Genomic DNA, 54381 nt, shown 5'->3' with positions numbered 1-54381 from the left:
ACCGCGTCGGGCGTCCCGCGGCGTCGCGCGCCCGCGCATCCTTCGCGACGCGACCGTAGAAGCGCGGCCAGACCACGACGTTGTAGACCGCGTTGACGAGCAGGAGCACGGCGAGCAGGACCATCATGTCCCGAGCGTAATCGCCCTCAGAAGGCGTGGGTCACACGTGCATCCAGGATCGTACCCACGACCTCCATCCCACGCAGAGCTGCCGGCTCCGCGGTCCGCGGGTCCGCCGCGAGAAGCGCGAGATCCGCGCGTTGCCCGACGGCGATCGTATCGGGATCCGCGGAGCCGCGATGAGTGGATGCGGCCAGGGCGACGTCCACCGAGACGGTCTCGTCGGGCGCCCAGGGTTCGCGCCCGTCGCGCGTGCGGGACGCAGCGGCCGCGATGGCACGCCACGGGTCGAGCGGGGAGACAGGAGCGTCCGATCCGAAGCGGAGGTCGACTCCCGCGGCCCACAGTGAGCGCAGCGGGTACGGACGCGCCGTCTGCGTCGCCCAGATGCTGTCGGTCAGATCGCGGTCGTCGAGCGCATGCTCCGGCTGCACGCTCGCCGCCAGCCCCAGTCGGGCCATGCGCGGGATGTCGGACGCAGCCACGAGTTGCGCGTGTTCGATGGTGCCGTGTGCACCGGTCGCCGCGTACGCGTCGAGGGCATGACGCAGCGCATCGTCTCCGATGGCGTGGATCGCGCAGTCGAAGCCCGCTCCCGTCGCCCGCGTCATGATCTCGCGCAGATCACCCGGTGTGATCGTGAGCAGCCCGTGCGGATGCGTCCCGTCCGCGTAAGCGACCGAGCACGCTGCCGTGCGGGTGCCGAGGGACCCGTCCGTGATCGCCTTGAGGGGACCGACCGTGACGAGGCCGTCATCGTCGCCACGCAGGACGTCCCCGCTGCGCAGGCCCGCCGCGATGGCACGGTCGAGGAGATCGGGGTAGACGCCGAACTCCACACGCAACTGATCGAAGCCGGCCGACCGTCGTCGCTGCCACGAGGACTCGTTCCACACCATGTCGAGGTCCACCACGCCGACGACACCGCGGGCGGACGCGGCCGCAGCCATCGTCGCCACCGCCGCATCCGCGATCTGATCCGGAAGCTCGTTGAGGCGCCGGGACATCTCGAAAGCCGGTCCCTCGCGCAGGACCCCGTCGTCACTCGAGACGCCTTCGCGCGCGAGCGCTGCAGAGTTGAGCCACACGCTGTGCACATCGGCGTTGATCAGGTAGCTCGGGATGTCGCCCGTCGCCGCGTCGAGCACCTCGAGTGAAGGCACGTCGGGCCAGAGGGCGTCACGGAAACCCGTTCCCACGCGCCGACCGTCCACACCCGGGGCCGCCCGCCCCATCCGGGCCGCCGCATCCGTCGCCGAGACCGCGTCCCCGAGCGGCTCGCGCAACGCCGCCAAGGCCCATTGCGTCACGTGCACGTGATGATCCCAGAGACCCGGGATGACGAAGGCGCCGTCGGCGCGATGCACCGCGCCACTCAACCGGAGCGCCCCGGCAGGCGCGATGTCGGCGATGCGCCCGTCCTCAAAGACGATGTCGTACACCTCCGCGCCCGGCAGGAGCTCGGCACCCGGTCCCGCGATCCGCACGTCGGCGACCGCGTCGATGCGGGGCCGGGTCATACCTCGCGCCGCGCGCGCCGGGCGCGGGCCATCTCGTCGGCCAGTGCCGGATTCGCGTGGGGTCCGTCGGCGCGCAGCATGTCGACGATGTGGTCGACCACCTCCGCCGGCCGATTCTGGCTCAGCTTCCGCTTGGCGACGACCGAGCTCGGAGTGAGCCGGAACCCGACCGTGCCTCGCTCGAGGCGATGGACGAACTCGGCGTCGTTCGGTCGCTCCCACATCCGGCGCGGGGACGGCATCGGCGACTCGAACCGGTCGACGAGACGGTCGAGCACCCGCAGGTTCTCGTCGGTGTCGAGCAGTTCGGGGATGCCGCTCAGATGCGCGGCCACGAAGTTCCAGGTGGGCACCGCGGGCACGTCGCCGTACCAGCCCGGCGACACGTAGCCGTGCGGCCCCTGGACGACGATGAGCAGCTCGCGCTCCCCCAAGCCGTGGATCGTGTCGTCGGGCTTGCCGACGTGTGCCACGATGCTCAGATCGTCCCTGTCGTCATCGAGCAGCACCGCGTAGTGCGATGCGACAAGACCGTCGGGCCCCGCGCTGACGAGCGTCGCCCACGGGTTCTGCTCGATGAGCCGCCGGATCTCCGCGACGTCGGTCATCGCGAAGCTCGGATTCTGTCTCACGGCATCCTCACTTCTGGCACACCGGACACCAGTAGAGCTTCCGCGCGCCCATCTCCTCCAACACGATCGACGTGCCGCTGATGCGGCAGGGCAGACCCGCACGGTGGTAGACCCAGTGACGATCGTCGCGATGCGCCATGGCCCGGCGCCACTCATCAGGGGTGAGGTCGTCCATCGTCATCATCTGGCCGGTCTCGACCCCGATGCGCAGCAGCCTCACCCAGTCGCGCCACAGCCCGCGGACGAGCTCCTCGGGCACGTCGCGCCCGGGAGTGTGCGGGTCGAGGCGGGCACGGAACAGAAGCTCGGCGCGGTAGACGTTGCCTATGCCGCTCACGACGCTCTGGTCCATGAGCAGGAGTCCGATCGGCGTGGGCTTGCGCCGGACCACACGCGTGAAGCGCTCCTCGCTCTCGGCGACGTCGTCGACGAGGGGATCCGGGCCGAGCTTCGCGATGACCGCCTGCACCTGATCGGGGGCCAGCACCTCGCACGCCGTGGGTCCGCGCAGGTCGGCGCAGGTGGTCTCGGTCAACAGCCGCAGCCGCACCTGGCCCACGACCGGGGGCGGCCAGGTCGCGTCGGTGTCGTCGAGTCCCGACGTCTGCTCCGACATGCGCACGTGCCCGCGAGCCTTTCGAGGCGCACCGATGGAGCTCAGCGAATTCTCACCGGCGGCGTCCTCGATGCGCTCCGTGTCGGTCCCCCGCTGGTTCGTCTGCCCCATGCGTCCGTTGGCGGAGGCGATCGTCGGGTCGACGAGGATCTCACCCGAGAAATCCCACGCGCCGTACATCCCGAGATGCACCCGCAGCCACAGATCCCCCTCGAACTCGAGGAACATCTGCTTGCCGACGGCGCGCACGGACAGCGCCTCACGACCGTCCAGCAGCGCGGCCCCCTCGGCGAATCGCCCCTGCGGGCTCGACGCCTGGACCCGGTGTCCGACGACGTTGCGATCGAACTGCCGGGCGATCCGATGAACGGAATGGCCTTCGGGCATCAGCCCGCTTCCGGGTCGAAGCTGCTGGACGCGTCGGCGAGCACGTCGGGGCGCGCGCGACCCGCACGCGGGTCGGGAAGAAGCGAGCCGTCGCGCTCGAAGTCCGCGATCTGCGCGATGCGGCGCACGTGCCGCTCCTCGTTCGAGAACGGCGTGGCGATGAAGCGGTCGATGAAGGTCGTCGCCTCCTCGAACGTGTGCTGACGCGCGCCGATCGCGATGACGTTCGCGTCGTTGTGCTCGCGCGCGAGCTCGGCCGTCGCGATGTTCCAGACCAGCGCCGCCCGGATTCCCGCGACCTTGTTCGCCGCGATCTGCTCGCCGTTGCCCGAGCCGCCGAACACGATGCCGAGCGTCTCGATGCCGGCCGACTGATCGCGAACGACCGCCTGAGCGGCGCGGATGCAGAACGCCGGGTAGTCGTCGACCGGGTCGTATTCCAGAGGCCCGTGGTCGACGACGTCGTGACCGGCTTCGGCGAGGTGGTGCTGCAGGCGCGTCGAGAACTCGAGGCCGGCGTGATCCGTGGCGATGTGGATGCGCATGATGCTCATCCTAGGGATGCGCCCGCCCGCCCCGCACTCACGGCGCGACGCCGGCGGCTGCGGGCTTGAAGCCCGCCCTGATGTTCTCGCAGCAACCGGGTCGGCACACGTCGAACCACGGACCGAGCGAGGTCCGGTGCGGACGCTGATCGGCCGGCCTACCGGCGAGTCGTTCCGCGATCAGATCCACGAGTCCCGACACGTATGCGGGATCGATGCCGGGCGTCGGTGTGCGGACGGCACGGATGCCGACCTCCTCCGCCGTTTCCATGGCCTCCGTGTCGAGGTCCCACAGGACTTCCATGTGGTCGCTCACGAAGCCGAGGGGCACGATCGCCACAGCCGTGACCCCGGCCGCGGCGAGCTCCGTGATCTCGTCGTTGATGTCGGGCTCGAGCCAAGGCTGGGATGCGGGACCCGAACGCGACTGGTAGACGAGCTTCCACCCGATCTCCGGTGCCGACTGCGCCATGACGACCTCCGCGACCGCCAGGTGCTGGGCCTCGTAGGCGCCGCCGGGGCCGAAGTCGCGGTCCCGCGGGCCGGAGCGCTGTGCGTCGGCGGTCGGAATCGAGTGCGTCGAGAACAGCACGCGGATCTGCTCGGCGGGCACACCGTCGGCGAGAAAGCCCGAAACAGCCTCCCGGACACCCTCGACGAAGGTCGACACGAAGCCCGGGTGGTCGAAGAACTGACGCACCTTGTCGATCGTCACCTTCTCGCCCAGGTTCGTCGCTTCCAGGACGCGCGCGAAGTCCTCGCGGTACTGGCGGCAGCTGGAGAACGAGCTGTAGGCGCTCGTCGCGACCGCCAGCAGGGTCGTGTGACCGGCATCGGCCGCCTCCTGCACGGCCTCCTCCAGGTACGGGCCCCAGTTGCGGTTTCCCCAGTAGACCGGCAACGCGAGACCGCGACGGGCGATCTCCGCCTCGAGCGCGGCCTTCAGCGCGCGGTTCTGTGCGTTGATGGGACTCACGCCGCCGAAGTGGCGATAGTGGTGCGCCACTTCCTCCAGGCGCTCGTCCGGGATGCCGCGCCCGCGCGTCACGTTGCGCAGGAACGGGATGACGTCATCCTGCCCCTCGGGCCCCCCGAACCCGGCGAGCAGGACGGCGTCGTAGGCGGTGGGCTGCTCGACCCAGGGCGGACCGCTCGCGGCGTGCGCCGATGCGAAGGGCACAGGGGTGCCGGGCGTCTCGGTCTGGAGAGGGGTCTGTTCAGGGGAAGTCACGCCAACATCCTCCCACCGCCGACGGATCGGGCCGGAGCGATACCGCCGATGCGCAGCAAAACCGTAGGCTGGAGGTCTCGCCCGTGTCGCCAGCAGCGATGCCGTGCCTTTCACACCCTCACCCCATGGGAGCAAACGCAGTGCCTGGAGAGAACCTGACCCGGATCGAGGCGCAGGAGCGCCGCGCGGTCGTCGACACCGAGTCGTACGAGATCGCGCTGGATCTGACCACCGGAGCGGAGGTGTTCCGCTCGACCAGCACCATCCGTTTCGCCGCCACCGAAGGCGCTTCGACCTTCGTCGACCTCATCGCCGAGCGCGTGCACCGGATCACACTCAACGGCGTCGACATCGACCCCTCTGCCTTCGCGGACTCCCGCATCCAGCTCGAGAATCTGGCCGCCCACAACGTACTGACCGTCGATGCCGACGCGCGATACACCAACAGCGGTGAGGGCCTGCACCGGTTCGTCGACCCGGTCGACGGCGAGGTGTACCTCTATTCGCAGTTCGAGGTGCCCGACTCGCGGCGCGTGTTCGCCGTGTTCGAGCAGCCCGACCTGAAGGCGACGTTCCAGTTCACGATCACCGCTCCCGCTTCATGGCAGGTCGTCTCCAACTCCCCGACGCCCACGCCAGCGCCCGCGGGTGACGGCATCGCGACGTGGACGTTCGAGCCCACGCCCCGTATCTCGTCATACATCACCGCGCTCATCGCCGGCCCCTACGAGGTCACGCGCTCCGAGCTCACCAGTTCGTCGGGCCGCGTCATCCCGCTGGGCGTGTTCGCGCGCAAGAGCCTCTGGCAGTACCTCGACGCCGACTACGTGTTCGAGAAGACCCGCCAGGGCTTCGCGTACTTCGAGGAGAAGTTCGGCGTCGCCTACCCGTTCGCGAAGTACGACCAGCTCTTCGTGCCCGAGTTCAACGCCGGTGCGATGGAGAACGCGGGCGCCGTGACCTTCACCGAGACCTACGTCTTCCGCAGCAAGGTCACGGATGCAGTGAAGGAGCGTCGCGTCGTCACGATCCTCCACGAGCTGGCCCACATGTGGTTCGGCGACCTCGTCACCATGAAGTGGTGGAACGACCTCTGGCTGAATGAGTCGTTCGCCGAGTGGGCATCGACGATCGCCACCGCCGAGGCCACGGAGTGGACCGAGGCATGGACGACGTTCAACGCGATGGAGAAGTCCTGGGCCTACCGCCAGGACCAGCTGCCGTCGACGCACCCTGTCGTCGCCGAGATCAACGACCTCGAGGACGTGCAGGTCAACTTCGACGGCATCACCTACGCCAAGGGCGGTTCCGTCCTGAAGCAGCTCGCCGCGTGGGTCGGCGTCGAGGCCTTCTTCGCCGGCGTGTCCGCGTACTTCCAGAAGCACGCCTGGGGCAACACCGAGCTGCCTGATCTGTTGACGGAGCTCGAGTCCACCAGTGGTCGCGATCTGTCCGGCTGGTCCAAGAAGTGGCTGGAGACGGCCGGCGTGAACACGCTCACCCCCGCGGTGGACGAGTCCGTGGACGGCACCATCAGCAAGTTCTCCATCATCCAGACGGCTCCGGCGGACTACCCCACGATCCGTCCGCACCGTCTCGGCATCGGCTTCTACGACCTGCAGGGCGACGCGCTCGTGCGCGTGCATCACATCGAGCTCGATGTGGACGGCGACCGCACCGACGTCGCAGAGCTGGTCGGCCACCGCCGCCCCGACCTCATCCTGCTCAACGACGACGACCTGGCGTACGCAAAGATCCGACTCGACGACCGGTCGTTGGCCACCGCCGTCGCTCACCTGTCGAAGATCAGCGACCCGCTCGCCCGCTCCCTCGTGTGGGGTGCCGCCTGGGATCAGACGCGGGATGCGGAGGCGTCCGCCTCGGAGTACGTGCAGCTCGTCCTCGGCAACATCGCCACCGAGACCGAGTCCACAACCGTGCGCACGACGCTCGCGCAGCTGCAACTGACCGCGAACGCCTACGTCGACCCCGCCAAGCGCGATGCGACGCGTGTCGCCGTCGCCGACGGTCTCTGGGAGCTCGCGCAGGGCGCCGCCGCGGGAAGCGACAGCCAGCTGCAGTTCGTGACCGCCTTCGCCTCGGCCGCAGCGACCCCGGAGCACTTCGCACGCGTGCAGAGCCTGCGCGAGGGCGGACTCGTCCTCGACGGTCTCGAGATCGACGCCGACCTGTCCTGGGCACTGCTCGTCTCGCTCGCAGCGGGCGGGCTCGTCACCAGAGCCGACATCGACGCCGCCCTCGCGGCGGACAACACGGCCAAGGGCGGCGAGTTCGCCGCTCAAGCGAAGGCGGCGCTGCCCACCGCAGCGGCCAAGCAGGCCGCATGGGACGCGCTGGTCGGTTCGGACGACCTTCCCAACACCGTCGTCCGCTCGGCCGCTGCGGGTTTCACCCACCCGGCCGGTCGCGAACTGTTGGCCCCGTTCGTGTCGACCTACTTCGACATGCTCCTGCCGGTCTGGGAATCGCGCAGCTATCAGATCGCGAACTACCTCATCGTGGGCCTGTACCCGGCGCCTCTCGCCGATGTCGCGCTACGCGACGCGACGCGCGCCTGGCTCGTCGAGAATCGCGACGCACCGGCGGCGCTGCGCCGCCTGGTCGCCGAGAACCTCGCCGGCGTGGAGCGCGCCCTGTCCGTCCAGGAGGCGGACGCCTGATCGACTGATCCAGAACGCCCCGTCGACCCTGTCGACGGGGCGTTCTGTCGTCTCCGCCCAAGGGACGAGGCTCATCGGTCGAGATCGGTACCACAGGGGGACGCGACGGCGACGTGCCGCCTCGTAGCGTGGAGCCATGATCGTCGCAGAGAACCTCACCAAGCAGTTCGGGGACAAGCACGCCGTCTCCGATGTCAGCTTCACCGTCCAACCCGGCAAGGTCACCGGTTTCCTCGGCCCCAACGGCGCCGGCAAGTCCACCACCATGCGCATGATCGTGGGCCTCGACCGTCCGACGCACGGCACCGTCACCGTCGACGGCGAGGACTACCGAAGGATGCGCTCGCCCCTCACCCGCGTCGGCGTGCTCCTCGACGCCAAGGCCGTGCACACCGGCCGCTCGGCACGCAACCATCTGCGCGCGCTCGCGGCCACGCACGGAATCCCCACCTCGCGCGTCGACGAGGTCATCGCGCTGACAGGTCTCGAGTCCGTCGCGAAGAAGCGCGCGGGCGGGTTCTCGCTCGGCATGGGCCAGCGCCTCGGTATCGCCGCGGCGCTGCTGGGCGACCCGCAGACGCTGATCCTGGACGAGCCGGTCAACGGTCTCGACCCCGAGGGCGTGCGCTGGGTACGCCAGTTTGTGCGCCACTACGCGAGCGAGGGGCGCACCGTCCTGCTCTCCAGCCACCTCATGAGCGAGATGGCGATCACCGCCGACCACATCATCGTTCTGGGCAAGGGCCGCGTCCTCGCGGACGCACCGGTGTCGAAACTGGTCTCCGAATGGACGAGCACCCGCATCCGCCTGCGCAGCCCCCGGCTCGCGGAGCTGATCCCCCTCATCTCGGGAGCAGGCGTCGAGATCACCCAGACCGAGCCCGGAACGGCCGACGTCGTCGGCGCGCTGCCGGAAGCCGTCGGCGATGCCGCGGCAGCTGCCGGCATTCCCCTTCACGAGCTGAGCCCGCAGAGCGGTTCGCTCGAAGACGCCTACCTCGCCCTCACCGGCGAATCCGTCGAGTACAAGAGCAAGGAAATCGCATGAGCGCCACCATCACCCCCGCGCGTCGCGTCACCACGACGGACGCGTCGTACCGTCTCTCCTTCCCGCGACTCGTCCGCAGCGAGACGCTCAAGCTCCTCACGCTGCGTTCCCCCTGGTGGTCGATCGCGATCGTCGCGGTCCTCTCGATCGGCTTCTCGCTGCTGATGGCGTGGGCGATCACGAGCTTCGACGGCGGACCTCAGGGCGACAACGGTTCGCTGGCCACGATGGTGATCCTCGCGCCGACGACCTTCACGATGCTGCTCGCCGTGATCCTGGGCGCCATCCAGGTCACCGGTGAGTACTCGACCGGGATGATGCGCTCCACCCTGACGGCTGCGCCCGGACGACTCGGGTCGCTCTTCGCGAAGACGGTCGTCGTCGCCGGATTCGTCTTCGTCTCCAGCGTCATCATCTTCGCCATCGCCGCCGTGGCGACCGCACCGATCATGGCGCGCAAGGACCTCGGGCTCGACCTCTCGAATCCGGAGGTATCCGTACTCCCGCTGCTCGCCGGCGCCCTCACCATGGCTGTCATCGCGATCATCGGCGTCTCGACGGGCTACATCCTCCGCAACGGTCCGGGTGCGATCGCCCTCGGCGTGGGCCTCGTGTTCGTCCTGCCCATCGTCCCCGCCTTCTTCGCCGCACTGCCCGGATGGGGCTGGGTGCAGGATGCCGCGCGTTTCCTGCCCTCGAACGCCGGCCAGCTTCTGATGGGCACGGGCGGCGGAAGCAACCCGCTCGAGCCGTGGGCGGCGAGCCTCACCCTCGTCGCCTGGGTCGTCGTCGGCCTCGTCGGCGCGAGCGCAGTGCTGAAGAGCCGCGACGCGTAGAGTCGAGCGGATGAGCAAGCGCGGTCGGGCCGTCGCCGGGGCGGAGAGCACTCCTCCCGACGACGGCCTGCTGCTGCCGCGACCTCCCGGCGCCATACGCCGGTACTGGTCGCGGCATCCGCGTTTCGCCGACGCGCTCATCGCCTTCTTCGCCTTCGTCCTCTCCGGCCCGGGCCTGGTCGCTGCCGCTCCCCTGGATCCCGCCTGGGCTCCCTTTGGGATGATCGTCTCGATCGCCGTCCCGGCGAGCACCGCGATCGCGCTGTTCTGGCGGCGGCGCTTCCCGATCGCGGTGTTCATCGTCGCCGCACTCCCCTACCCTTTCGCCCCATACCCGATGCTGCCGAGCGGCGTCGCCCTCGCGATCGCCGTGTACTCGCTGTCCGTATACCGCTCCAGTCGCGCCGCCTGGGCCAGCGCCGGCATCCTCGCTGGCGCCCTCGTGGTCTCCGGTCTGGTGCGCGTCGTGCTCGGCGAGAGCTGGTCGATCGCGATCGGCACGACCGTCGCCACCATGGTGATGCTTTTGATCGGAGCGCTTCTCGGCGCGAACGTCGGCGGCCGCAAGCGCTACGTGGAAGCCCTCATCGATCGCTCCCGTCAGCTGACGATCGAGCGCGACCAGCAGGCACAGCTCGCCACTGCGGCCGAGCGCACCCGTATCGCTCGCGAAATGCACGACATCGTGTCGCACTCGCTGACGGTGATCGTGGCGTTGTCGGAGGGCGCCGCGGCGACAACAGACACCGAACGTGCCCGCTCCGCTGCCCGCACCGCCGCCGACACCGCGCGCGGCGCCCTGATCGAGATGCGGGCGATGCTGGGGGTGCTGCGCACCGATGACGCCGGCACCGCCCCCCTCGCGCCCCTCACCGCTCCCTCACCGCGGGAGGTCGTCGCCACAGCGCAGGGCGCGGGCTACCCGGTGGTGCTGCGCACCTCCGGACGCCCGAGCACGCATGCGCCGACCACGGAGCTGGCGATCGGCCGCGTCGTGCAGGAGGGGATGACGAATGCCATGCGGCACGCGCCTCGCGCGACGGAGGCCGTCGTCGAGATCCGCGAGGATCCGGATGCGGTGCGCATCAGGATCATGAACGACGGTGTCGCCGCAGAACGCGACGAAGAGACGGCCGGCTTCGGGCTTCGCGGACTGACCGAGCGCGTCGCCCACGCCGGGGGCACCCTGCGCACCCGACGCGGCGACGGCACCTGGACCCTCGACGTCTGGCTGCCGACAGAGGAGAACTCCCGATGAAGGATCCCATCCGCATCCTGCTCGTCGACGACCAGGAACTCATCCGGCTCGGCTTCCGCATGGTGCTGGACGCCGAGGACGATCTGGAGGTCGTCGGCGAAGCCGCCGACGGGGAGACCGCTGTCACGGCCGTGGCGACCCTCGAGCCCGACGTCGTGCTCATGGACGTGCGGATGCCGGGCGTCGACGGCATCGCCGCGACGGAACGCATCGTCGCGGCCAACTCCGACGCCCGTGTCCTCGTTCTGACCACCTTCGATCTGGACGAGTACGCGTTCGCCGCACTACGCGCGGGGGCGAGCGGGTTCCTGCTGAAGGACGCGCAACGTCACGAACTCATCTCGGCGATCCACGCGGTGCACCGGGGCGACGCCACCCTGTCGCCGCGTGTGACGCGCCGCATGATCGAGCTGCTCGGCACACCACCCGTGCGCTCCGCGGCGCCCGACCCGACCGAGACCCTGACCGAGCGCGAGCGCGAGGTGTTCCTCGCGATGGCTCACGGCGCCACGAACGCCGAGATCGCGGGGGCACTGTTCCTGGGCGAGTCAACCGTCAAGACGCACGTCGGCCGCATCCTCGCCAAACTCGGCGCGAGAGACCGCGTGCAGGCGGTCGTGATCGCCCACCGCGCGGGACTCGTCGACGGCGACGGCGTCCAGCTCGGTGAGAGCCGCACTCAGTAGCATCGAGAACGTGACGCACACCTTCGTCTTCGATCCGAACGACCCGGCGTTCTGGCCCGGTATCGGGTCGTTCTTCACCACCGCCGGATTCAAGGCGCTCGGCGTCCTCGCCATCATCGTCGGCGCCATCGTCGTCTCCTGGATCCTCCGCGGGGTCATCCACCGTGTCGTGGAGCGCATCGTGTCCGGCGCAAAGAGCAAGGCGCAGGTCACCGACACCCAGGCGCTCGATCGCTCGCCGCTCGCCGCGGTGCGGCTGGTCCAGCGCACCCGCACCCTGGGCTCGATCCTGCAGAACATCGTCAACGTGACGATCGTCATCATCGGCATCATCCTGATCGTCAACATGATCGACTCCGACATCCTGGGCTCCTTCGCGCTGCTGACCGCGGCGATCGGTGCGGGGCTCGGCTTCGGTGCGCAGAACATCGTGAAAGACGTGCTCAACGGCATCTTCATCGTCGCGGAAGACCAGGTGGGGATCGGTGACGTCGTCGACCTCGGTCTCGCCACCGGCGTCGTGGAGTACGTCAGCGTGCGCGTCACGCACGTGCGCGACGTCAACGGCACGCTCTGGTACGTGCGCAACGGCGAGATCACCCGCATCGGCAACATGTCGCAGGGGTGGTCACGCGTCATCATCGACCTCTCCGTCCGGGCCGACGCCGACCTGGATGCGGTGGAGAAGGCGATGCTCGACGCCGCGAAGCAGCTCGCCAAAGATCCTAAGTGGCGCACGAGGATCATCGAACAGCCCGAGATCTGGGGGTTGGAGTCGATCTCCGGGGACGCGCTCGTGATCCGGCTCGTGATGAAGACCCGCTCGAACGCCAAGGACGACGTGGCGAGAGAGCTCCGGGTGCGCCTGAAGCGCGCGATGGACGCGATGGGCATCCAGCTGCCGCTGCTGAACTCGATCATGCTGAGTGGCCTCGAGGCGGCGGGGCGCGTGCGCGGGGCGAACCCTCCCCGCACCAAACCGATCCCCGTCGCGGCTGACGAACGCCCGGTGTGGCGACCCAAACGGATGGGGCGGGGCGCGCGCGCCGTCGCTGACGCGACGCCCCCGGCTGAGGGGGGCGAACCCGCCGAAGAGCGAGCACCCGCCACCGAGAACGCTCCGTCCGCCGCGCCGCGAAAGCCCCGAAAGCCCCGTACCCCGCCCGAGGAGTCCGCATGAGCGAGCAGCCCGTCACCTTCTACGATCAAGTCGGGGGCCACGCGTTCTTCACGAAGCTCGTGGACGCGTTCTACGAGGGCATCGCCGACGATGAGGTTCTGCGGCCCATGTACCCGGAGGCCGACCTTGGCCCCGCCAAGATCCGTATGCAGACCTTCCTCGAGCAGTACTGGGGCGGACCCACCACCTACAGCGAGCAGCGGGGGCATCCGCGACTGCGCATGCGCCACGCGGCCTTCCACGTCGATCCGGATGCTCGCGACCGGTGGCTCGCGCACATGCGGCGCGCGGTCGATGCGTGCGAACTGCCGCCGATCCTCGAGGCGACGCTGTGGGACTACCTGCAGCGCGCGGCCTATGCCATGGTGAACACGTTCGAGCCCGCAGGTATCGGACCTGCGGCGGGGACACGCTCCTCGCTCCCGGTCGATCCCGCGGCGACCACGAAGGAGTGACCGTGACCGCATCCCACCGCACCGATGTTCTCGTCGTGGGATGGGGTCTGGCAGGACTCGTGGCGGCCTGCGAAGCCCTGCGCGCCGGACGGTCGGTGACGATCGTCGACCAGCAGCCGCGGGTCGACTTCGGCGGTCAGGCATGGTGGTCGTTCGGCGGCCTGTTCTTGGTCGACTCCCCCGAACAGCGGCGCATGGGCATCAGGGACTCCCCGGAGCTCGCCGAGCAGGACTGGTTCGCCACGGCCGGCTTCGACCGCGCCGAGGACGAGTGGCCCGCGCGCTGGGCCCGGGCGTACCTCGACTTCGCGCACGGGGAGAAGCGCTCCTGGCTCCGCCAGCGCGCCGTGTCGTTCTTCCCCGTGGTGGGATGGGCGGAACGCGGCGGTTACACGGCGACCGGTCCCGGCAACTCCGTGCCCCGCTTCCACATCACGTGGGGCACTGGCCCCGGCCTGGTCGCTCCGTTCGCGGCGGAGGTCGAGGAGGCCGAGGCAGCGGGCCGACTGCGCATCCTCGCCCGTCATCGCGTCACCGCGCTCGAGACGGCCGGCGGAGCGGTCACCGGCGCCCGCGGCGAAGTCCTCGTCCCCGCCGATACCGAACGCGGAAGAGCGACGCCGCACGAGGTCGTCGGCGACTTCTCGATCGAGGCGGGCGCGACCGTCGTCACCAGCGGTGGCATCGGAGGCAATCATGCACTGGTCCGCGAGCGCTGGCCGGAGCGGTTGGGTACGCCACCCGCGACGATGGTCGCCGGCGTTCCGGCCTACGTCGACGGCGCGATGCTCTCGGTCGCGGAGCAGGCGGGCGCCACGCTCATCGGGAGCGACCGGATGTGGCACTACGTCGAGGGGCTGCAGAACTGGGATCCGATCTGGCCGCAGCACGGGATCCGCATCCTTCCCGGACCCTCCTCCATCTGGCTGGATGCGACCGGCAAGCGATTGCCCGTCCCCCTGTTCCCCGGCTTCGACACCCTCGGCACCCTGGCCCATCTGCGCGCCACCGGGCACGACCATTCGTGGTTCGTCCTGTCCGAACGCATCATCGAGAAGGAGTTCACGCTCTCCGGCAGCGAGCAGAACCCGGATCTCACCGGCAAGGACGTCTCTCTGCTCGTACGCTCGCGGCTCGGAAAGGGCGCATCGGCTCCGGTGCAGGACTTCCTGGAGCACGGCGCCGATTTCGTCCGTGCCGACCGGCTCGACGACCTGCTCGCGAGGATGCGCGAGCTTCCCGGCGGCGATGCGCTCGATCTCGAGCGGGCCCGACGGGAGATCGAGGCCCGCGACCGTGAGATGGACAATCCGTTCACGAAGGACGCCCAGGTGGCGATGCTGCGCTCCGCGCGCTCGTTCCGCGGCGATCGACTGGTGCGCACAGCCCGACCGCAGCGGATCCTCGGCCCCGCGGGCGGCGGTCTGATCGCGGTCAAGCTGCACGTGCTGACGCGCAAGTCTCTCGGCGGCATCCTGACCGACCTCGACTCGAGGGCGCTCGATGCGCGGGGTGAGGCGATCCCGGGACTCTACGCCGCCGGCGAGGCCGCCGGCTTCGGGGGCGGCGGCGTGCACGGCTACCGAGCGCTGGAAGGAACGTTCCTCGGCGGATGCCTCTTCTCCGGTCGCGCTGCGGGACGGGCGGCCGCGCGCGCCGTCTGAGTCTTCAAGAACCCGTCGCCCGCACCGCGGTCATCCCCGACCGCATCGGTACACGCACGAGGATGTGACCCCGCGAAAGGGACACACGCGTCCACCCGGGGGCGGAGAACACGCGGCCGTACTCCTCGCCGAGCACGAAGCCCATCGCGACCGCACCGAAGGCGACAGCACGCAGCTGGAACCCGAGGGCTTCATCCGGCTCTCCCCACACCCGGAGTCGGGCGGAGCGCACGATCTCCTCTCCGGGGTCGCTGGGCAGCGCATCGGCGACGGCCGCCATCCCCCACTGCGCCCGCGCGGCCAGGACCTCCGACGCGATTCGGCCCGACGACTCCCATCCGGCGCGCGGCGGGGACACGCCCGCCCACGCAGGCCGGACGGCCGTCTCGCCCAACTCGATCGCGGTGTTCGACGCGGCGGACAGCTGTGACGCCGGCACGCTGAGGTCGCACTCGAGGTCCGGATCGACGGGGAGGACGCGCATGGCCAGCACCGTGGGCGTCGCGTCGAGCAGGCCGCGCGAGGCCAGCACCGCTGTCGTCATGCTCAGCACGCCGCCGGCGGCGCGGAAGTGGACGGCCGCTTCACGATCGAGCGCTCCGGCCCGTCCGGCGAACGTCAGCGCGTCCGCGGCGGCCTCGGGGTCGGGGAACAGGAGACGAGCGGACACCCCACCTAAACTAGCAACGCGTGCATGCGGCGAGCCGAGGAGAACCAATGACGACCAGCGATGAACCCACCGGCGGACGCACCGAGCACGCGAGCGACCCGGTCGGCTCCCTCATCGAGGTCCTCTCGATCGCGTCGAGCGAGGCGCGTACGACCGAGGACATCTTCACGGGCGACTCGCACGCGATGCCGCTCGGACGCATCTACGGCGGGCAGGTGCTCGGGCAGTCGGTGGTCGCCGCCTCCCGTACGGTGGCCGAAGACCGCCCGATCCACTCCATGCACGGGTACTTCCTGCGCCCCGGCGACTCCTCCCGGGGGCTGACGTTCTCGGTGGACCGCCTGCGCGACGGCCGCTCCTTCTCTGCGCGCCGCACGCAGGCGTACCAGGAGGGCGTGCCGATCTTCTCGATGATCGCGTCGTTCCAGAGCGAGGATGCCGGCCTCGACCACGCCGAGCCGATGCCGGACGTGCCAGAGCCGGAGGCGCTCGTGCCGCAGGAATCGGACCAGCTGCATCCTCTGTCGATGCGCAGCATCAGCGAGCTGCCCGTTGAGGTCCGCCACGTCCCGGGAACACTGTTCGAGAGCGAAGCGGTCACCCCGGAGCCGCATCAGAGCGTATGGATGCGGCTGCGCCGCCCCCTGCCGGCCGATCCTCTGCTGCATCGCGCGATGCTGGCGTATCTGTCGGACATGACGATTCAGGAGTCGATCCTGCGCGCCCACGGACTCACGTGGCGAACGCCACGACTCAATGTGGCGAGCCTCGATCACGCGATGTGGTGGCACCGCCCCGCCGCTGTCGACGACTGGCTGCTGTACACACAGGACTCCCCCAGTGCGCGCGGCGGACGCGGGCTCGCGACCGGCCGCATCTACACGCGCGCCGGCGAGCTCGTCGCCAGTGTCGCGCAGGAGATCATGGTGCGTGTTCCCCCGCCGACCGCCCCTGCCGCCTGACACCGCCCATTGCCCACCGCCCACCGCCCACCGCGAGACTGCATTTTGAGCACGAGATCAGGGGTAATACCCGTGATCTCGTGCAGGAGATGCAGTCTCGCGGGAAGAGCAGCGGTGAGGTGTTTTAGCGGCGTCGGGCGTAGGCGATCGGCGCACCCAGGTACGGCTCCCAGGCCTCGCGCATCCGCTCGGTCAGGCGCATCGGCCGACCCGTCGCGGCGTCGACCGTGACCACGACGGCGGAGGAGCGGGCGTAGAGCGTCTGAGGCTGCTCACCCGTCAGCGGACTGAACACCTCGTAGCAGACCTCCATGCTGGATCCGCCGAGGCTGCCGAACCACAACTGGACGTCGAGCGGTGCGCGCTGGTACGGCACGGGATGCAGGTACTCGATCTCCTGGCGCGCGATGAGGGTGAGCACGCCAGCCGTGGCCCCGGCCGGGACGACAGCGGTCGGGTACTGCGGTTCGCCGTCATCCGCCGCCCAGAACGCGCGCACCCGCGCCTCCTCGAGAAGCTTGAGCATCGAGGTGTTGTTGACGTGATTGAACGCGTCGAGGTCTCCCCATCGCAGGTGGATGGGAACGTGTAGCCGTCGCTCGCCCTCGGTCATGGCCTCTCCCACTGCTCGAATGCACGATGCGGATCGCCCGTGAGGGGCGATCCGCATCTGGCATCAGTCGCGCGTCAGCTTGCGGTGCGTCGAACGGTGCGGGTTGGCCGCATCCGGACCGAGGCGCTCGATCTTGTTCTGCTCGTACGCCTCGAAGTTGCCCTCGAACCAGTACCACTGGGCGGGGTTCTCATCGGTGCCCTCGTAGGCCAGGATGTGGGTCGCGATGCGGTCGAGGAACCACCGGTCGTGTGTGATGACCACGGCACAGCCGGGGAACTCGAGCAGCGCATTCTCGAGCGAGCTCAGCGTCTCGACGTCGAGGTCGTTGGTCGGCTCGTCGAGCAGCAGCAGGTTGCCGCCCTCCTTGAGCGTCAGGGCGAGGTTCAGACGGTTGCGCTCGCCGCCGGAGAGCACGCCGGCCTTCTTCTGCTGGTCCGGCCCTTTGAATCCGAACTTGGAGACGTAGGCGCGAGACGGGATCTCGGTCTTGCCCACCGTGATGATGTCGAGTCCGTCGGAGACGACCTCCCACAGCGTCTTGTTGGGATCGATGTTCGCGCGCGACTGGTCGACGTAGCTGATCTTGACCGTCTCGCCGACCTTCAGGTCACCGCCGTCGAGCGACTCCAGACCGACGATCGTCTTGAACAGCGTGGTCTTGCCGACGCCGTTCGGGCCGATGACACCGACGATGCCGTTGGGCGGCAGACTGAAGCTGAGCCCGTCGATGAGGACGCGGTCGCCGAAGCCCTTGTGGAGCTTCTTCGCCTCGATGACGACGTTTCCTAGGCGGGGACCGGCGGGGATCTGGATCTCCTCGAAATCCAGCTTCCGCGTGCGCTCGGCCTCCGCCGCCATCTCCTCGTAGCGCGCGAGACGCGCCTTCGACTTGGTCTGGCGTCCCTTCGCACTCGAGCGAACCCACTCGAGTTCGTCCTTGAGGCGCTTCGCGAGCTTCGCGTCCTTCTTGCCCTGCACGTCGAGGCGCTCGGCCTTCTTCTCGAGGTAGGTCGAGTAGTTGCCTTCGTAGCCGATCAGGCGGCCGCGGTCGACCTCGGCGATCCACTCCGCGACGTTGTCGAGAAAGTAGCGATCGTGGGTGATCGCGATGACAGCACCCTTGTAGGACTGCAGGTGCTGCTCGAGCCAAAGCACGCTCTCGGCGTCGAGGTGGTTGGTGGGCTCGTCGAGCAGGAGCAGGTCGGGCTTCTGCAGCAGGAGCTTGGCCAGCGCGACGCGGCGACGCTCACCACCGGAGAGCGGACCGATCGCGGCGTCACCCGGCGGGGTGCGCAGTGCGTCCATCGCCTGCTCGAGCTGCGAGTCGAGGTCCCACCCGTCGGCGGCGTCGATCTCCTCCTGCAGCACGCCCATCTCTGCCAGCAGCGCGTCGAAGTCCGCGTCGGGATCGGCCATCAGACCCGAGATCTCATTGAAGCGATCGAGCTTGGCCTTGATCGCGACACCGTCCTGGATGTTCTCCAGCACGGTCTTCGTCTCGTCGAGCTCGGGCTCCTGCATCAGGATGCCGACGCTGTAGCCCGGGCTCAGCTTCGCTTCGCCGTTGGAGGGCTGGTCGAGACCGGCCATGATCTTGAGGATCGTCGACTTACCGGCGCCGTTCGGGCCCACCATGCCGATCTTCGCACCGGGGAGGAACGCCATCGTGACGTCGTCGAGGATGAGCTTCTCGCCGACCGCCTTGCGGGCACGGACCATGGAGTAGATGTATTCGGCCATATCCGCTCCAGTCTAGACGGCGCTCACCCGCCCCGCCGCCGGGCTACCAGTCGATGGCGCGGGTGCGACCGATCAGACAGGTGCCGTCGGAAAGGACGGGTTCCACGACGGTCACGGCTTCACGCGTGGCAGGGCCCACCTGACCGATCAAGCACTCCTCGCCCCAGCGCACCGAGAACTGGATGCTCTCGGCGGGATTGTTCACCGTCGACTGATCAGGGGTGACCTGCATCGCTGCCTTGTCGAAGCCGGCCGCTGTGAGGGCGTCGATGTACGCGCGCCCCGCGACCTGATCGGGGCCGGCCCACACCGCATCCACCACGCTCGTGAACAGCGGCAGGTTGTCTTCGGCTGAGCCCTCGGGGACGAGTGTCGGTGTCGGGCTCGGAGCCGGGGTCGTGGCGACGGGTGTCGAGACCGACACGGTCGGGCTCGGCTCTGGTGCTGGCGTGCACGCCGCGAGCATCACGGCGCCGGCCGCGGCCACGAGGACGAGGGCGGACAGTCGGACGGCGCGGGGCGGGGTCACGGGGCCAGTTTAGGCATCAGAACGGGGTCGATCCGACGCTCACCTCTTGGCCCACCGCACCGGGCGCCGCCCATCCGTCCTCGTCGACCGGGCCCGAGAGGGAGCTTCCGCCGTGCTCGGTCGCGTCTCCTGAACGCGCGGCCGTGCGCGTGTAGGCGGTCGTACCCCACCGCAGGTCATGGCCGACCGCCTCCGCCTCGATCTCCGCCGAGACACCCTTCTTCGTGTCGGTCTCCCACTCCTGCAGCGAGAAACGCCCGCTCACGACGACCCGGTCGCCCGATCCGATCGAGCGGTGGATGTTCTCGGCCAGCCCGCGAAAGGCGTTCACGCGGTACCAGCTGGTGTTCCCGTCGACCCACTGCGAGGTCTGCTTGTCCTGGCGACGTTCGGTCACCCCGACGCGGAAGCTGACGACCGCATCCCCGGAGGGCATCCGCCGCAGCTCGGGTGTCGCCGCCACATTGCCGACGATCGTGATGCGTTCCTTCATGGTGTTCTCCTCTCGGCCGGGCACGTGGGACGACGCTGCGGCGCCCGGGTGCCCGACGGGCGCCGCAGCGAAGACAACTGTGCCGGCGCCATCCGTTCACGAGAGGCCCCACGGACGCGGATGCGGCGGACCCGCCGTCCGTCTCCCGCTGGGGAGGAGCGAGGATGCGGTGTCGGTGGCCATCGATAGCGTCGAGACGACGGGAGGAAGAGAGCGATGAACGCAGGAATGAACACCGCGGCCGCTGCGTCCCTGGTCGCCCTCGGGCTGGATCGATGGCGTGTGCTCGACACCGCGGGTGGGGTGATCGGCGTGGTCGATGCGCTCGTGCGCCCCGAGGGATTGCGCTACCGCGCCCGCCGTTACCGGTGGTCCTCGCGGGCATTCATCGACGTCGGCGAATTCTGGCGACGTGAGGACGCCGTCGCGGTGCTCCGACGCGGCTGAGCCTCACACGACCGCGTCCAGCGCGCCCTCTCTGAGCGCTGTCTCTCCCCCGATGGTCCGCCGCCAGGCACGAGCAATCCCGTCGACGGCGCGCTCGAGATCGGACGCGGACGCGGTGAAGGGGATGCGCAGGTTCTTCTCGAATCCCCCGTCCACCCCGAATCGAGGGCCCGCAGACAAGAGGACACCCTCGGCGCGCGCCGCGAGCACGAGCGCACTGCTGAACGGTCGATCGAGCTCCACCCACAGCGCCACTCCGCCATCGACCGCGGGAACATTCCACGCGGGCAACTGCTCCGCCAACGCCGCGCAGACCGCGTCGCGTCCCGTCCGCAGAAGATGCGCGCGCTGCGCGATCACCCGGGGAAGATGCGGCAGGAGAAGAGTCGCGACATGCTGCTCCCAGTCGGGGGTCCCGAGCTCGATGGGAAAGCGGGCCGCGATGAGCCGACGGATGAGTTCCTCATCCGCCCGGATCCAACCGACGCGGAGGCCTCCCCAGACCGTCTTGCCGAACGAACCGACGCGCACGATCTGCTCGTCCTGAGGGTCCGCCCCGAACGGGGGCGGCTCGATCGCACGATCGATGTCGAGATCGGCCGTGGTCTCGTCGACGATGAGCGTCGTTCCCGCACGCTCGGCTGCCGTGACGAACAGCTCGCGCTCGACGCCCGTCATCGAGCGGCCCGTCGGATTCTGGAAGTCGGGCATCAGGTACGCGAGACTCGGACGGACGCGCGCGAACACCTGCTCGGCGCGGTCCAGATCCCACCCCTCGTCGGGGGTCACCGGAACACTCACCAGCCGAGCACCGGCGGAGCGGAGCGCTTCGGCCGCGTGCGGATACGTCGGACTCTCTATCAGTACCCGGTCGCCGCGGTGCACCAGGACGGTCGCCAGGAGATGCAGGGCGCTCTGCGCTCCACTCGTGATGAGGATCTGCGCCGACGTCGTGGGAATGCCGCGTCGCGTGTACCGGTCGGCCAACGCGGCGCGCAGTTCCTCGCGTCCGACCACGTCATAACCGGGGCGCGCCAGGAGCGCCGGCGCCTGCATCGCGGCCTCGGCGAAGACACCGGCCAGTCCGGGCCACGCCGCAGGACTGGCCTGCTGGAGGTCGATGGCACGAGGATCGGAGATCGTCCTGGTGGCGGCGCGCTGCGGCGCTCCCTGGGTGACACTGCCCGAACCGCGAAGACTCCGGATGTGGCCGCTGTCGCGAAGGCTCCGGTACGCGGCCGCGACTGTCGTCCGGCTGACACCGAGCACCGCGGCGAGCTCCCGCTCCGCGGGCAGCGCCGTGCCGGCAGGAAGGCGGTTGTCGAGACAGAGGAGCCGGATCCCGTCCGCCAGAGCCTCGTACGCGGGCTCGCTCGTGCGCCATCCACCCAGCCGCGCCGCCAGCGCACGCGCACTCACTCGGGAGTCCATGCAAGCCAGTGTATCCAGATTGGACTCTTTACCGGAATCCAATTCGAGGGTGTTCTAGAGGGTATGACTCCACGACTGATCCGCCTCATCGTCGGCTTGGCGATCTACGGCGCCGGCGAAGCGCTCATCGTCCGCGCTGGTCTCGGCGTGGATCCGTGGACGGTTCTCGCCCAGGGCATCTCGCTGCACACCGGCTGGGGCATCGGCTGGATCGTCAACCTCCTGGGACTGGCCGTCATGCTCGCCTGGATCCCGCTGCGCCAGCGACCGGGCGTCGGCACTCTCGCCAACATCCTCCTGCTCGGAACGAGCATGCAGCTGGTGCTGGATCTCGTGCCGGACGCTCACGGGATCGTCTTCCAGGCGCTCGCGCTCCTGAGCGGCATCCTCCTCGTCGCTTTCGCGACCGGTCTGTACATCAGCGCCGGGATGGGGCCCGGACCGCGCGACGGACTGATGACCGGCCTTCACACGCGCTTCGCCATCCCCATCTGGGTCGCGCGGGGAAGCATCGAGCTGACGGTGCTCGGCGCAGGCTGGATACTCGGCGGCACAGTGGGTCTCGGAACCGTAGCCTTCGCGCTCCTCATCGGACCGCTCGTGCACCGCGCCCTGCCGCTGCTGGCGCGCCGTCCACGCGTGGCGCTGCTGCCGATCAGTGCTGACGGACCTCCGGCCACGCCGAGCCGGGCTTGAGATGCGCGCGCAGCGCGCCCTTCGCGATCTCCATGCTGGGATAGCTGCCGAGGTGATCGTCCGCACCGCTCATCGTGACGACGTATCCCCCGGCGTCCTTGCGGATACTGCCCACCACACCGGTGTTCCCGTAGGCCACCCATAGCGCTTCGGTCGTGGTCATGCCGAACCTCCTCGTCCGTATGCGGCCGACGCTACGCTGTCCGACGGTCGGGCACCAGGCCCATCGCGCTACGCTGGAGGATGCGGCCCCCCGTAGCTCAGCGGATAGAGCAGGAGCCTTCTAATCTCTTGGTCGCAGGTTCGATTCCTGCCGGGGGGACCACCGTCTCCGACTCGTCCGCGTCGGAACACACGAGGAGGATGTGCACGTGAGTACGACCGATGGCGACCGGCTGGTGTGGATCGACTGCGAGATGACGGGTCTCGATCCGCAGATCGATGAGCTCGTCGAGATCGCGATCGTCGTCACGGACTTCGAGCTCAACGTCCTCGACGAGGGTTTCCAGATCGTCATCCGCCCCGACGCTTCCGCATTGGCGAACATGAACGACTTCGTCACCGAGATGCACCGCTCGTCCGGGCTCCTCGACGAGATCCCCTCCGGCGTGAGCGTCGCCGAGGCCGAGTTCCAGGCGCTCGAGTACGTGCAGCGCTTCGCGCCGATCGAAGGCAAGGCACCGCTGGCGGGCAACACCATTGGCACCGACCGCGCGTTCCTCGCCCGCTACATGCCCCGACTCGACCGGTGGCTGCACTACCGCAACGTCGACGTCTCCAGCATCAAGGAGCTCTCACGCCGCTGGTATCCGCGGGTGTACTTCAACGCACCCGCCAAGAACGGCGGGCACCGGGCCCTCGCCGACATCCGTGAATCCATCCGCGAGCTGGCCTACTACCGCGAAGCCGTGTTCGTCTCGCAGCCCGGTCCGTCCAGCGACGACGCGAAGGCCGTCGCGGCGAACGTCGTGTCATCATTTGCCCCTGAGGTGTGAGAGAATCGTTTGGTTGCCCGCGCGAGCGGGAGACATGGTGGCTATAGCTCAGTTGGTAGAGCACCGCGTTGTGGTCGCGGGGGTCGCGGGTTCAAGCCCCGTTAGCCACCCCACTTCTTCCCTTACTCCCGACTGGGATGTCCGAGGTGCGTGGCACTATATGCCCACACTTCGGCCCACACCTTTCGGGGGCTGACCTCAGAATCCGCACTTATGACCGCCCAGTCCGGGCGTTCGGTGAGGAGAGGGTCATGGTCGTTGAGGCCACAACCAGTCGTGTGGGGAAGCTCCCGAAAGCGAGCGTCGACGCTAGGACGTCGAAGGCCACCGGCGAGCAGTCGTTCCGTGTGCGGTGGCGCGAGGGCGGGCGCCAGCTTCAAGAGACGTTCCTCGACGTCGACAGCGCGCTCGAGTTCAAGCGCCTCGTCGAGACGATGGGCACTGCGGCCGCACGCAAGGTGCTGCGCGCACGGCACAGCGCGGATGGGGGCATGCCCACACTCGCCGAGTTCACGGAGCGCTACCTCGATCGCAGCTCGGGCCTACTGACCGGCATCGAGGACGGCACCCGCGCCGGGTACGAGAAGATCGCCGCGAAGTCCTTCCTCGTCGTCCTCGGCCAGTACCCGCTCGACGTCATCACGAAGAGCGAGATCGGCCAGTGGGTCGCTTGGCAGGAGACGCAGCCGTCGCTCCGACGCAAGGGCGAGAACATGTCGGCGAAGACGATCCGGAACTACCACGCGCTGCTCTCGTCCATCTTCTCGAGCGCGGTGGAGCAGAAGCTCATCACCGAGAACCCGGCGTACCGCACCCGGCTCACGCGCGGTGTGAAGAAGGAGGCGACGTTCCTAACCGCCGAGGAGTATCAGACGATCCTCCACTTCATCCCCGATCGGTACAAGCGCCTGGTGGAGTTCCTGGCGAACTCGGGAGCACGATGGGGCGAGGCCACCGCGATCACTTGGGGCGATCTGAACCCGAACGGGAAGCCGCCGACGGTGCGGATCGTGAAGGCGTGGAAGAAGGCGCGCACCGGCGCGCCTGTGCTCGGCACGACGAAGTCGGCCAAGGGACGCCGCACTGTCTCCCTGCCCCCGACGCTCATCGCGGCACTCGGCGAGCCTGGTCCGGCGGATGCGCTCGTCTTTCCCGGCGTGCTGTCCGGGGGGCACATCTGGTACCAGCGATTCCGGGAGTCGAACTGGAACAAGGCCGTGTCTGCCGCGCAGAGCGCAGAGGCGTGCGAGGCTGCCGGGCTCACGCCCATCACGAAGACGCCCACGATCCACGACCTGCGACACTCGCACGCGTCGTGGCTCATCGCCGCCGGGATGCCGCTCCCCTACATCCAGAGCCGGCTCGGGCACGAGAAGATCACGACGACGGTCGATGTCTACGGTCACCTCGTCCCGGATGCGCACGAGCAGATGGCGGCCGTCATCGCCGAGACGCTGGCAGCGGGCAAGCGCGTCACCGCTCCCCCGGCTGTCGCGCAGCACGCTCCGGTAGCCGAGGTCGAAGCGATGGAGGTTCTTGAGGGCGAGCTCGTCGACGTCTGAGACGGCGAAGAGCCCCGGATGCTGCGCGTGGCGGCATCCGGGGCTCTCGTCATGTCAGGGGGTCGTCCGCCTCTTCGGGGTGCTCGGCGAGCCATGCTTCGTAGTCGAAGTCCTCGATGTACTCCTCGAGGCCCGCGCGGATGATCTCGGGCAGGAAGATGCCTTCGCTCTTCGCCTTCGCCTTCGCCGGGAGCCAGATGTCGTCCGAGACGCGGACGGCGCGGACGGGAGTCCCTGGCTTGTTCGGCACGTCCCCCATCGTGGCACCTCACATTGCCTGGTGTATTACACCGGCCTATCCTGTCAGCGTGAGCGAGAGGCACGCGGGCGACGTGCTGAGTGGCGTCGATCCCGAGCTCGTCGCGCGGGCACGCGCGGCGGCCGAAGCGCGCGGTGAGGACTTCGCCGTGGTCGTCGCGCGGATTCTCGCCGAGTACGCCGAGCTGCCCCCGAGTGGGTCGCCATGAGTCGCCACAGCGAACGGATCGACGGCGGCGGCCGAGTGGATGCCGCTCACCCCGCGCAGCGTCTAGAGCTTGTTGCCGTCCTTGTCGGGCCAGGGACTCCCCGCCGGCAACCCCGGCACTCCCTCACGCAGCATCATCTGGTGCAGCCGCATGCACGACTGCCTGAGCGAGGTTCCCCAGCCGATGAGTTCGCCCCGATGCTCGGTTCGGTAGCGGGGGCCGTCCTTCGTTCGGCGGAGCTGCACACTCCCGTACGGGTTCCCGCGGGGATCGCGGAGCACCCAGACGCCAGGCTGCACCTCGTCCGCGGCGAGGATCGGGTGCCAGTCGGCCATGCCGTGGATCTTCACACGAAGGTCCGACAACCACGACCATCCGCAGCAGGGTCAGCGCCTCGCGCTAGGCTCAGAGCGGGGAACAGGGGGAACGATGAACCGTAAGCGGATCGCAGCAGTGGGACTCTCCGTGGTGGCGGTCGCCGCCATCGTCGGAGGCAGTTGGGCGATCGCAGCGTCCGCGACGCCGGAGCCGGCAGCTTCGCCGTCTCTGTCCGTCACGCGCACCGCAACGCCGACACCGACTCCCACAGGGACGCCCACGCCGACCGTTGCGCCCGCAGTGGAAGATCCGGCTCCGCCGCCCGTCGAGGAACCCGCACCCGCGCCAGCACCCGAACAGGTCGCACCCGCCCCCGCGCCCGAGCCCCCCGCGCCCGAGCCAGCACCGATCAAGTGTCCGGCCGGGTCGCTTGCGAACAGTGGCGATGGCCCCAACGACACGTCGTGCCTGCCGGAGATCTGCTTCCACATCACGCTCCCGGACCCTGCGCACCCGGAGTGCGAGACGGCCTTCAAGCCGTAGCAACGACGAAACGCCCCCTCCCAGCCGAAGCCAGGAGGGGGCGTTTCGTCGCGTGCTCAGTCGGGCACCGGTTCACTGTCCGGCGTGGTGCCGGGGTCGTACGGGTTGTCCGGTCCGCGGTCTTCCGGGAGGCGGTTGTCGATCGCCAGGCCGGTGCAGATGGCGCACTGGCCGGTCGGGATGAACGGGTCCACGTCGACGTGCTCGTGCTCGTCGCCGGTGGGACCCTTGTGAGTGCTCATGCGGGCACGCTCCCAACTGCCACACCGGGAAGGATGGTTGGCCAAGCGTCATTCGTGGGGAATGTGCCTTCCCCGTAGAGAAGGCCCGAGTTCTGGAACGCCACCACGTCGATCGTTCCGGCCGCGTTCGCCCGGTAGGTCGTGACCGGACCATTCGGGGCATCGAACAGGAGGAAGCGGTCGGTGCTACCACGAAATCCCGCCAGTGACGCCAAGGCATTCGAGGCAGTGCGGGCCGAGGGATCGAGCCCGTTGAACTTCACCGTGACCATGAGTCCGACCCGTCGAATCTGAACGGTCTGTGCGGTCCAACCGTTGATGAGCTGGTCCTTCACCTCGCGCCAGCCGGTGTCGCCGTAGATCATCTGCATACGCAGGTTCACCGGGTCGTAGAGCGACATCGTTCGGCCGGCGGTTTGGTCGACCACGAGTGCGGAGTAGAACTCCCATGCGGAGTATGTGCCGCTGGTTCGCCGGCGCTGCCAGTAGCCGCGGCCCGGACCGTTAGGCCCGCCCATCGCGGTGACCCGCTGGAGGCGGTTGCCTGTGTCGCCGGCCGTGACCGCGATCACTTCGATCGCTGCGGCAATTCCCGCGACCGGGTAGTTGTTCGCGAGGGTCGCGGCCACCGTGGAGGTCTGGATGTAGGTGCCGGGGACCGTCAGGGTGTCGAGGTTCGCGGAAGTACCAGGGGCAGGGTGCAGGGTGCCGAGCAGCTGCAGCTCTCGATTGTTCGCATCGTCCCAGGTAAAGACCTCGACGCCCGGCTGGTCGCTGGGGTTGTTGATGCGCTGTGTAGGCACCGCGGACCACGGCGTGAAGGCCGACGCGTCGCCAACGCGGCCACGCAGATACTGCACACGCGGTCCACCACTTGAGGGGCGATGAAGGGTAACCCGCTGAAGGAGGTGCCCACCGTAGTAGGCCACCTCCAGCACGCAGTTGGCCCCCGCCACCGGGTAGTTGTTCGCGAGGGTAGCGTTGCCCCCTGATGTCTGAAAGTACTGACCGGGGAGCGTGACGAGGTCGAGGTTGACCGCGCCCAGGGGGATTCGGACGGGGAAGATCGCCTGGAAGACGTTGTTCTGATCGTTCCAGAGGGAGATGTCTACTCCGGGCTGGTCTGTGGGGCTGACCGTCTGCTGCGCGGCGTAGGTACGCCATGAAGTCCAGCCGGAGCTGATCTGTGTCCGCGTCCAGTAGCGGGACGCGTCGTTGATGTTGACCTGCCGCGAGGACTGCGCGATCTGGACAGCGCGACCGGCTTGCCTGGCGAAGACCTGAATCGTGCCGATGAAGTTGGCCTCGGGGAAGCCGAGCGCCGTCGTGTTGCCCGAGCCGCTGGCGTACTTGTAGACGCCTGGAGTGGTCAACGTGTCAGGGCTGACCGTCGCCGCGATGGTCGTCCCGGCGAACTGGCCCGTGAGGGCGAGGTTCGCGGCCGCCTCCGCTCCCGCGCGAGCGGTCTCAGCACCCGTGCGCGCTGTCGACGCGGCGTCCGCCGATGCTGCGGCGTCGAGCTTCGACTGCAGCGCCGACGCCGAGAACTCGGACGCCTGCGTGCGGTACTGCTCTGTGTCGAGCTTGAGCTGCACAGACGCGGCCGCGGCAGCCGCCGCATCCTGAGCGCTCTGGCTGGCCACGCCTGCCTCAGCGGCGGCCGATGCGTCGGAGGCTGCTGCCGCTGCGGCAGACGCGTTGGCGCCCTCGGCCGAGACGGCGGACGCCGTGGCGGAAGCCGTGGCTGCGTCCCGAGCACTGAGAGCATCGGCGCGTGCAGCGAGGGTGTCGACGTACACCTGCTCGTTGACGACCCACTTGACGGTGGGCAGTGGCTCGATCGGCGCGGCGAGGGTGAGGTCGAGCGGACGCTCGGCCGTGTGGTCGGTGGTGACGTTGATCTCGAAGCCCGCGCGGATGGTGCCCGCGAGGCTGAACGTGACCTTGTAGCGGGTGGCGATGACCGGCTTGGGGTGGATCACTCCCCCGTCGATGGTGAGGGTTGCCGGCCCGACAGCGGTGGTCGACTCGGCGGGCGAGTCAGGGTTGACAATGAGCGTCGGGGTGAGCGGCGTCAGCTTCACCGTCCCCGACTCGGGGGTCTCGCCGTCGTGCTGCACGAAGCGGCCAGCGACGAACCCCCGAGGGAGGTCGAACATCAGTCGAGCCCGGCGGCCTCTCGCGCGTCACGGTACTCGGTGCGCGTCACGGTGGAAGGCGCCGGCAGCGCGACCACGGTCTGCCCGGGCGCCACGTAGACGGGCACGAGCGACTGTCCGAGCAGCCACTTCTCTACCGCCGGCCATCGGGAGCCGGCGAGTCGGGCGAGGTAGTAGTACAGCGACACGATGCCGGCGGTTGCCGCGAGGCCGAGCACGGTCGCGACGGGAACGCCGCCCGTGACTGCGGACAGGTGCACGTCGATGAACGCGATGACGTCAGCGACGGCCGGGATCTTGGTGATGAGCCAGGCCAGAATGAGACCGACGAGCGTGGGCACGCCGGTACGGATGGTGGCGACGATGCGGTCACTGATCGTCATGGGGCTTCTCCTTTGGGGCTGTGGGCTGGGTGTTCTCGAGGTCTTCGCGGAGGCCGCGGTCGGCGGCGTGGAGGTCGACGATTTCGTCGCGGACCTCGCCGAGCTGTTCCTGCACTTCACCGAGGCGCGCGAAGACGGCCTTGACTTGCCTCTCGGTGCGGATCGCTGAGTCCTTCACGGACCCGCCGGTGTTGAAGTTCACCTCGTGGTGGATGGATGCGATGCGCTCTGTGTGCTCGCCGAGCACGCGGGTCGTCTCGGTCGTGAACGCGTCGGTGCGCTCCATGAACTGCGGGAGACCCTTCACCGACTCGAGGAGCTCGGTGGCGTTGAGGATCGCGTGGGCCAGCGCCTTCGCGCCCGACCACGCCTTGGGGCCGACCTTCCGGAGCCAGATGAACGCGCCGACGATCGCGACGACGGGCAGCAGAGCGTCCCAGAGGTTCACCGCGGCCAACCAGTCGATAAGCCAGTCCGGAGGCGTGACATTCACGGTGCTGTCACCCCCAAGACCCGAGCCACAGCGCCGAAGCGGCGTAGCGCGCGACGCGCATCAGTAGTTGACGCGGCTGTAGTCCGCGCGGCCGGAATCGGTGGCGAGCGGTCGGGCTCCGCGCACGTCGATGACGCTGCGGATCACGTCGCCGTCCCACTCGGCGCGACGGTATGGGATGCCCTTCGTCGCCCAGTAGTCGAGCGCGCCCATCTCGGCGCCCGAGAGCAGCGCGAGGGGTGCTGCGAGGTTGTTGGCGTACGCCTGGCCCTTGCGAACCGTGCCGTCGCTCGAGTCGTTCATGGCGATGATGATGAGCATGTCGTCCTCCAGGAGACTGGTCGATGCGGAGATGGGGGATGCGGCGGGGAGGGCCGGAGTCGGGTCGTTGCGGTGCTTGTCTCGACTGGGGATGTAGCGGCGATGCCAGGGCTCACCTTCGACGTCAGCGATCCAGCCGTTGTCGTCGAGCCATGAGCCGCGCTCGTCGGTGTCCCATGCGTTGCCGCCATCCGAGTCCGAGCGATAGACATGGTCGGAGAACTCGGGGTGGGCGACCGTGTAGGGATACTCGCCGCGCTGGCGCTTCTTGTAGAGATCCATCTGCACGTCGTATGGCACGACCGTGCGGTTCACGTCCGCTCGGCGCCCGAGCCGCTGCTCGATCCGAAGGAACGATCGGGCGGCGTCCGGGCGAAACTGGACGTGTTCCCCGTCAGGATTGGTGCGAATACGCACGAGAGGCATATGCGCTCTCCGTTCTATGAAGTGAGTGGGACCGGCGGGTCAGTAAGTGACCGGCCAAGGGGGCACGCTCGCCATCCGGTAGTCGCTCGCCGGCAAGCTCAGGTTGAAGAACACGACGTTGCCGGTCGGCTGGATGATGAGGGTCTGGACGAGGTTCGAGCTGGTCATGACGCTCGTGACGCGTTCGACGGCCGGCCTCGCTTCCGCGGGGAGCTGAAAGCCGTTCACCGTCGCGCCAGAGCCCGCGTCGAGGCGGCCGTTCAGCGACGCCATTCCATTCCGCACGCGCACGCTCAGCGCTTGGAGGGCGCTCCAACCGCCGTTCGGGTTGATGATGATCTCTCCGGTGTCGGTCGCCACCCACGCGCCTCTGACTCGCACGTACTCGACGCTGTTGTCCATCCGGAACGCGCGCCCGCCGTTCGCGGGGGCCCAAGCATCCAGTTGTGCGCTGTTGCGCACGTTTACGACGCCGCCGGCCATGGCGGTGAACTGAGCCGTCTGCGTGATGACTACGGTCGCGGTGGTCGTGTCGGCCGACGTGACCACCGCCGTCGCGAGCTCGAGCGCACCCTCCGGCAGTGTCGGCTTCACGGGGCTGGGGGCGGCTGCTCCACGCGCCACGCCGAACGTGGGGACATTCACCGAGTCCGCGTAGACGTTGTAGCGGCAGAGCACATAGATGACGTCGATGCGCGAGTTTGCCGTCGGCGCTGCATCCGTAGGAACGGTCGCGACGCCGTCGTTCGTGACGAACTCGACACCGCCCAACTTCCGGGACGTCGCCGCCTGGAAGGGGCTGATGTCGTAGGCCATCGAAGGTCGGCCCGTGACGAGAGCGCCCGCGCCGGAGGGGAAGACGCCCGCACGGTGCACGCCGGCGGCCGACTGGACAACCATTCCACCGAGCGCGCGTCGCGTCGCCTCGATGGGGATGCCGCCGGGGTCCTGGGTCGGGAATGGCGTGGTCAGTGGCATGAGGTTCCTGTTCAGTAGATGAAGTGGGCGTCAGCTCGTGTGTCCGAGGCGGCCGTCGCCGCCGATCCATGCCGTCACGCGACCGGATGCACTGACGAGAGAGGTGCCGCGCGCGCCAGGTAGGGTGACGACGCCGCCAGCAGTCAGGGAGCCAGCCGTCGACAGCGACGCCGCAGCGAGGGCGCCGTTCACGGTCAGCGACCCGGTGATCGAGACGTTGCCCGCGAACGCGGCGGCGATTCCGGCGGCGATGCGAGCCTCGACCTGCGCGTTGGTGTATCGAGTGGTCGCCCACTCGTCGATCTGCCCTTGGATGTCGTCGATGAGGCGCTCAAGCTTCTGCACCGACTGGTACATCTGCGTGCCGCTCGCGCGGCTCTGCGCTGTGATCGCCAGTTCCAGCTCCGCGAGCTTGTCAACCAGCCACTCAACGCCCTCGCGCCCCGGCTTGGGGTCACCCATAGAACTCTCCGCACGTGATCGTGATGTCGGCACGCGCCGCGCCAGAGACGCCGACGATGCGGCGAGTCACTGCGCGCGGACGCACGTTGGGGATGTCGCGCGCCGAGATGAGACCCACTGCGTACTGATCGACGGGCGAGAGCATCAAGGTCGCGAGGTCACCGCACTGGTACTCGTGCGGGAAGGGCGGGGAATCCGAGGGCACCTTGAACGTCCAGAACTGGGCGGGCACGCGCGCCGTCCGAAGGGTCTCGGCGTTCTTGGAGTCCAACGTCTCGACGCGTTCGGTCGTGTAGGACGCCTCGGATTCGAGATGCAGGAGGGGGAAGCCGCGGTTGACGAGGAAGGGGTCGTACGCCATGCGGATGAGGGTCTGGTCCGTAGCCCGTCCGCCTTCCGCCCACGCGATCGAGCCCATACGCGACGGGTCGATGCGGACGCCGATTCCGGCGATAGACGACGCCTCCCAGGTGATTGGCGCCTCCCCTTGAAGGCGCGGCTGCGCCTCGGTGCCTGACTCGTAGACCCAGCCGAAGGAGCGGTCGCCCGTGCGTTCGAGGCGAACCCGAATGTCCGGCCCCTGCTGCTGCCCAGCGAGGTCGCTGAAAGCTGAGGCGATGCTCTTGCGATGCACCGCCGCGTAGGACTCTTGGCGACTGCCGGGTCGGTCCGGGTGGAAGCGCATGGGGATGTCCGTCCATCCGGGCCACTGCAACTGCTGCTGCAGCAGCTTCTTCCCGATGGTCCCGTGGTCGACGCCGTTGATGAAGGTGTCGAGCGTCGCGTCGGGCTCGCCGTTCGGCGCGAGAGGCCGCGTGAGGGCGGCCAGGGGCAGGACGGGAACGCGTCCCAGCATGTACACGAAGCCGCGTGCGGTGACGTCCACTGAGGCGCTTTCTGGCTCCTTCTCGGTGGGGACGATCGGCCCACCGAGCACGCGCCCGTCCACCTCGAGTGCCAGTGAGTGCTTCCACGGCGTCAGGAGGTTCTGCCACTCGTCGAGACCGGTGAGTGGGAGCGAGACCGTCTCGGGTGTGTTGCTCTGTTCCTCCCAGCGGTGACCGAGTGGTTCGAGTTCGTCGATGACGGCGCCTCCGCGCGTCTCGAAGATGCTGAGCCTCACCACCACGCGGAGTCCACCTTCCCCTCCATGCGCGCGCCGTTGGCGGCGTCCGCGTCGAACTGGTAGGTCCGAGCGCTCTCGCGAGCGACCTCGGACCACTCCCTGTAGAGGAGCCATCGAGAGACGTCGAAGCCGCCCTCGAGGGTGGCCTTCCGGGCGGCGTAGTCGATGTCGACGTAGGAGCCTGCGGGGATACCGCGGCCGAGCCCCACCCGACTGCCGTCGTCGACGCAGGTGATCGTCGTCGCGGCTGATTCGCCGAAGAGTCGGAACTGCGGGCTTGAGGGTGCGCGCCCCTCGTTCGCGAGCGTGATGCGCCCTGTGCTGCCGCCGCCGGCCCACGTGACGGGCCACTTGAGCGGCCAGGACGGGCCAGTGCCGGGCGAAGGAGGGGTGGTCGACTGCCACTCCCCTGTCGCGTACCGGCGCGGATCTTCTGCGGTCAGGTCGACCGCCAGCCGGGCGAAGCCGAGCCCGGCTCGGTAGTTCAGCGGTTCACACGCTTCGACCTTCACGGTGCGCCACGTGTCGCCGCTGGGTGTGGCAATGCTCACGCGGACAGGCGCCTCCGCGCCGATGCTCGCGAGTTCATCCATGGCGTCCTCGATCTCGGCTTGCGAGGTGCTGAGGAAGTTCGCCGTGAACGAGATCACCCGCGCCGAGCGCACCGACCGGAGGGTGGGGAATGCGCCGTGGGTGATGGGGCGCTCTCGCACCTCACTCTTGTCGGCGCTCTGTCCCCACCACCCGGTCAGCGATCCAAACGACCACCCGGAGCGGGCCGAGCCGGCGAGGGTGATGGGACCGTAGGTCATCGTCGAGTCCGTCATGCGGCTGCGAACGCTCCTCTCGCGGCCCGGCCCCACGTGCGCATCTGCAGCTCGGGGTCGGTCTGTTGCGTGGTGATGTACTGGTTGACCGTGACGTCGGAGTCGCCGCGTCCGCCGAGGGCGGAAGGGGCGTCGGCCGTTGAGGCGCCGGATGCTGCGGACGTGATCGCTTCGGAGAGACGCATGCTGGCCGACAGGCCTGCCTCGATGTCACTTCCGAGCTGCGGCCCGAGCTGGTCGCGCACTTCGTCCGCGAAGGTCGAGACGCGCGACTTCACCTGCAGGAACCCGCGCTCGAGACCTCGCTGGAAGCCGGACATGATCCATCCACCAGCGGGCTCGAGCAGCTTCCGGTCGTACGATTCCGGGCCCTTGTTGTCCTTGATCCACCCGGCGATGCCACTGATGAACTCCTGGACGCCTGTGTAAGCCGCGCGGAGGCTGGAAAGGAATCCGCCCATGATCGCGGCACCGGCGGGGTTGAGAATCCCCGACGCATTCGGAATGGAGATCAGGGAGCCGAGCGAAGCGAACCAGAGGCCAACCCCAGGCCATGCGCCTTGAGCGCCGGAACCGAACCCTGAGACCGTCTCGCTGCCCCTGCCTGAGAGCCAGCCCCCCGCGCCGCCTGCTGCGAGCGAGAGGACACCACCGAGGCCGCCGAACCATCCCGAGGTGTTCGGGAGTTCGCTGTCCGCACCGGACTGGAAGCCTCGGATGGTCTCGCCGCCACGCCCCTTGAGCCAGGAGCCGGAGCCGGAGAGCTGGGTATCGAGGTTCGTCTGCAGGGGCGTGCTGATGTCGAGCGGCTCGAGGATGATGCCCTGTGCCAAACCGCGGCTGAACCCACCCCCGGCGCCCTTACCCTTCTGCTTGAACTTCGGTTCGAGGTCGGGGCCGAACGTCTTCTCGAGTTCCGCCATGAGCTCACCCGGCATGTCCACGTTCTTGACCCCGTCAAGGAACGCCTGTCCGGCGGCGGGGCCACCGGTGCGGAGTTCGTCCTCGTAGACGCGGACGATCGACTGGGCATAGCTGCGAACAGAGTCCTCGTCGCCCTTGTCGAGCCCCTGCAGGACGAAGCCCTTGCTGTTGCGGAGTTGGTAGCCGTTGCCGCCGATCATCTGTTCGAGCCGCGTCTCCCACTTGTCGGCATCCGGCGTGAGCGACAGGGTGATGCTCTCGAAGAACCCCTTGTTGGCGTCGGACCACGCATTGAGGCCGTCCAGCACCTCGACGAGTCCGTCGACCAACGTGGTGACCGTCGGTGCCAGCCCATCGAGGGCATATGCGAGGAGGTTGAACGCGTCCACGACCGCCGGCGTGAGTGCTTCGACCAGGTCAGCCACCGCGGGGCCGAGAAGGTTCGCGATGTCTGACACCGTCGAGGAGAGCAGCGGGAGGATGCCGGTGTCTCGAATTGCGCTGATGACGTTCTGCACAGCGGGCATGAGCGCAGAGATCGCGCCCGTCGCGGTCGGGAGGATCGTGGCAGCAAGATCACCGAGTAGTCCGAGGAACTGCCCGAAGGTGTCAGCGATGGGCTGCAACGAGGGCTTGATGGCGCCGAGCGCTCTCTCGAGCCCGCTCGAGAACTCGAGCAGGCCGACCGCGAAGTCAGCAGAGTTCAGAGCCTCCGCGATCGCCTCGATGAGCCCACCAGCGAATGTGCCGGCCGAACCGATGAACGTCTCGATCGAGAAGCTGCGGTCGGAGAACAGGCGTCCGACGGCCTCGACGGCGCGGCCGAAGGCGTCCATAGCCTCGTACGAGCCTCGGAAGATCGCGGTGAGTCCACGCTGGAAGTCGACGCCGTTCACGACGCGCTTCCACTCCTGCATCATGTCCGCGAATCCGCGCAGTCCGCCGGAGCCGGCGTCGTCGGCGGCCTTCCAGAGGCCGGAGAACACGCCCGCGAGGCCGGTCGTGGCATCCCAGAGTGCGTAGACGCTGTCGATGGCGCCCTGCATGAGGTTGTCCATCTGCCCGCTGTTCGCAGTCCGTTCGAGCCACGAGTCGAGGGTGTTGGCCTGCCGAACCAGCCAGTGCGCCAGGCGCGGCGTGTAGTTGGCGGCGACCTGCGAGAGTGAGACCATCGCGCCGGCGAAGCCGTCAGCACCAGAGGCGAGCACGCGCCAACCGTCGGCGATGCCGCGGAAGATGCTCTCGAGTCGGCCGTTCGCGAACTCCTCGCCGAAGGCGCGGGAGAGTTCGGCCGTGAAGTCGCCGATGCCCTCTGAGATGTCTCGGAACGAGTCCCGCAACTGGGGCATGAGGTTTGTGACGAGATCGATGATCGGCTGCCGAGCGCGGTCCCAGAACGTCGTGTTGATGATCTCCCCGAGCTCGTTCATCGAGTCGGCAAGAGGCGCGAGCTCCTTCTTGGAGTTCTTGAGCGCCACGAACAAGGCGATGATCGACCCCGTCGCGTTCGCGATGAGGCCGGGCACGAGCAGAAGACCCGGGGCGAGGGCGACGAGCCCCTGTCCGAACCCGACAACGCCCGAGGTCGCGGCGAAGAGGCCCGCCCCGAGAGAGGTGATTCCGGTCGTCCAGTTGAGGATCGACGGAAGGTTCTTGTCGAGGTCGCGGGCGAAGGTCGAGATGCTGTCGACCCACTCGTACGACAATCGGGCGCCGGACAGGGCGGCGAGCGTCGTGGCCGCGGATGTGAGGCTCGCCTTGTTGACGCGGACGATGAAGTCGACGACGCGGGTGCGCGACGCATAGGCGAGGCGCGAGTTCGCGATCGCCGTCGACACGGTTACCGGGATGTCGACCTCGTTGCGCTCCGCCCGGTCGACCAGGCGCTTGATCTCGCGCTCGAAGCGCTCCTTGTCCTTGACCTGTGCCGCGAGGTTGGTCTTGAAGTCGCCGAACGCGTCGATCTGGCGCTGGATCTGCTCACGGAGCTTCTGCTTCCGTACGTTCGCCTTGTCGACGTTCACTTCGCCGTCGAGTTCGACCTTCGGGAGCGTGAGCCCCTTCGACTGCTCCTCGATGGAACGCCGAAGGGAGCCGCGATCCACGTTCGCGACGACGTCGACGACCATGCGCGTGGTCTTCTGGATGCGGCGCAGGTCGGCGATGAGATCTCGTCGGAAGCCCGTGGTGTCGGGCACGGTGCGGATCGACACGCGTCCGACGTTGCGTCCCGGATTGAATGCCATCGGCTATTCCTTCCCGCCCATGAAGGCGTCGAAGCGGCCCGTGTCGATGTGCGTGGAGATGAACTCGGCGAGTGTCTTGGGCACTGCCTCTTCCTCTGCGACGTTTCGGCCGGGGTACTCGATCAGGTGGGGCTTGATGTCCTGGCCCTTGGAGAGCCCGCCGATGAGGCTGAGGATGAGGTTGTGTGTGCGCGCGGCGATGACGGTGGCGGCATCCCAGCCCTGCAGCTCGGGCGCTCCGCCGCGGATGGCGAAGACGCGCGAGCGCGGGTTGAGCTGAAGTTGCTCGGTGAGGACGATGACGTGCCAGGGGTCCAGGCGGCCGTCCCAGACGTCGTCGATGTTGAGCTGATAGAACTCCGCGAGGTCGGCGCGGAGGGCTCCGTGAGGATCGAGTTCGTCGATCAGCTCTCGGAGCCGGTCGATTCCCCCAGAGCCTCCCGGTAGACGTTGAAGAGAGCGATGAACGTGTCCTCGGTCTTGCCCTCCGACCACTCGGCGTAGTCGGAGGCGTCGACCGCGATGCTCTCCGCCCAGACGTCGATCGACTCGACGAACTTCTGCAGCTTCTTGAAGGCGGCGATGTCGTCGGGGTCGGCGAGGTCGAAGTCAAGCTCCGGGCGATCGAACGCACCGGACGCAGTCGCGTCGAGCAGGAGGTTGTGGAAGGCGTTCCGGTGCGCGAGGCGGAAACGGTGCGCCGGGCGCAGCTCCGGCATGCCGGCCAGCAACTCGGCGTTGATTTCGTCCTGTGCCCGCTTGGCTTCGGCGATCTCAGCGGCCGTGGGCGTCTTTGCCTGGCGGTCGGACGGTGCCTTGCGGGCGCGGGTGGGCTTGGTGTCGGTGGCGTTCGTCATGGCAGACCTTTCGGGAAGGGAAGAGAGGAGTGCAGACCAGAGGGGCTATGCCCCCGGGCGGGTCTGCGAGCGCCCGGGGGCTGGTCAGGTCAGGCCCGGGTGTAGGGGAACGCGCTCGACGCGCCCACGGGGCTGGTGACGACGATGGGTGCCGAGCCGGCGGAGCCCGCGGGCACGACGGCGACGATCGTGGACGAGTCCACGACGGTGTAGGCCGACGCGTTCACGCCGCCGAACTTGACGCCGGCCGCACCGGTGACGCCGGTGAAGCCGGAGCCCTTGATCGTGACCTGCGCGGCCGCGGCGGCGCCCGATGGCGTCGCGCTCATGATGGCGGGCACGGTCGCGATCAGGCCGCTCTTGAAGATCTGGAAGAGACCCGCACGACCACCGATGCCGGGGATGATGCCGGAGTCGGCCGAGTTGATCGACGCCGTGAGCGGCAGCTCGAGGAAGTTGGCCGTGTCGACGGTGGGCGCGTCGCCCAGGCTGATGTCGACGTTGGGCATCCAGAAGCCGAGGCTCGAGGTTGTGTCCTGGAAGTACAGGAACACGGCCACGTTGAGCGGGGCCGGCGTTGCCACCGTGTATCCGCCGGTGGACGGGTCGAAGTCGCCGTTGAAGGCGAGGTCGAGGTTGTCCTCGTCGAACTGCAGCGCGGAGACGTTGAATCCCCACGTCGTCGAGCTCGTCGCGACACGCACGTTGTCGGCAAGGAAGGTGCCCAGCGACTCCCGCTCGCCACCCTCCTTCGTGAACGCGATCGTGTTCTGCTGCGACGTGTGCCCGAGGTTCTTCCACGGGTTCGGCCCGTCGGCGAGGATGTTGAACGCGCCGAGCGGGTTGAGAGGCGGCTTGGTGTTGACGGGCGCGTGGAAGACGGTTCCGTGCGCGGGGATGACGAGACTGGAGTTGGTAGCGGTCACGCGTGCTCCTTGGAAAGAGGGATGGATGCAGACCTCGCCCGCGGATCGCGGGTGTTGAGGGAGGTCAGGCGCGGATGGTCAGCTCGAACGAGCCGGTGTAGGTGGTGATCGACTTGGCGTCGAGTTCGACGGCATTGCCGTGCCGGTTCAGCGCTTCGATGTCGCGGTCGACGGTGCTGACCGCGCCGACGCCATCGACGACGCCGGCGAGCGGGTGGTCGCCCCATGCGTGGATGCCGTCATAGAGGGGCTGGATGACGGTGTTCCACGGGTCCGGCTCGGACGAGATGTCCACGAAGGCGTTGATCGTGAGCGTGGCGCGCCAGATCCCGCGACCGTTGCCCTCCTGAGCCACGAAGCTCCGGTGGGTGATGAGCGGCACATCGTCGAACGAGTCGAAGTCCAGGTCGGCAACGACGGTCGCGCCCGGGAGTTCGAGGCGCTCGAGCAGCGCTTGGAAGAGGCGGTCGGAGTCGAGGAGGCTCATGCGCTGTTCATTCCTCTCCGCATCGGGTGCTGCCCGGGGATGTACTGCACTCGGCGCCCGCCGGCGACGCGGCGGATGTACCCGTACTCGATAGCTGCGGAGCCGGGGTCGTCGGCGACGATGAGCCGGTCGGTGACCCGGCGACCTCGGCCCCGCTCCCCCGGCGCCTTGACGACGCTGAGGTTGCGGATGAACCCGCCGGTGTCGCGGTTCTTCGCGGCGGCCGCCTTGACCGCCAGGAGGACGCGGTTGGCGCCCTCGTCCATCTGGTGCGTATTCCCCGCGATGATCGCCGCGGTGATCTCGGCGTTCGGGTAGATGGAGACGCCGCCGGCCACTACGGGGCCGTCCCGAGGCGCTTGAGGGTGATCCGCCAGTGAGTCGTGCGGCGAGACATAGAGAGACGCTGTGGTGCGCCGATCGTCTCGTAGACGTCGCCGTCCCAGTAGATGTAGGAGTTCACGTCGCCGGACCAGTCGCGGGAGAAGACGACGGCCATGTCGAGAACCTGCAGGCCAACGGGTCCGGCGGTCTCCTCGGCTTGGGACCAGTCGCGGGCCGGCTGGACTGCGCACCGGTGTTCGACGGGGTCGCCCTCGTTCACCCACACGCGCTGGCCCTTGTCGTTGCGTTCCTGCTTGCGGCGCTGGACCCGCACCTTGTGAGGCGCGTTGCGATCGAGGAGTGCCATCTACACCCAGCCGATCCGGTGTTGCCCGACGGTGACCGTGCCGACTGTGGGTGTTCCCTTGGGGCTGACGCCGGTGAGGTCGGTGATGTCTTCGTCTGTGAACCAGAGCGTCCCGGAGGCGACGGCGGCGGAGAGATTGTACTGATACGACCCTTCCGTCTCCGATCGGTAGCCCTCGGGGTTGCGGTAGACGCGTGTGGCGAGTCGGCAGACGATTGCTTCGTAGAGGCGCGCCTTGAGCTTGTTGCTGGCAAGGCGCGCCTCCACGATCGGTCCGTAGCGGGATTCGATCTTGTCGACGACTTCGTCGAGGCGGCCCTGCACGAAGTCCGGGGAGAAGCTGCTGAGGTCGCCCTCGTAGTGCTTCGGGAGGACATCCGCCCCGACGTCGGGCAGGGTCATCGCTCAGCCCTCCGCGTCGACGAGGGCTTCGAGCTCCGCGTCGGTCGTCTCTTCGGTGAAGCTCAGTCCGAGCTCGGTGGCCTTCGCCTCGAGGGATGCTCGCGTGACGGGGTCTTCACCGTCCTCGCCGTCGCCGGGGCCCGCGCTCTTCGGCGTCGGGTCGACGGGCGGGGTGAGCGTGGCTTCGTGCGCCGCGATCCGCTCCAAGAGCTCAACCGTGCTGCCCTTGGCCTTGAGTCCGAGCTCCTTGGCGCGAGCGACGACCTCTGCATGGGACGGCTTGGGGGTGGCCGACTCCGGTGAGGGGGTCGTTGTGGCCGGCGGTTCCGGCGTGGCGTCTTCCGGGGTCTCACCTTCGGACCGCGACTCGCGCGTTTCCTCGGCGGCGAGCACCTTCGGGTTGGTGACGAGCGGGATAGCCCACTCGGGCAGCTCTTCGCCGGCGGCGAGAGTGACGATGAGGCCGTTCGGCTGGCGGACGGTGACCGCGTGTGTGATCTTCGGCATTCGCAGACCTTTCGGTTGAGCGGACGACGAAGGGGGCGCGCTCACATTGAGCGCGCCCCCTTTCATCGGATGGGTCAGGCGACGTCCAGGACGGCCGTGTTGTTCGGGTCCGTGAGGATCGGAAGGCCGATGCCGGAGACGAGCACGTCGTATCCGGAGGGGTTGTCGGCCTCGATCGCGCCGGCGAACAGACCGGCTCGCTCCGCCTGGGCGATGCCCGTGTCCTGGCGGATCGACTCGGCGGTGACGCCGAGGTCGGTGCGTCCGATGGGGCCGGCGGAGGGAAGCAGGATGACCTTGTCCTCGGCGAACAGTGGCACCTCGGCGCCCGAGGCGTTGACCAGGACGTCCTCGTTCACGACGAGCTGGCCGAGGCCGTACTCGCTGAACACGGAGCGGACCTGCTCCTCGCTGATGCGGGTCGGCAGGTCCGTGCCGCGGCCGAAGAAGGTCTTGATGATCTGCGCGTTGGCCTGCAGGTAGCCCATGACGAGGCGGCTGACGACGATGCGTCCAACGCGCCGCTTGTACGCCTTACGCATGCCCTCGAGGTCCGTGATCGGGTCGGACGCAGCGGTGTTCGACCACACCGTTGCGGCGGGCGCCGTCAGGTTGGCGCGGCGACCGTAGTCGACCGTGAACGAGAGGTTGCGCTCCGCGATCGTGACCTTGCCCGTCGTGACGGCCTCGGCCTGCGCGAGCACGAAGCGGAGAGCGAACGAACGCGCGATGCGCGTCGCGTACTCCTCGAACTTCTGGCCGACCTGATCGGCAGATGCGTTGTACATCTGGAGCTGCTGGAACTCGTCGACGGGGATGCGGCGGGACAGAGGCGGGAGCTTGCCCGACTTCTGCTCGGTGTCATCCGTCGTGCCGACGTCGGCAGCGGTGTTGAACGAGCGGAACTGCGCGGCAGGCGGCAGGGCGCCCTCGGCGACACCGAACGAGAAGTTGATGTCGTAGGTGCGGTTGACCGGCAGAAGGGAGTCGGTCAGGAACTCGCTGATCTGCGCATCGAACGCCGCGCGAGCGACGCCGGTGAGCTGGACGGGCGAGCGGAAGTTCTTGGTGAACCCCATTGGGTCAGTCCTCCACGTAGATGAACGAGCCGGACGCGGTGGCCGTCTTCACGGCGGTCCGCTGTGCGGCGATGGGAAGCACGGACGCCTTGATGAGCGCGTGCACGAGCAGGGCGAAGGTGGGCTTGGCCGTTGCGGGCGTGGCACCCAGCTCGACGCCCTGGTTGTCGTTGATGAAGCCGGCGAGCGTCTGTCGGCCGTCCGTCGCCGTGGCGTCGTACGGGCCGTAGAGCTTCGTTGCCGTCACCTGGCCGACTGCGACGCCCGACGGGATGACGTTGTCCGTCGCTCCGTTGAGGTTGTAGTGCGTGCCTGCGGTGAACAGGGTCGGGTTGAGCTGGCCGGGGCGGGCGACGTCGTTGGCGTGCTGCGAGGCGCGCCAGCGGGTGTCCTGCTTGCGCCCGACCTTGGTGGTGGTGGTCTGGAAGTCGACCATTGGGTTCCTCCTAGGGGCTTACTTCTTGGCGAATCGCTCGCGTGCGGCCTGCTCGTACTGCGCGACGGAACCGCCGCTTGTCTGAGGGGCCGGCGTGGAGCTTCCGAGCACCAGGTGCAGCGGATCGCTGCCGTGCTGCGGCTGACCGTTCGCTGCCACCGGAGCGATGGACTGTGCGAACTGCTGGATCTTGGCGGCGTCCAGGGTGCCGTCGGTGCTGGTGAAGAGGTTCACGTCGGCGAACGCGAGAGCGGACTGGACGCGCGTGACGGCGTCCTCGTAGCTCTCGCTCGGTCCCTTCGTGATGGCGACGATGTGCGACTGAACCGCGTCGTGGAGGTACGCCTTGGCACCCTCGGCGCGGGCCTCGGCGCGTGCCGCTTCGACTGCGCGCTCCTGATCGGAGAGCGCGGCGAGTCGCGCCGTTTCAGCGTCCGTCGCGAGCTTCTGCAGGTCGGCGGGCGTTCCGAGCTTCCGGTACTCGGCGGCGTCGCGCTGCTGCTTCTTGGACTGGTGACGCCAGTACTCGGCCTTCTGTTCGGGCGTCATGGCGTCGATGGCAGTGGCGAGCGGGAAGTCGAAGGTCTCACCGTCGATCTCCGGCTTGGTCTCCTGCGCCGGCGGGGTGCCGGTGCCACCGCCCGTGGCGTTGTCGGTGTTGAAGACGATCCACGGGAAGATGCGCTTGTACATGGGGGTTGGATTCCTCCTGATCGGAAGTGGACCCGCGCCCAGAGCGGGCGGGGCAACCCGCGTGACGCGGGAGTTGGTTACGCGGCGTGCCGCTCGGCACGCGCGATGAGGTCGAGGTGGTACCGAATCGCTGCGTCGATGTCCTTGACCGGCTTCGGGTCTCCCCCGCCGGTGATGTCGACGAGGTTCGTTCCGCGCGACTTTGCGTTCCGCAAGTAGCGGATAGATCGCTCGCTGGTCGCACGCATAGCGCGCCAGTTGACCTGGTCGTCGGCGCGCGTTTGGCGCTTGTATGGAGTGGCTTCGGGGCCGCCCTTGGTGTCCTTGTTCACGTCTTCGAGCGATCGGAACTTCGACCCCTTGCGGATGAGTACGGGGCCGAGCTCGCCGTGTTCGTACGACGTGATGCGGACGTTCTTGAGGTCGTCGCCGCGGTTCGATCCGGCGGCGGCGTAGATGGCGTCGAGGTCTTCACGGTTGAGCGACAGGCCGGGGTCCGCGGATGCGGTTACCTCCATGACGGTGCAGTGGCATCCGTCGTGGATGTCCATGAGCTCTTTGACGCTGTAGAGCCTGTCGGCGGCGACCAGGCAGAGACCGCAGGTTCCTGTCTTTGAGCGCTCAGGGTGAATGATTCGTCGATACCCGATGACCTTTGGCGAGGCGGCGAGCACCTTGTTGGTCTCGTCGCGCGCCGTTGCCTGTACGTCGGCTTCCACGATGCGCGAGAGGCGTTCCTCGAACGCAGCTTGGGCCTTCGCGATCGCGTCCGGCTCGGCCGTCCCCACCTCGAGTTCCCGTCGCAGCACGAATGCGCGCTCGCGCGCGGGCCGTTGGTAGACGTTGAGCTGCAACGCTCCGCCACGCTCATAGGACTCGACGACTTCGGGAAGTCGTGCCGGGAGAGCGTTGGATTGAAGGAGGCGGGACACCATGTACGAACGCGACAGCGCGCGGACCTGCGCCAGCGCCACGTCGACGTCCACCGTGCTGCGCGCCGCGTGAGCGCGCACGAGGTCGGGACTGTCCCAGTGGGTGAAACTCCCCCAGTACCCGAGGAGGAGGCGCAGCAGCGCGGCGACGATGCGTGACTGCGCTGCTGCGTACGCGTCAACGGTCTGTCGGGTCTGATCCTGAGTCGACGCCATCGGTTCCTCCTGCCGAGGCGATCGATGCTGCGAATGCCTCGGTCATGCGGTCTTGGACTGCCTGCCGCTGCTGGGCGGGTGTCATCTCGAGTACGTTCTCGTCGATCCACGACTGGGTGGCGCCACCGGCCTTGAACTTGGCCGCTGCTTCGCCGCGCTCGGAGAGGCTTGCGGGGTTCGGCTTGCGCCACATGACCTCGATCTCGTCGGGGTCGGCGCGCTCTTCGTCGCCTGCGATCTGGAACGCGATTGACATGGCGTCCGCGAAGGCGAGCGCTGCCTGATCGTTCATGTTCTCGACTGCCGATGTGATCTGTTCACGCGCGAGTTCCGCGCCCTGCGCAGACTGGTTCTCGCCGCCCGAGGCGAACACGTACTGCGGGGTCGACGTCAGCGATGCCAACGTCTCGACCTCGGTCTTCCGCCCCTCGTAGATCGGGCGGATATCCGTCGGTTCGGACTCCCAGACCTTGGCTTCCAACGGGAGCATCCAGAGTGCCGCCGGGCCCGCGGCGAAGATCGAGTTGTAGTCGATCGCCTGCCCGGCTTGCGGATGCTCCGCGGGGTAGAACTGCGGCAGGTTGCCGGAGACGGCGCGCTGCCGGAAGGACTGCATGACGATCAACGTGAGCGCATTGAGGGTGATCTCGTTGATGCGATCGACGGTGTCGAGGTGCTTCTCCCAGATGCCGAGGCCATCCGCTGTCTGGTTCCGCGTGATGAGGCAGAGGTCGGTGAACGGGGTGAGGATGCGTTCGCCGGCCCAGTCCCAGTCGGGCGAGACGACCCAGACCGTGCCGTCGTTCGGGAGCGTCGCGAACGAGGTGCGACGCGTGGCGATGCGGTACCAGCCCTGCCCGTAGAGGACCGCGATCTCGCGCTGCGCGACGGCATCGAAGGTGACGGTGAGCGCGTACTTCGTCTGCCACGGGCGCAACGGGTCCATCTCGGCGACGGTGTCCCAGCCGTTCCGGACCTGAAAGAGAGGCTTGCCGTTCGCGTCGGGAAGAGTGGCTAGGAAGCTCTGCCCAAAGTCAGCGGTGTCGTTGAAGAACTGGCGGGACTGGATCGCCATGCGCGACGCCCGCCAGTGCTTCCAGGCGGCTTCGTCGCCGGCGGCGTCCGCCGCGACGGCTGTGCGGAAGCCGAGCACCTTCTGCTTGTTCGTGCGCGCATCGCGCAGCGTCTCGACGACGTGGAGGCGGGAGCGGCGCATGAACCGCATGTACGACTCGCGCGCGCCTTCCCACATGGTCTCGGGGATGAGGGCGTCGCCGTCTCGGTACTTCTGCAGTCGGAACATCCGAGGCAGGCCCTCGCCCAGCTTGTTGGCGAGTCGGACGAGGTACCAGCCGTCCGATCCTGGGACGCTCGCGTCTTCGAGCATCGGACCACCTACCTATCGGGCTCTGAATGGGGCGTATTGGGAGTTCTCTACGTGCTGCTTGCGGTACCGAGCGGTGGCTTCGTAGGCGAGCACCAGGCCGACGGCGGCGTCCATCTTGTGGATCGAGCCGTGGCGGTCCTTACCGATCACGTAGCCGCCGCTCTGCTTGACCCACCGGCGCGCGTTCATGACGTGGCGGGTGAGCGCGAGGTGGTTGCCGTGGCGCGCGCGACGGTCGGAGATCGCGGCGTGAGCTCGCTCGACGGCCTTCTCCATCTGCGCGTGCTGCGCGGTGTAGAAGGCGATCGGCTTGTCCTTGGTGGCGCCGATGACGAGCTGCGGCCCGAGGTCGCGCTCCCAGTTCTCGACGTAGTCGTCGAAGCGGGGCGGATCCGCGAAGAACCCGACGACCTTGTAGTCGCGAAACGTCTGACGGACGACGGCGTCGACCTCGGTCTTGTCGATGCGCCAGTGCTTTGCGGCCTTGGAGTCCGGCGCTTCCCAGATGCGGATGGGGAAGATGTAGCCGTCGGAAACACGGCAGGCAATGAGCACCGTGGCGTCGCCCGACTCCGAGCCGTCGAAGCCGAGCGTGATCGTGTCACCGTGCTTCGGCGGTCGCCAGTCGAGCTTGACGCCCTTGGCCTTCGCCTCGGCGTGCGCTGCTGCGATGCCAATTCGCTGCCACTGCGCGATCGACACCCACGAGTTCGCGTCGGCGACGAGTGCGTTGAAGAAGTAGCGGCGGGTTTCGGTCTCGGACTGGTGAGTGTCGAAGAGGCCGTCGAGGAGGTCTTCGACCGTCCACCAGCCCATCGCGTCGCCGTACGCTTCGATGAACGCGTCGCCGAGGCGCTTGAGGTACTCGTCCTCGGTCTCGAGGCGCGTCTCTTCCGGATGCTCCGGGTCGATGGGCACCTTGATCGGCTCGAGCGATTCGACGTCGGCCCAGCGGTGATCGAACAGCAGGTTGGGGCGGCGAGCCTTGCCCTCCTGGATCATGTTCGCCAGGTGGTAGGTCTCTTCCGCGATGGACTGCTCGCCGGGGGCGTACATCGTGGTCGTCTCGATGTACCAGGTGCCGACCTTCTTCCGCTTCCGGAGGTTGCGGGACACGACGCGGAACATCTCGCGCAGCGTGGGCACGTTGTAGAGGTGGGTCTCGTCGAAGACGGCGAACGTCTCGAGGCCACCGTCCTTCGATGCCGCGCCGGCGGTCGACGGGACGATGATGTCGCGGCGGTTGAGCTGCACGCGCGTCTTGCCCGGGTCGACCCCGTACGCCGCCTTGAGGGCGAACAGCGGAGCGTCCTCGTCGGAGAGGTTGTAGTAGACCGAGTCGTACGTGTTGCCGACCTGGCCCTCTTCGGTCGCCATGACGCGCACGTAGGGGTTGTGCATCGGCTTGCCCATCGGCTCGCCGGCGCGGTACACGTAGGTCTGTCCGAGGAAGTCGTACGTCTCGCCACCCTTGGCCCAGCCGGCGAACCGGCACGGGCCGAACGCCTCGAACAGCACCAGCGCCGCGGCGATGCCGGACTTGTCGGTGCCCTTGGGGCGGGAGAGGAAGGCGGAGCCGTAGAAGCGGCGCCCGTTCTTGTCGAGCGCGTAGCAGTCGACGTAGAACTGGGTGTACTCGTCGCCGTACCGGATCGGCTGCCCCTGAGGGTCACCGCGGCCGTGCACGACGAAGGATTCGATCCACCAGACAGCGAGCCACCCGAGCGAGCGCTCCCGGTTGTGATCCGGGTGGGTGATGACTCGCCGTGGCATGTCAGCCTCCCGTGCCGGTGATGCGCGCTCGGCGGTCTTCCAGTGAGGTCACGTTGTCTCCCTGCGGCTTCGCATTGCCGACGCCGTACTCCTCCGGCACCTCGACCTCGAGGCGCAGCTTGAGACGGTCGCCGTACGTCGCGCCGAACATGGCGACGCGGATGCGCAGCTCAGCGGCGCGCTCGGAGTTCTTCCCGCCGCTCATCCACATCTGGTGGTGCAGCAGGGCGGTGTCGAGCAGGTAGTCCCAGTCGGGCGCCGTGAGCATCCGGGCGGCCTGCGGCGACTCGCGCCAGTTCTGCCACCACCGGACGGTCTGCGGATGCCACTGCTCGCGCTGCGGCTCGCCCTCCCAGTAGTCGGGATCTTGTTCCTTCTCGGACAGGAGAGGCAGCACATCGTCGGGCAGCGGGAAGCCGCCCAGCTTGCCGTCAGACTTGACGACGTCGCGAACGGCGTTGTCGCGTGCGCGGGATCGACTCTCGGACGGGATCGGACCGTTACCGGCCACGACGCCGCTCCCCCAACTCGAGCGCCAGGCTGATCCAGTGCGGCATCTGACTGCCGCCGATGCCGGGCGCCGCCGCCGCGGATGCACCGAGCGAGAGTGTCGTGGGGTAGATGCCGCGGAGGGCGTCCCAGCTCGAGCCGATAACGATGCGGGCGCTCTCGGCGAGCTCGGCGTGCTCGGCGCGCCAGTCGTTCGCATCGCGCGCGGAGAGGGCAAGGACTACGAGGCCATCGAAGGGCATGGTGTCTCCATCCGGATCGGAAGCCCGCGGCCAGACCGGCAGCGGAAACGAGAAAAGCCCCCCGGGACGCCGGAGGGCTTGATGAGTGGAGCCGTAGACGGGGATCGAACCCGCTACCTTCTGGGTGGAAGCCAGACGTCCTACCGAACAGGACTTCTACGGCATGGTCACGGTGCCGGCGTCGCCCGCGAGCTACGGACGAACAGGCTTGGCGCTCGATGCTCCGGAGCCGTGACGCTCCCGAAGTGCCGACGAGAGGACTCGAACCTCCGACCGTCCGCTTACGAGGCGGATGCTCTATCCATCTGAGCTACGTGGGCGCAGCGCGTCTCTCCGCGCCTGTCACGCCTGCTTCGGGGGGCGTTCCCTGGTGGTGCCGGCGGGAGTCGAACCCGCAGGGCTACTGATTTACAGTCAGCGCCACGCGCCAATGAGCGTCACCGTGCGCTTCAAGCGCTCATCACCATCTCGCGGTCGTAGTAGCCGTACGCGTACAGCAGGTCGACGAGCTTGTAGGTGATGTCTGAGTGGAGGTGCGCAAGCACCTCATTCGCGTTGTGCAGATGCTCGCCGACGGGCGCATCCGGGTCGACCGTGCGTCCGTAGAGCTCGGTGGCCGCGTGGCTCATCTCGTGCGTCACGACCCGGGAGCCGAGCGCACCACGCCAGAGGCGGACGATGAGCGGTTGACGCTTCGTGACCCAGTCGCCGTCGACCACGCCTTCGACCTTGTACGTCTGGCAGACGCCCATGACGCCCGCCCACTCCCCCGGGTCGTTCCCGGTGAACCGAGCAGCCGCGGCACGCATCTCGTCGAGCTCGTCGTAGACGAGCACCCGGACCGTCTCTCGGACGCCAGTGCGCCGCGTCGAGACTCGAATCAGGCGGACACCGGTCATGCGACCTCGTGCATCGTGATCGCCCACCCGCGAAGCCAGTCCGAGATCCGATCTACGCAGCGCATCCGACGCGAGTCAAGCCGATAGTCCCTACGGCGAACCTGCGGATAGTCGACCCAAGCGGGAGTGCGCCAGCGCCCGAACCAGCGATAGACGATCGAGCCTTGATCCGAGCCGGCACCGACGAGCCACCGAGCCACGTCAGCGAGCGTCCAGCTTCTCGATCGCCGCGACGAGGACGGCGCGCAGCGACGCGATGGTCTCCGAGGGGCTGATGACCAGGCTCTCCTTGCCCTCGGGGCCGGTCAGCCGCGTCTCGTGCGATCCCTCCCCGATCACGCGCGGTTCCTTGTCTCCGACCTGCACGAGCAGCTTGATCGGCGTGCGGATGATGCGATTCACGGCCACGGCGGCTCCATTCGGGGTCAGTTTGAGCAGATTGATGAACCCCGCTGGTATCGGCCCGCTCGTCGACGCGTTCGACACTGAGCACTTCGTCGGGTCAACTACCCCCCAGACCCGCGCGCACCGCGAGGGACAGAACTATGCGGGCGGGCGAGGAGGCGGGGGGCGGGGGGTGGGTGCCCCGTGTGGGTGGGGCGTCAAGTGGGGCGACAGTCGGCGTGTGTCTGTGTGTCAAGTGAGGCGACAGGGTGCGTGTGACTGTGTGTGCGTCGGTGTGTGTGTCACTCCCCTGTGTGGGTACGTCTCTGTACTCGTGGGGGTGTGAGCTCGCGTGTGTGTGCGTCTCTACGCGTGTAGGTGCCTGCGTGGGTGGCTCTCGCTGTGTCGCCTGATTTGACAGTGGGCCTAGGTAGGCGTACTGTGGTGTCTATCGGGACCGAGGCCAAGCGGACCCACGATCGAAGGAACACAACACCATGAGCTCTAAGCACCTCACGCCTGAGGAAGTCGCAGCGGCCACGCTTAAGGCGCACGCGATCCAACCTCACTGGAACCGGACCGGTGATCAGGTCGCCGGCCTCATCGCTGAGGCGGTGCGGATGGACCGGGATGCGCACGGCATCAGCGAGGGGCGGAACCTCGCCGCCGAGTACGCCGAGCGCGTCGGGAAGGGCATCTATGCGCAGCACGAAGCGGGCGCGTCCTACGGCTACGTCAACGAGATGACGGGCAGCACCGCCGAAACGCTCGAGGAGATCGACGGATACGACGCCGAAGAGCATGACGCGGACACCTTGCCGGAGGACTGGGCGAAGGCCAACGCTTCGGACTACCTGTCCGACGTGCTCGATATCAACTACATCGTTGACTCTGAGCGCCGCTACCGTTCCGCCCGCGTGTGGATCACTCTCGGTGGGCCGAACGCGTACATCGACACCGAAGAGCGCGCACTGGTTGTGAACTGGGGCGGCGACACCGGGCGTTGGAACCTTCCCATTGCGTTCTGCGAAGGGATCGACGATTACCTCGGCGAGTATTTCGCGGACTGAACGCGCGTCACCGCTCTAGTCTCAGCGCCTCACCTACCGACGTTGCGCGGTAGGTGAGGCAGTGCGACTAGCACCACACCAAACGTCCGAGGCCAAGCGGACGATAGAAGGGATGACAGCCATGAGCATCTACGCGAGCAAGACGCCCAGAGACCTGAAGCACGACGACCAGCCCTACGTGAGCACGTACGGATTCGACGTTGGAGAGCGATATCACGTCGCGGACCCTTCGTCCATGCTTCGCCGCCGATTCGACCCCCGCCCCGAGCTCGATCACGTCCAGCACAACGCGCCAAACCCGATTCTCGCCCGCTTCCGCCGATGGGTCGAAGGCGAGACGCTCGCGGACCCCTGCTGGGCGACTGAGTGGCTCGAGGCGATGGCCGATCCGAACGCGGAGAACGCAGCTTCCGCCGTCTTGGACGATCTCTACGCGGCACCTTACCGCCGTCGAGAGCGGGCCGAGCAGGAAGAGCACGCGCGGCGCGTTATCTCCCGAATCCAACGACTGAGCGCCTGACGGTAGCGGCTCGCCTACCGCGCCGCGCTGCGGGGTAGACGGGTCGGTGTCAGTCAGGCACCACACATTGCCGGCGAGGCCAAGCGCCGGCACCGATCGAAGGGATGCGACGTCATGTCGTGGATGAGTGAAATTGACGCGTCGATGCGCGAGACGGGCGACATCTACGCCTATCAGGCGGCGCGTGCCGCGGGCGATGAGCGCGAGGCCGAGCGGATCATGGCGCATCATCGTGCCATCGTTGCGGCGGGACTCTTGCCGGTTCCGGCGGCGTCGGCGTCAGCGGGCGTTGTGCCGCTCCGCTACAGCCGCGGGGTGCGCACGGTCGTCTTGATCGTCGCGGCGGCTCTCGCGGCCGCTATCGGGCTCGGCGTGGCCGTTGCGGGTGGCATCGTCGCGGGCGAGAGCACGGCTCTCGTGATCGGGACCGCTCGCGGGACCGGTGCAGACGTGCCGGTGTATCCGTGGACGAATGACCTGATCGAAGTGGGCGCGTGGGTCGGCCGCGTGACGGAGAGTGACCCGCGCGGCGGTTTGCCGGAGTGCGCGACCGAAGACAGCACGGATTGTTACTGGGACGCGGCCGCGCGCGGTAACGGCGAGGGGCGTTCGTTCACGGATCGCGGCGGCGTCGTGACGTACTGGGACGGTCAGCCGTGAGCCGGGCGGATGAGGCGACGTGGCTGGAGTACGTCGCGGGCGAGGTTGCGGGGTTCCATGACCATTGCGGCGGCGTGACGTACCTGTGGGCGGCGACGCCGGCGGCGACCGCGGCGATTGCGCGGCTCGGTGGCGACCCGGCGCGGGCGGCGTTTACGGGCCCGTGGCACGTCATCCGTAAGCACCTCACGCACGAGTTCCGGCAATGGGTCGAGGAGTATGAGGGCACCGAGCGATTGACGCTCTCAGATTGGCGCGTGCGGGCCGTTGCGGAGCGTTCTGAGGTCGCATGGATGGACTCGGCCGCGTACACCCTCGGTCAGCTCGAGGAGCTGCGTCGCCTCACCGCTGAGCGTGACGCGCTCGTCATCGAAGCGTCACGACGCGGGGCGACGAAGGTCGCGATCGCGGCGGCCGTCGGGCTCTCCCGGCAACAGGTGCACACGATAGTCGGCGCAGCGGATGCGGTGCACATTGCGCCGGTCACGCCGATCCGGTCGGGCGTTGCAGAGGTTGCAGCGGACGCGGGCGAATGGCGGCGCCTCGCATCCGGGGAATGGGTAGAGGTCATCTAGTTGCACTGGGTGCGACCGGTTACAGCCGGCGGCGAGTTGCGAAGACTCACGCACCACGATCCCGCGAGGCCAAGCGCGGGACGACATCGAAGGGATTGCACGATGGACAGCACGAATGCGACAGTCGCAACGGGTTGCGACACGTATGCGCACGGCGACGGCACTCTATTGCGCGTCTACGCCGACGGTGGGGGCCGTGACGCCGTGGCCGCTGAGCTCGTTCTGAGCGACGATCGGGTCGTCGAACTAGTGGCAGACCTGGCGGGCACACTTGCGACGCGAGGCGGAGCCCTGGGCGCGCTCGGTGCGGAGTTGCAGCAGATCGCCGAGCGGGCGGTGTCGGCGTGACCGGGCGGCCCGCGTTGCATCCCGACAGTCGCGGGATGTTGGTGCTCGCGGTCATCGTGACCGGAGTCCTCGGTGCCGTGTCGTTTGCACTCTCTTACGCGGGACTCGTCGAGGTTGCAGCATGGGCGCGCGTTCCGGCCTGGCTCGCGTGGGCGGTTCCTGTCGTCGTGGACGGGGCGATCCTGGTCTACACGATTGCGGCGCTTGTGTTCCGAGCTCGCGGCGAGGCGGCGGGCGTGGAGTGGTCCGCGCTTGCAGGGTTTGCGGCGCTGTCCGTCGTGGCGAACGGCGTGCACGCGTGGGACGGTGCGCCGGCGTGGGTGCGCACGGTGCTCGGCGTGGGCATTGCAGGGCTTGCACCGGTTGCAGTGTTGCTCGCGACGCACACCCTTGCACGTCTGGTGATTGCGCCAGTCGACGGGGAGGGAGTTGCGCCGATCGCGGCCGTCGCGTCCGCTCGGGCGGCGACGGAAGTTGCAGCATTGCAGCCGTCGCCGGATCGAAACCATGAGATTGCACGGTTGCGGCGCGAGGAGAAGCTCTCTGGCAAGCAGATTGCAGCGCGCATCGGCGTCTCGCCGTCAACGGTGTCTCGCGTGCTGAGCTCCACTGAGGCGACGGCCTGATGTTCTGGGAGGTTGCGTCCGCGCGGCAGGACACGATTTGCGGCACTGAGCCGGCGCTTGTGGTGCTCGACCTAGGCGCTCTCAAGTTGCACGCTGACATCGTCGCTCAGGGCATCGTCCCGCGGTTCGACGACCCGTTCACGACCTACCGTGTAGGCGATTGCGAGGTGACGGTGTACGCGTCGAACGCCGATGGCGCGATGCTGCGCGGCGGCGTCTTGCACGAGCCGTTGCGGGACTGGATTGCAGCGCGCTACGGCTTGCACCGGTTCTCGGATGCACAGTGGAAGCGATAAGCGAATCGCTCATGTCGAAGGGATATCAGTTGCAGCAAATGGGACCGCCCCGGGACGCTGAGCGTCGGCCGGGGCGGGTCGGTCGGGAGCGATTCGGCCAAGAAACTCTACCGACCGGGGTGCGAGGGATCGAAGGGACACCTCGCGGGTTGGAGTCTACCTTGCAGGGTCCGTCGTGGGACACTGAGGAGGTGACGACCGTGTACCTGTCCATTCAGGACGTAGCCGCCCACCTGGGGGTGTCCGTGAACACGGTCAAGGGGCTGCGATTGCCCGAACCTGACGTGCGCATCGGCAGTAGCCGCACGGCGCCTCGAGGATGGACGGTTGCGACGATAGACGAGTGGAACGCGAAGCGGCCCGGGTCCGGGCGCTGGGGTTCTCGCTGAGTCAGACCGCGATGGGAGCTGCATTCAGTAGTTGCACGCCCGCACTCTCGCGGAGATTGCTCGCACGGCAGGACTCGAACCTGCGGCCACGCGCTTAACAGGCGCGCGCTCTGCCAACTGAGCTACATGCGATCAGGCCAGAAGGCCCGGATGCCGGCGGGCCGGCTGCTTGCGGCGGTTGCCGCGTCCTCCCTCAGCGGAGGACTTGCGTTGATGGTGGTACTCGCACAGGGATTGCAGGTTCTCGTCCGAGTGGTCCCATCGGCGAGCCTGGTCGATGTGGTCGACCTGGTTTGCGCGGTCTCCGCACCGACTGTTCGTGTCCGCGCGTATCCACACGCACCGGTATCCGTCACGGCGGAGGATGCGGGGGCGGACTGCAGTGTCCCAATCGGACGGGAGCGTCGACTTGCGAGTCGAGCCTTTCCATTGCGGCACCTTTACCTCCCGGTGCCGCTGCTGCGGCTACTGGTTGAACCAGAATGCGCCGACAATGAGTGCGATTGCGCTCACGAGGACGCCGATGCGGGCGAACCACACGCCGGAGAGGTTCTGGCGGAT

General features: G+C 68.1%; 65 protein-coding genes and 6 tRNA genes (2 of these 71 cut by a window edge). 23 read left to right on the top strand and 48 right to left on the bottom strand.

What is annotated here, in order from left to right:
• The 6 genes in view from SK224_RS08565 to SK224_RS08540 are tightly spaced (at most 37 nt apart) and all read right to left on the bottom strand, a layout consistent with a single transcriptional unit that may run on beyond the window.
• Window positions 1-127: the 5' portion of an SCO4848 family membrane protein gene (locus tag SK224_RS08565; RefSeq protein ID WP_320434302.1), read on the bottom strand. Its footprint begins 92 nt before the window's first position; 127 of the gene's 219 nt are visible here — the first part of the coding sequence; its start codon is at window positions 125-127; its stop codon lies beyond the left edge, outside the window.
• A gap of 19 nt (window positions 128-146) precedes the next feature.
• Window positions 147-1640, bottom strand: a complete 1494-nt coding sequence (locus tag SK224_RS08560) for an amidohydrolase (RefSeq protein WP_320434301.1) — start codon at window positions 1638-1640, stop codon at window positions 147-149.
• Window positions 1637-2272, bottom strand: coding sequence for an FMN-binding negative transcriptional regulator (locus SK224_RS08555; RefSeq protein WP_320434300.1), 636 nt, complete (start codon window positions 2270-2272; stop codon window positions 1637-1639). The genes SK224_RS08560 and SK224_RS08555 overlap by 4 nt, the downstream gene beginning before the upstream one ends.
• A 7-nt stretch (window positions 2273-2279) precedes the next feature.
• Complete coding sequence (locus SK224_RS08550) at window positions 2280-3275, bottom strand: Fpg/Nei family DNA glycosylase (protein ID WP_320434299.1); 996 nt, start codon at window positions 3273-3275, stop codon at window positions 2280-2282.
• Window positions 3275-3820 (bottom strand): ribose-5-phosphate isomerase, encoded by a 546-nt coding sequence (locus SK224_RS08545; RefSeq protein ID WP_320434298.1) that lies wholly within the window; start codon window positions 3818-3820, stop codon window positions 3275-3277. The genes SK224_RS08550 and SK224_RS08545 overlap by 1 nt, the downstream gene beginning before the upstream one ends.
• 37 nt (window positions 3821-3857) lie before the next feature.
• Window positions 3858-5051, bottom strand: a complete 1194-nt coding sequence (locus SK224_RS08540; RefSeq protein ID WP_413816770.1) for a ferrochelatase — start codon at window positions 5049-5051, stop codon at window positions 3858-3860.
• A 140-nt stretch (window positions 5052-5191) separates the two neighbouring features.
• On the opposite strand from SK224_RS08540, the gene pepN reads away from it, so the two are divergent.
• The 8 genes from pepN (at window position 5192) to SK224_RS08500 (ending at window position 14859) form a co-directional block, all read left to right on the top strand.
• Window positions 5192-7732 (top strand): aminopeptidase N, encoded by a 2541-nt coding sequence (pepN, locus tag SK224_RS08535; protein WP_320434736.1) that lies wholly within the window; start codon window positions 5192-5194, stop codon window positions 7730-7732.
• A gap of 136 nt (window positions 7733-7868) precedes the next feature.
• Window positions 7869-8780: an ABC transporter ATP-binding protein gene (locus SK224_RS08530; protein WP_320434297.1), complete on the top strand. Its 912-nt coding sequence runs from the start codon at window positions 7869-7871 to the stop codon at window positions 8778-8780.
• On the top strand, window positions 8777-9616 hold the full coding sequence (locus tag SK224_RS08525) for an ABC transporter permease (protein ID WP_320434296.1): 840 nt from the start codon (window positions 8777-8779) through the stop codon (window positions 9614-9616). Before SK224_RS08530 ends, SK224_RS08525 begins: the two co-directional genes overlap by 4 nt.
• A gap of 10 nt (window positions 9617-9626) precedes the next feature.
• Window positions 9627-10874, top strand: a complete 1248-nt coding sequence (locus SK224_RS08520; protein WP_320434295.1) for a sensor histidine kinase — start codon at window positions 9627-9629, stop codon at window positions 10872-10874.
• Window positions 10871-11560, top strand: a complete 690-nt coding sequence (locus SK224_RS08515; RefSeq protein WP_320434294.1) for a response regulator transcription factor — start codon at window positions 10871-10873, stop codon at window positions 11558-11560. The genes SK224_RS08520 and SK224_RS08515 overlap by 4 nt, the downstream gene beginning before the upstream one ends.
• A 10-nt stretch (window positions 11561-11570) precedes the next feature.
• Window positions 11571-12740, top strand: coding sequence for a mechanosensitive ion channel domain-containing protein (locus SK224_RS08510; protein ID WP_413816769.1), 1170 nt, complete (start codon window positions 11571-11573; stop codon window positions 12738-12740).
• The gene (locus SK224_RS08505; RefSeq protein ID WP_320434293.1) at window positions 12737-13195 is read left to right on the top strand and encodes a globin; all 459 of its coding nucleotides are present in this window, start codon (window positions 12737-12739) and stop codon (window positions 13193-13195) included. The genes SK224_RS08510 and SK224_RS08505 overlap by 4 nt, the downstream gene beginning before the upstream one ends.
• A 2-nt stretch (window positions 13196-13197) precedes the next feature.
• A complete protein-coding gene (locus SK224_RS08500) occupies window positions 13198-14859 on the top strand; it encodes an FAD-binding dehydrogenase (protein WP_320434292.1) in 1662 nt (553 codons plus the stop codon).
• A gap of 4 nt (window positions 14860-14863) precedes the next feature.
• Here the strand turns inward: SK224_RS08500 and SK224_RS08495 are convergent, their stop codons facing one another.
• Window positions 14864-15529 carry a hypothetical protein gene (locus tag SK224_RS08495; protein ID WP_320434291.1) on the bottom strand — a complete coding sequence of 222 codons (666 nt, stop codon included), beginning with the start codon at window positions 15527-15529 and terminating at the stop codon, window positions 14864-14866.
• Between the two features lie 47 nt (window positions 15530-15576).
• On the opposite strand from SK224_RS08495, the gene SK224_RS08490 reads away from it, so the two are divergent.
• Entirely contained in the window at window positions 15577-16491 is a 915-nt protein-coding gene (locus SK224_RS08490) for an acyl-CoA thioesterase II (RefSeq protein ID WP_320434290.1), read from the top strand.
• Between the two features lie 124 nt (window positions 16492-16615).
• Here SK224_RS08490 and SK224_RS08485 read toward each other — a convergent pair whose 3' ends face one another.
• From SK224_RS08485 to ssb, 4 genes are all read right to left on the bottom strand, one after another.
• Window positions 16616-17104 (bottom strand): thioesterase family protein, encoded by a 489-nt coding sequence (locus tag SK224_RS08485; protein WP_320434289.1) that lies wholly within the window; start codon window positions 17102-17104, stop codon window positions 16616-16618.
• 63 nt (window positions 17105-17167) lie between these two features.
• Complete coding sequence (ettA, locus tag SK224_RS08480) at window positions 17168-18847, bottom strand: energy-dependent translational throttle protein EttA (RefSeq protein ID WP_320434288.1); 1680 nt, start codon at window positions 18845-18847, stop codon at window positions 17168-17170.
• Between the two features lie 43 nt (window positions 18848-18890).
• The gene (locus SK224_RS08475; RefSeq protein ID WP_320434287.1) at window positions 18891-19376 is read right to left on the bottom strand and encodes a DUF6993 domain-containing protein; all 486 of its coding nucleotides are present in this window, start codon (window positions 19374-19376) and stop codon (window positions 18891-18893) included.
• Between the two features lie 16 nt (window positions 19377-19392).
• On the bottom strand, window positions 19393-19869 hold the full coding sequence (gene ssb, locus SK224_RS08470) for a single-stranded DNA-binding protein (RefSeq protein WP_320434286.1): 477 nt from the start codon (window positions 19867-19869) through the stop codon (window positions 19393-19395).
• Between the two features lie 216 nt (window positions 19870-20085).
• Between ssb and SK224_RS08465 the strand changes: the two genes are divergently transcribed.
• Window positions 20086-20316 carry a hypothetical protein gene (locus SK224_RS08465; protein WP_320434285.1) on the top strand — a complete coding sequence of 77 codons (231 nt, stop codon included), beginning with the start codon at window positions 20086-20088 and terminating at the stop codon, window positions 20314-20316.
• A 3-nt stretch (window positions 20317-20319) separates the two neighbouring features.
• On the opposite strand, the gene SK224_RS08460 is transcribed toward SK224_RS08465, so the two are convergent.
• Entirely contained in the window at window positions 20320-21747 is a 1428-nt protein-coding gene (locus tag SK224_RS08460) for a PLP-dependent aminotransferase family protein (RefSeq protein WP_320434284.1), read from the bottom strand.
• 63 nt (window positions 21748-21810) lie between these two features.
• Between SK224_RS08460 and SK224_RS08455 the strand changes: the two genes are divergently transcribed.
• Complete coding sequence (locus SK224_RS08455; RefSeq protein ID WP_320434283.1) at window positions 21811-22443, top strand: hypothetical protein; 633 nt, start codon at window positions 21811-21813, stop codon at window positions 22441-22443.
• Here the strand turns inward: SK224_RS08455 and SK224_RS08450 are convergent.
• Entirely contained in the window at window positions 22403-22606 is a 204-nt protein-coding gene (locus SK224_RS08450; protein ID WP_320434282.1) for a methyltransferase, read from the bottom strand. The genes SK224_RS08455 and SK224_RS08450 overlap by 41 nt on opposite strands.
• Before the next feature lie 86 nt (window positions 22607-22692).
• On the opposite strand from SK224_RS08450, the gene SK224_RS08445 reads away from it, so the two are divergent.
• The 4 genes from SK224_RS08445 to SK224_RS08430 all read left to right on the top strand — a co-directional run bounded on the left by SK224_RS08445 (window position 22693) and on the right by SK224_RS08430 (window position 25000).
• A tRNA-Arg gene (locus SK224_RS08445) sits at window positions 22693-22768 on the top strand.
• A 46-nt stretch (window positions 22769-22814) separates the two neighbouring features.
• Entirely contained in the window at window positions 22815-23438 is a 624-nt protein-coding gene (orn, locus tag SK224_RS08440; RefSeq protein WP_320434281.1) for an oligoribonuclease, read from the top strand.
• A gap of 37 nt (window positions 23439-23475) precedes the next feature.
• A tRNA-His gene (locus tag SK224_RS08435) sits at window positions 23476-23551 on the top strand.
• Window positions 23552-23689: 138 nt separating this feature from the next.
• Window positions 23690-25000 carry a site-specific integrase gene (locus SK224_RS08430; protein ID WP_320434280.1) on the top strand — a complete coding sequence of 437 codons (1311 nt, stop codon included), beginning with the start codon at window positions 23690-23692 and terminating at the stop codon, window positions 24998-25000.
• Between the two features lie 49 nt (window positions 25001-25049).
• Here the strand turns inward: SK224_RS08430 and SK224_RS08425 are convergent, their stop codons facing one another.
• Window positions 25050-25259 carry a hypothetical protein gene (locus SK224_RS08425; RefSeq protein ID WP_320434279.1) on the bottom strand — a complete coding sequence of 70 codons (210 nt, stop codon included), beginning with the start codon at window positions 25257-25259 and terminating at the stop codon, window positions 25050-25052.
• 49 nt (window positions 25260-25308) lie between these two features.
• Here SK224_RS08425 and SK224_RS08420 point away from each other — a divergent pair, with 49 nt between their 5' ends.
• The gene (locus SK224_RS08420) at window positions 25309-25467 is read left to right on the top strand and encodes a hypothetical protein (RefSeq protein ID WP_320434278.1); all 159 of its coding nucleotides are present in this window, start codon (window positions 25309-25311) and stop codon (window positions 25465-25467) included.
• A gap of 62 nt (window positions 25468-25529) precedes the next feature.
• Here the strand turns inward: SK224_RS08420 and SK224_RS08415 are convergent, their stop codons facing one another.
• The 32 genes from SK224_RS08415 to SK224_RS08260 all read right to left on the bottom strand — a co-directional run bounded on the left by SK224_RS08415 (window position 25530) and on the right by SK224_RS08260 (window position 49360).
• Complete coding sequence (locus tag SK224_RS08415) at window positions 25530-25802, bottom strand: hypothetical protein (RefSeq protein WP_320434277.1); 273 nt, start codon at window positions 25800-25802, stop codon at window positions 25530-25532.
• Window positions 25803-26384: 582 nt separating this feature from the next.
• Entirely contained in the window at window positions 26385-26570 is a 186-nt protein-coding gene (locus SK224_RS08410) for a hypothetical protein (protein ID WP_320434276.1), read from the bottom strand.
• Window positions 26567-28729: a pyocin knob domain-containing protein gene (locus SK224_RS08405; RefSeq protein ID WP_320434275.1), complete on the bottom strand. Its 2163-nt coding sequence runs from the start codon at window positions 28727-28729 to the stop codon at window positions 26567-26569. The genes SK224_RS08410 and SK224_RS08405 overlap by 4 nt, the downstream gene beginning before the upstream one ends.
• Window positions 28729-29112, bottom strand: coding sequence for a hypothetical protein (locus SK224_RS08400; RefSeq protein WP_320434274.1), 384 nt, complete (start codon window positions 29110-29112; stop codon window positions 28729-28731). Before SK224_RS08400 ends, SK224_RS08405 begins: the two co-directional genes overlap by 1 nt.
• Window positions 29099-29605 carry a hypothetical protein gene (locus SK224_RS08395; protein ID WP_320434273.1) on the bottom strand — a complete coding sequence of 169 codons (507 nt, stop codon included), beginning with the start codon at window positions 29603-29605 and terminating at the stop codon, window positions 29099-29101. The genes SK224_RS08400 and SK224_RS08395 overlap by 14 nt, the downstream gene beginning before the upstream one ends.
• A 60-nt stretch (window positions 29606-29665) precedes the next feature.
• Entirely contained in the window at window positions 29666-30241 is a 576-nt protein-coding gene (locus tag SK224_RS08390) for a hypothetical protein (RefSeq protein WP_320434272.1), read from the bottom strand.
• 150 nt (window positions 30242-30391) lie between these two features.
• A complete protein-coding gene (locus SK224_RS08385) occupies window positions 30392-31330 on the bottom strand; it encodes a hypothetical protein (RefSeq protein WP_320434271.1) in 939 nt (312 codons plus the stop codon).
• Window positions 31331-31360: 30 nt separating this feature from the next.
• Window positions 31361-31792, bottom strand: a complete 432-nt coding sequence (locus SK224_RS08380; protein ID WP_320434270.1) for a hypothetical protein — start codon at window positions 31790-31792, stop codon at window positions 31361-31363.
• Complete coding sequence (locus SK224_RS08375; RefSeq protein ID WP_320434269.1) at window positions 31785-32921, bottom strand: hypothetical protein; 1137 nt, start codon at window positions 32919-32921, stop codon at window positions 31785-31787. The genes SK224_RS08380 and SK224_RS08375 overlap by 8 nt, the downstream gene beginning before the upstream one ends.
• Window positions 32912-33745, bottom strand: coding sequence for a hypothetical protein (locus tag SK224_RS08370; RefSeq protein ID WP_320434268.1), 834 nt, complete (start codon window positions 33743-33745; stop codon window positions 32912-32914). The genes SK224_RS08375 and SK224_RS08370 overlap by 10 nt, the downstream gene beginning before the upstream one ends.
• Window positions 33742-36915: a hypothetical protein gene (locus tag SK224_RS08365; protein WP_320434267.1), complete on the bottom strand. Its 3174-nt coding sequence runs from the start codon at window positions 36913-36915 to the stop codon at window positions 33742-33744. Before SK224_RS08365 ends, SK224_RS08370 begins: the two co-directional genes overlap by 4 nt.
• Before the next feature lie 3 nt (window positions 36916-36918).
• A complete protein-coding gene (locus SK224_RS08360) occupies window positions 36919-37410 on the bottom strand; it encodes a hypothetical protein (protein WP_320434266.1) in 492 nt (163 codons plus the stop codon).
• Entirely contained in the window at window positions 37320-37772 is a 453-nt protein-coding gene (locus SK224_RS08355) for a hypothetical protein (RefSeq protein ID WP_320434265.1), read from the bottom strand. Before SK224_RS08355 ends, SK224_RS08360 begins: the two co-directional genes overlap by 91 nt.
• An 89-nt stretch (window positions 37773-37861) precedes the next feature.
• Complete coding sequence (locus SK224_RS08350; RefSeq protein ID WP_320434264.1) at window positions 37862-38698, bottom strand: IPT/TIG domain-containing protein; 837 nt, start codon at window positions 38696-38698, stop codon at window positions 37862-37864.
• Between the two features lie 64 nt (window positions 38699-38762).
• The gene (locus SK224_RS08345; RefSeq protein WP_320434263.1) at window positions 38763-39185 is read right to left on the bottom strand and encodes a hypothetical protein; all 423 of its coding nucleotides are present in this window, start codon (window positions 39183-39185) and stop codon (window positions 38763-38765) included.
• Window positions 39182-39523, bottom strand: a complete 342-nt coding sequence (locus SK224_RS08340; protein WP_320434262.1) for a DUF5403 family protein — start codon at window positions 39521-39523, stop codon at window positions 39182-39184. The genes SK224_RS08345 and SK224_RS08340 overlap by 4 nt, the downstream gene beginning before the upstream one ends.
• Window positions 39523-39876 carry a hypothetical protein gene (locus SK224_RS08335; protein WP_320434261.1) on the bottom strand — a complete coding sequence of 118 codons (354 nt, stop codon included), beginning with the start codon at window positions 39874-39876 and terminating at the stop codon, window positions 39523-39525. The genes SK224_RS08340 and SK224_RS08335 overlap by 1 nt, the downstream gene beginning before the upstream one ends.
• Window positions 39877-40278, bottom strand: a complete 402-nt coding sequence (locus SK224_RS08330; protein WP_320434260.1) for a Gp19/Gp15/Gp42 family protein — start codon at window positions 40276-40278, stop codon at window positions 39877-39879.
• A 3-nt stretch (window positions 40279-40281) separates the two neighbouring features.
• Window positions 40282-40785 carry a hypothetical protein gene (locus SK224_RS08325; protein WP_320434259.1) on the bottom strand — a complete coding sequence of 168 codons (504 nt, stop codon included), beginning with the start codon at window positions 40783-40785 and terminating at the stop codon, window positions 40282-40284.
• Between the two features lie 74 nt (window positions 40786-40859).
• Complete coding sequence (locus tag SK224_RS08320; protein WP_320434258.1) at window positions 40860-41864, bottom strand: major capsid protein; 1005 nt, start codon at window positions 41862-41864, stop codon at window positions 40860-40862.
• 4 nt (window positions 41865-41868) lie between these two features.
• Window positions 41869-42300: a hypothetical protein gene (locus tag SK224_RS08315; protein WP_320434257.1), complete on the bottom strand. Its 432-nt coding sequence runs from the start codon at window positions 42298-42300 to the stop codon at window positions 41869-41871.
• An 18-nt stretch (window positions 42301-42318) separates the two neighbouring features.
• A complete protein-coding gene (locus tag SK224_RS08310; RefSeq protein WP_320434256.1) occupies window positions 42319-42993 on the bottom strand; it encodes a hypothetical protein in 675 nt (224 codons plus the stop codon).
• 77 nt (window positions 42994-43070) lie between these two features.
• The gene (locus SK224_RS08305) at window positions 43071-44141 is read right to left on the bottom strand and encodes a hypothetical protein (protein ID WP_320434255.1); all 1071 of its coding nucleotides are present in this window, start codon (window positions 44139-44141) and stop codon (window positions 43071-43073) included.
• Window positions 44104-45528, bottom strand: a complete 1425-nt coding sequence (locus tag SK224_RS08300) for a hypothetical protein (protein WP_320434254.1) — start codon at window positions 45526-45528, stop codon at window positions 44104-44106. The genes SK224_RS08305 and SK224_RS08300 overlap by 38 nt, the downstream gene beginning before the upstream one ends.
• 12 nt (window positions 45529-45540) lie before the next feature.
• On the bottom strand, window positions 45541-47301 hold the full coding sequence (locus SK224_RS08295) for a hypothetical protein (RefSeq protein WP_320434253.1): 1761 nt from the start codon (window positions 47299-47301) through the stop codon (window positions 45541-45543).
• 1 nt (window position 47302) lies between these two features.
• The gene (locus tag SK224_RS08290) at window positions 47303-47812 is read right to left on the bottom strand and encodes a hypothetical protein (RefSeq protein ID WP_320434252.1); all 510 of its coding nucleotides are present in this window, start codon (window positions 47810-47812) and stop codon (window positions 47303-47305) included.
• Window positions 47802-48053, bottom strand: a complete 252-nt coding sequence (locus SK224_RS08285; protein ID WP_320434251.1) for a hypothetical protein — start codon at window positions 48051-48053, stop codon at window positions 47802-47804. The genes SK224_RS08290 and SK224_RS08285 overlap by 11 nt, the downstream gene beginning before the upstream one ends.
• Before the next feature lie 86 nt (window positions 48054-48139).
• Window positions 48140-48216: transfer RNA gene (locus tag SK224_RS08280), tRNA-Gly, on the bottom strand.
• An 83-nt stretch (window positions 48217-48299) separates the two neighbouring features.
• Window positions 48300-48373: transfer RNA gene (locus SK224_RS08275), tRNA-Thr, on the bottom strand.
• Window positions 48374-48421: 48 nt separating this feature from the next.
• A tRNA-Tyr gene (locus SK224_RS08270) sits at window positions 48422-48495 on the bottom strand.
• Between the two features lie 7 nt (window positions 48496-48502).
• Complete coding sequence (locus SK224_RS08265) at window positions 48503-48952, bottom strand: hypothetical protein (RefSeq protein WP_320434250.1); 450 nt, start codon at window positions 48950-48952, stop codon at window positions 48503-48505.
• Between the two features lie 201 nt (window positions 48953-49153).
• Complete coding sequence (locus tag SK224_RS08260; protein WP_320434249.1) at window positions 49154-49360, bottom strand: hypothetical protein; 207 nt, start codon at window positions 49358-49360, stop codon at window positions 49154-49156.
• Between the two features lie 473 nt (window positions 49361-49833).
• Between SK224_RS08260 and SK224_RS08255 the strand changes: the two genes are divergently transcribed.
• From SK224_RS08255 to SK224_RS08225, 7 genes are all read left to right on the top strand, one after another.
• Complete coding sequence (locus SK224_RS08255; RefSeq protein ID WP_320434248.1) at window positions 49834-50406, top strand: hypothetical protein; 573 nt, start codon at window positions 49834-49836, stop codon at window positions 50404-50406.
• Between the two features lie 121 nt (window positions 50407-50527).
• Window positions 50528-50926: a hypothetical protein gene (locus SK224_RS08250; RefSeq protein ID WP_320434247.1), complete on the top strand. Its 399-nt coding sequence runs from the start codon at window positions 50528-50530 to the stop codon at window positions 50924-50926.
• Between the two features lie 123 nt (window positions 50927-51049).
• On the top strand, window positions 51050-51586 hold the full coding sequence (locus SK224_RS08245) for a hypothetical protein (protein ID WP_320434246.1): 537 nt from the start codon (window positions 51050-51052) through the stop codon (window positions 51584-51586).
• Window positions 51583-52161 carry a hypothetical protein gene (locus SK224_RS08240; protein ID WP_320434245.1) on the top strand — a complete coding sequence of 193 codons (579 nt, stop codon included), beginning with the start codon at window positions 51583-51585 and terminating at the stop codon, window positions 52159-52161. Before SK224_RS08245 ends, SK224_RS08240 begins: the two co-directional genes overlap by 4 nt.
• Before the next feature lie 102 nt (window positions 52162-52263).
• Window positions 52264-52509, top strand: coding sequence for a hypothetical protein (locus SK224_RS08235; protein ID WP_320434244.1), 246 nt, complete (start codon window positions 52264-52266; stop codon window positions 52507-52509).
• Window positions 52510-52544: 35 nt separating this feature from the next.
• Window positions 52545-53135: a DUF2637 domain-containing protein gene (locus SK224_RS08230; protein WP_320434243.1), complete on the top strand. Its 591-nt coding sequence runs from the start codon at window positions 52545-52547 to the stop codon at window positions 53133-53135.
• Window positions 53135-53431, top strand: coding sequence for a hypothetical protein (locus tag SK224_RS08225; RefSeq protein WP_320434242.1), 297 nt, complete (start codon window positions 53135-53137; stop codon window positions 53429-53431). The genes SK224_RS08230 and SK224_RS08225 overlap by 1 nt, the downstream gene beginning before the upstream one ends.
• Window positions 53432-53879: 448 nt before the next feature.
• Here the strand turns inward: SK224_RS08225 and SK224_RS08220 are convergent.
• Together SK224_RS08220 and SK224_RS08215 are read right to left on the bottom strand one after the other, a co-directional pair.
• Window positions 53880-53952: transfer RNA gene (locus SK224_RS08220), tRNA-Asn, on the bottom strand.
• A gap of 333 nt (window positions 53953-54285) precedes the next feature.
• Window positions 54286-54381, bottom strand: the 3' portion of a protein-coding gene (locus SK224_RS08215; RefSeq protein WP_320434241.1) for a hypothetical protein. It continues 198 nt past the right edge of the window; the window shows 96 of its 294 coding nt (coding positions 199-294); its start codon lies off the right edge, out of view — the gene reads right to left on this strand; the stop codon is at window positions 54286-54288.

This window comes from Microbacterium sp. BG28 (assembly GCF_034044005.1).
Lineage (GTDB): Bacteria > Actinomycetota > Actinomycetes > Actinomycetales > Microbacteriaceae > Microbacterium.
This window is presented reverse-complemented; position numbering and strand designations above follow the sequence as displayed.

Bases quoted from the DNA above. Each gene is read 5' to 3' on its own strand.
- SK224_RS08345 (WP_320434263.1), bottom strand. From the start codon at position 39,185: ATGAGCCTCCTCGACTCCGACCGCCTCTTCCAAGCGCTGCTCGAGCGC.
- SK224_RS08365 (WP_320434267.1), bottom strand. From the start codon at position 36,915: ATGGCATTCAATCCGGGACGCAACGTCGGACGCGTGTCGATCCGCACC.
- SK224_RS08265 (WP_320434250.1), bottom strand. From the start codon at position 48,952: ATGACCGGTGTCCGCCTGATTCGAGTCTCGACGCGGCGCACTGGCGTC.
- SK224_RS08490 (WP_320434290.1), top strand. From the start codon at position 15,577: ATGACGACCAGCGATGAACCCACCGGCGGACGCACCGAGCACGCGAGC.
- SK224_RS08425 (WP_320434279.1), bottom strand. From the start codon at position 25,259: ATGGGGGACGTGCCGAACAAGCCAGGGACTCCCGTCCGCGCCGTCCGC.
- SK224_RS08315 (WP_320434257.1), bottom strand. From the start codon at position 42,300: ATGGTCGACTTCCAGACCACCACCACCAAGGTCGGGCGCAAGCAGGAC.
- SK224_RS08250 (WP_320434247.1), top strand. From the start codon at position 50,528: ATGAGCATCTACGCGAGCAAGACGCCCAGAGACCTGAAGCACGACGAC.
- SK224_RS08465 (WP_320434285.1), top strand. From the start codon at position 20,086: ATGAACGCAGGAATGAACACCGCGGCCGCTGCGTCCCTGGTCGCCCTC.
- SK224_RS08430 (WP_320434280.1), top strand. From the start codon at position 23,690: ATGGTCGTTGAGGCCACAACCAGTCGTGTGGGGAAGCTCCCGAAAGCG.
- SK224_RS08305 (WP_320434255.1), bottom strand. From the start codon at position 44,141: ATGGCGTCGACTCAGGATCAGACCCGACAGACCGTTGACGCGTACGCA.
- SK224_RS08455 (WP_320434283.1), top strand. From the start codon at position 21,811: ATGACTCCACGACTGATCCGCCTCATCGTCGGCTTGGCGATCTACGGC.
- SK224_RS08550 (WP_320434299.1), bottom strand. From the start codon at position 3,275: ATGCCCGAAGGCCATTCCGTTCATCGGATCGCCCGGCAGTTCGATCGC.
- SK224_RS08255 (WP_320434248.1), top strand. From the start codon at position 49,834: ATGAGCTCTAAGCACCTCACGCCTGAGGAAGTCGCAGCGGCCACGCTT.
- SK224_RS08325 (WP_320434259.1), bottom strand. From the start codon at position 40,785: ATGCCGAAGATCACACACGCGGTCACCGTCCGCCAGCCGAACGGCCTC.
- SK224_RS08230 (WP_320434243.1), top strand. From the start codon at position 52,545: ATGTTGGTGCTCGCGGTCATCGTGACCGGAGTCCTCGGTGCCGTGTCG.
- SK224_RS08385 (WP_320434271.1), bottom strand. From the start codon at position 31,330: ATGCCACTGACCACGCCATTCCCGACCCAGGACCCCGGCGGCATCCCC.
- SK224_RS08380 (WP_320434270.1), bottom strand. From the start codon at position 31,792: ATGGGTGACCCCAAGCCGGGGCGCGAGGGCGTTGAGTGGCTGGTTGAC.
- ssb (WP_320434286.1), bottom strand. From the start codon at position 19,869: ATGAAGGAACGCATCACGATCGTCGGCAATGTGGCGGCGACACCCGAG.
- SK224_RS08335 (WP_320434261.1), bottom strand. From the start codon at position 39,876: ATGGCACTCCTCGATCGCAACGCGCCTCACAAGGTGCGGGTCCAGCGC.
- SK224_RS08520 (WP_320434295.1), top strand. From the start codon at position 9,627: ATGAGCAAGCGCGGTCGGGCCGTCGCCGGGGCGGAGAGCACTCCTCCC.
- SK224_RS08370 (WP_320434268.1), bottom strand. From the start codon at position 33,745: ATGACGGACTCGACGATGACCTACGGTCCCATCACCCTCGCCGGCTCG.
- ettA (WP_320434288.1), bottom strand. From the start codon at position 18,847: ATGGCCGAATACATCTACTCCATGGTCCGTGCCCGCAAGGCGGTCGGC.
- SK224_RS08320 (WP_320434258.1), bottom strand. From the start codon at position 41,864: ATGGGGTTCACCAAGAACTTCCGCTCGCCCGTCCAGCTCACCGGCGTC.
- SK224_RS08415 (WP_320434277.1), bottom strand. From the start codon at position 25,802: ATGGCCGACTGGCACCCGATCCTCGCCGCGGACGAGGTGCAGCCTGGC.
- SK224_RS08515 (WP_320434294.1), top strand. From the start codon at position 10,871: ATGAAGGATCCCATCCGCATCCTGCTCGTCGACGACCAGGAACTCATC.
- SK224_RS08525 (WP_320434296.1), top strand. From the start codon at position 8,777: ATGAGCGCCACCATCACCCCCGCGCGTCGCGTCACCACGACGGACGCG.
- SK224_RS08485 (WP_320434289.1), bottom strand. From the start codon at position 17,104: ATGACCGAGGGCGAGCGACGGCTACACGTTCCCATCCACCTGCGATGG.
- SK224_RS08505 (WP_320434293.1), top strand. From the start codon at position 12,737: ATGAGCGAGCAGCCCGTCACCTTCTACGATCAAGTCGGGGGCCACGCG.
- SK224_RS08560 (WP_320434301.1), bottom strand. From the start codon at position 1,640: ATGACCCGGCCCCGCATCGACGCGGTCGCCGACGTGCGGATCGCGGGA.
- SK224_RS08235 (WP_320434244.1), top strand. From the start codon at position 52,264: ATGGACAGCACGAATGCGACAGTCGCAACGGGTTGCGACACGTATGCG.
- SK224_RS08450 (WP_320434282.1), bottom strand. From the start codon at position 22,606: ATGACCACGACCGAAGCGCTATGGGTGGCCTACGGGAACACCGGTGTG.
- SK224_RS08245 (WP_320434246.1), top strand. From the start codon at position 51,050: ATGAGTGAAATTGACGCGTCGATGCGCGAGACGGGCGACATCTACGCC.
- SK224_RS08400 (WP_320434274.1), bottom strand. From the start codon at position 29,112: ATGACGATCAGTGACCGCATCGTCGCCACCATCCGTACCGGCGTGCCC.
- SK224_RS08225 (WP_320434242.1), top strand. From the start codon at position 53,135: ATGTTCTGGGAGGTTGCGTCCGCGCGGCAGGACACGATTTGCGGCACT.
- SK224_RS08530 (WP_320434297.1), top strand. From the start codon at position 7,869: ATGATCGTCGCAGAGAACCTCACCAAGCAGTTCGGGGACAAGCACGCC.
- SK224_RS08545 (WP_320434298.1), bottom strand. From the start codon at position 3,820: ATGCGCATCCACATCGCCACGGATCACGCCGGCCTCGAGTTCTCGACG.
- SK224_RS08300 (WP_320434254.1), bottom strand. From the start codon at position 45,528: ATGCTCGAAGACGCGAGCGTCCCAGGATCGGACGGCTGGTACCTCGTC.
- SK224_RS08355 (WP_320434265.1), bottom strand. From the start codon at position 37,772: ATGACGAACGCCACCGACACCAAGCCCACCCGCGCCCGCAAGGCACCG.
- SK224_RS08295 (WP_320434253.1), bottom strand. From the start codon at position 47,301: ATGCCACGGCGAGTCATCACCCACCCGGATCACAACCGGGAGCGCTCG.
- SK224_RS08330 (WP_320434260.1), bottom strand. From the start codon at position 40,278: ATGACCCTGCCCGACGTCGGGGCGGATGTCCTCCCGAAGCACTACGAG.
- SK224_RS08460 (WP_320434284.1), bottom strand. From the start codon at position 21,747: ATGGACTCCCGAGTGAGTGCGCGTGCGCTGGCGGCGCGGCTGGGTGGA.
- SK224_RS08310 (WP_320434256.1), bottom strand. From the start codon at position 42,993: ATGTACAAGCGCATCTTCCCGTGGATCGTCTTCAACACCGACAACGCC.
- SK224_RS08405 (WP_320434275.1), bottom strand. From the start codon at position 28,729: ATGTTCGACCTCCCTCGGGGGTTCGTCGCTGGCCGCTTCGTGCAGCAC.
- SK224_RS08410 (WP_320434276.1), bottom strand. From the start codon at position 26,570: ATGAGCACTCACAAGGGTCCCACCGGCGACGAGCACGAGCACGTCGAC.
- SK224_RS08285 (WP_320434251.1), bottom strand. From the start codon at position 48,053: ATGCCCTTCGATGGCCTCGTAGTCCTTGCCCTCTCCGCGCGCGATGCG.